The 55,045-nt window shown below is 69.0% G+C and carries 54 protein-coding genes (2 of these 54 cut by a window edge); 34 read left to right on the top strand and 20 right to left on the bottom strand.

Translation table 11 applies throughout. The annotated features are described in order from the left end of the window. The 8 genes from AC3RCE_RS00800 to AC3RCE_RS00765 all read right to left on the bottom strand — a co-directional run. A protein-coding gene (locus AC3RCE_RS00800; RefSeq protein ID WP_492254304.1) for an amino acid ABC transporter ATP-binding protein crosses the window boundary here: on the bottom strand, positions 1–59 show its beginning. The gene continues 736 nt to the left of window position 1, outside the view; the window shows 59 of its 795 coding nt (coding positions 1–59); its start codon is at positions 57–59; its stop codon lies beyond the left edge, outside the window. Next, complete coding sequence (locus tag AC3RCE_RS00795) at positions 43–696, bottom strand: amino acid ABC transporter permease (protein ID WP_057227970.1); 654 nt, start codon at positions 694–696, stop codon at positions 43–45. The genes AC3RCE_RS00800 and AC3RCE_RS00795 overlap by 17 nt, the downstream gene beginning before the upstream one ends. Before the next feature lie 3 nt (positions 697–699). Then, positions 700–1,374 (bottom strand): amino acid ABC transporter permease, encoded by a 675-nt coding sequence (locus AC3RCE_RS00790; protein ID WP_218296480.1) that lies wholly within the window; start codon positions 1,372–1,374, stop codon positions 700–702. Between the two features lie 63 nt (positions 1,375–1,437). After that, entirely contained in the window at positions 1,438–2,259 is an 822-nt protein-coding gene (locus tag AC3RCE_RS00785) for a transporter substrate-binding domain-containing protein (protein WP_218296479.1), read from the bottom strand. Continuing rightward, positions 2,256–3,065 (bottom strand): GntR family transcriptional regulator, encoded by an 810-nt coding sequence (locus AC3RCE_RS00780; RefSeq protein WP_218296478.1) that lies wholly within the window; start codon positions 3,063–3,065, stop codon positions 2,256–2,258. The genes AC3RCE_RS00785 and AC3RCE_RS00780 overlap by 4 nt, the downstream gene beginning before the upstream one ends. A 113-nt stretch (positions 3,066–3,178) precedes the next feature. Next, positions 3,179–4,687 (bottom strand): carboxylesterase/lipase family protein, encoded by a 1,509-nt coding sequence (locus AC3RCE_RS00775; RefSeq protein ID WP_492254303.1) that lies wholly within the window; start codon positions 4,685–4,687, stop codon positions 3,179–3,181. After that, a complete protein-coding gene (locus AC3RCE_RS00770; protein WP_492254302.1) occupies positions 4,684–5,676 on the bottom strand; it encodes a Bug family tripartite tricarboxylate transporter substrate binding protein in 993 nt (330 codons plus the stop codon). The genes AC3RCE_RS00775 and AC3RCE_RS00770 overlap by 4 nt, the downstream gene beginning before the upstream one ends. Positions 5,677–5,794: 118 nt before the next feature. Continuing rightward, positions 5,795–6,478, bottom strand: coding sequence for a TetR/AcrR family transcriptional regulator (locus tag AC3RCE_RS00765; protein WP_492254301.1), 684 nt, complete (start codon positions 6,476–6,478; stop codon positions 5,795–5,797). Positions 6,479–6,681: 203 nt separating this feature from the next. On the opposite strand from AC3RCE_RS00765, the gene AC3RCE_RS00760 reads away from it, so the two are divergent. The 6 genes from AC3RCE_RS00760 (at position 6,682) to AC3RCE_RS00735 (ending at position 11,733) form a co-directional block, all read left to right on the top strand. Further along, positions 6,682–8,106 (top strand): FAD-binding oxidoreductase, encoded by a 1,425-nt coding sequence (locus AC3RCE_RS00760; protein ID WP_218339242.1) that lies wholly within the window; start codon positions 6,682–6,684, stop codon positions 8,104–8,106. A gap of 166 nt (positions 8,107–8,272) precedes the next feature. Further along, a complete protein-coding gene (locus tag AC3RCE_RS00755; RefSeq protein WP_255590937.1) occupies positions 8,273–9,157 on the top strand; it encodes a class I SAM-dependent methyltransferase in 885 nt (294 codons plus the stop codon). Between the two features lie 232 nt (positions 9,158–9,389). Next, the gene (locus tag AC3RCE_RS00750) at positions 9,390–9,947 is read left to right on the top strand and encodes a GNAT family N-acetyltransferase (RefSeq protein WP_218339243.1); all 558 of its coding nucleotides are present in this window, start codon (positions 9,390–9,392) and stop codon (positions 9,945–9,947) included. Between the two features lie 18 nt (positions 9,948–9,965). Then, positions 9,966–10,715, top strand: a complete 750-nt coding sequence (locus tag AC3RCE_RS00745) for a hypothetical protein (RefSeq protein ID WP_218339244.1) — start codon at positions 9,966–9,968, stop codon at positions 10,713–10,715. A 13-nt stretch (positions 10,716–10,728) separates the two neighbouring features. Next, positions 10,729–10,920, top strand: a complete 192-nt coding sequence (locus AC3RCE_RS00740) for a metallophosphoesterase family protein (protein WP_370627744.1) — start codon at positions 10,729–10,731, stop codon at positions 10,918–10,920. 231 nt (positions 10,921–11,151) lie between these two features. Beyond that, positions 11,152–11,733, top strand: coding sequence for a metallophosphoesterase family protein (locus AC3RCE_RS00735; protein WP_255590939.1), 582 nt, complete (start codon positions 11,152–11,154; stop codon positions 11,731–11,733). Between the two features lie 12 nt (positions 11,734–11,745). Here the strand turns inward: AC3RCE_RS00735 and AC3RCE_RS00730 are convergent, their stop codons facing one another. Further along, complete coding sequence (locus AC3RCE_RS00730; protein WP_218339245.1) at positions 11,746–12,090, bottom strand: antibiotic biosynthesis monooxygenase family protein; 345 nt, start codon at positions 12,088–12,090, stop codon at positions 11,746–11,748. Beyond that, complete coding sequence (locus AC3RCE_RS00725) at positions 12,087–12,431, bottom strand: NIPSNAP family protein (RefSeq protein WP_218339246.1); 345 nt, start codon at positions 12,429–12,431, stop codon at positions 12,087–12,089. The genes AC3RCE_RS00730 and AC3RCE_RS00725 overlap by 4 nt, the downstream gene beginning before the upstream one ends. Positions 12,432–12,508: 77 nt before the next feature. Here AC3RCE_RS00725 and AC3RCE_RS00720 point away from each other — a divergent pair, with 77 nt between their 5' ends. Both AC3RCE_RS00720 and AC3RCE_RS00715 read left to right on the top strand, forming a co-directional pair. Then, positions 12,509–13,234 (top strand): ArsR/SmtB family transcription factor, encoded by a 726-nt coding sequence (locus tag AC3RCE_RS00720; protein ID WP_218296469.1) that lies wholly within the window; start codon positions 12,509–12,511, stop codon positions 13,232–13,234. Further along, a complete protein-coding gene (locus AC3RCE_RS00715) occupies positions 13,234–13,557 on the top strand; it encodes a YnfA family protein (RefSeq protein WP_218296719.1) in 324 nt (107 codons plus the stop codon). Before AC3RCE_RS00720 ends, AC3RCE_RS00715 begins: the two co-directional genes overlap by 1 nt. A 3-nt stretch (positions 13,558–13,560) precedes the next feature. Here the strand turns inward: AC3RCE_RS00715 and AC3RCE_RS00710 are convergent, their stop codons facing one another. Beyond that, the gene (locus tag AC3RCE_RS00710; protein ID WP_218296468.1) at positions 13,561–14,406 is read right to left on the bottom strand and encodes a FadR/GntR family transcriptional regulator; all 846 of its coding nucleotides are present in this window, start codon (positions 14,404–14,406) and stop codon (positions 13,561–13,563) included. 262 nt (positions 14,407–14,668) lie between these two features. On the opposite strand from AC3RCE_RS00710, the gene AC3RCE_RS00705 reads away from it, so the two are divergent. The 7 genes from AC3RCE_RS00705 to AC3RCE_RS00675 all read left to right on the top strand — a co-directional run bounded on the left by AC3RCE_RS00705 (position 14,669) and on the right by AC3RCE_RS00675 (position 22,163). Further along, positions 14,669–15,874, top strand: a complete 1,206-nt coding sequence (locus AC3RCE_RS00705; protein ID WP_492254300.1) for an ABC transporter substrate-binding protein — start codon at positions 14,669–14,671, stop codon at positions 15,872–15,874. Positions 15,875–16,061: 187 nt separating this feature from the next. After that, the gene (locus AC3RCE_RS00700) at positions 16,062–16,922 is read left to right on the top strand and encodes a branched-chain amino acid ABC transporter permease (RefSeq protein ID WP_218296466.1); all 861 of its coding nucleotides are present in this window, start codon (positions 16,062–16,064) and stop codon (positions 16,920–16,922) included. Positions 16,923–16,930: 8 nt separating this feature from the next. After that, positions 16,931–17,929 carry a branched-chain amino acid ABC transporter permease gene (locus AC3RCE_RS00695; RefSeq protein ID WP_492254299.1) on the top strand — a complete coding sequence of 333 codons (999 nt, stop codon included), beginning with the start codon at positions 16,931–16,933 and terminating at the stop codon, positions 17,927–17,929. After that, a complete protein-coding gene (locus AC3RCE_RS00690) occupies positions 17,926–18,711 on the top strand; it encodes an ABC transporter ATP-binding protein (protein WP_492254298.1) in 786 nt (261 codons plus the stop codon). Before AC3RCE_RS00695 ends, AC3RCE_RS00690 begins: the two co-directional genes overlap by 4 nt. Continuing rightward, positions 18,708–19,412 (top strand): ABC transporter ATP-binding protein, encoded by a 705-nt coding sequence (locus AC3RCE_RS00685; protein WP_218296463.1) that lies wholly within the window; start codon positions 18,708–18,710, stop codon positions 19,410–19,412. Before AC3RCE_RS00690 ends, AC3RCE_RS00685 begins: the two co-directional genes overlap by 4 nt. Positions 19,413–19,437: 25 nt before the next feature. Next, positions 19,438–20,697 (top strand): Zn-dependent hydrolase, encoded by a 1,260-nt coding sequence (locus AC3RCE_RS00680; RefSeq protein WP_218339248.1) that lies wholly within the window; start codon positions 19,438–19,440, stop codon positions 20,695–20,697. Next, positions 20,694–22,163 carry a M81 family metallopeptidase gene (locus AC3RCE_RS00675; RefSeq protein WP_218296461.1) on the top strand — a complete coding sequence of 490 codons (1,470 nt, stop codon included), beginning with the start codon at positions 20,694–20,696 and terminating at the stop codon, positions 22,161–22,163. The genes AC3RCE_RS00680 and AC3RCE_RS00675 overlap by 4 nt, the downstream gene beginning before the upstream one ends. 181 nt (positions 22,164–22,344) lie before the next feature. On the opposite strand, the gene AC3RCE_RS00670 is transcribed toward AC3RCE_RS00675, so the two are convergent. Both AC3RCE_RS00670 and AC3RCE_RS00665 read right to left on the bottom strand, forming a co-directional pair. Next, the gene (locus AC3RCE_RS00670; protein ID WP_492255446.1) at positions 22,345–23,898 is read right to left on the bottom strand and encodes an ABC transporter substrate-binding protein; all 1,554 of its coding nucleotides are present in this window, start codon (positions 23,896–23,898) and stop codon (positions 22,345–22,347) included. 216 nt (positions 23,899–24,114) lie between these two features. Beyond that, entirely contained in the window at positions 24,115–25,026 is a 912-nt protein-coding gene (locus AC3RCE_RS00665; RefSeq protein WP_492254297.1) for a helix-turn-helix transcriptional regulator, read from the bottom strand. A 75-nt stretch (positions 25,027–25,101) separates the two neighbouring features. Here AC3RCE_RS00665 and AC3RCE_RS00660 point away from each other — a divergent pair, with 75 nt between their 5' ends. After that, the gene (locus AC3RCE_RS00660; RefSeq protein ID WP_369640994.1) at positions 25,102–26,559 is read left to right on the top strand and encodes an amidase family protein; all 1,458 of its coding nucleotides are present in this window, start codon (positions 25,102–25,104) and stop codon (positions 26,557–26,559) included. Between the two features lie 11 nt (positions 26,560–26,570). Here the strand turns inward: AC3RCE_RS00660 and AC3RCE_RS00655 are convergent, their stop codons facing one another. Further along, positions 26,571–27,089, bottom strand: a complete 519-nt coding sequence (locus tag AC3RCE_RS00655; protein ID WP_218296458.1) for a BON domain-containing protein — start codon at positions 27,087–27,089, stop codon at positions 26,571–26,573. A 37-nt stretch (positions 27,090–27,126) separates the two neighbouring features. After that, complete coding sequence (locus AC3RCE_RS00650; protein ID WP_218296457.1) at positions 27,127–27,609, bottom strand: GNAT family N-acetyltransferase; 483 nt, start codon at positions 27,607–27,609, stop codon at positions 27,127–27,129. A gap of 205 nt (positions 27,610–27,814) precedes the next feature. Here AC3RCE_RS00650 and AC3RCE_RS00645 point away from each other — a divergent pair, with 205 nt between their 5' ends. The 5 genes from AC3RCE_RS00645 to AC3RCE_RS00625 all read left to right on the top strand — a co-directional run bounded on the left by AC3RCE_RS00645 (position 27,815) and on the right by AC3RCE_RS00625 (position 36,524). After that, positions 27,815–28,915: a ligase-associated DNA damage response exonuclease gene (locus AC3RCE_RS00645; protein WP_492254296.1), complete on the top strand. Its 1,101-nt coding sequence runs from the start codon at positions 27,815–27,817 to the stop codon at positions 28,913–28,915. Further along, the gene (locus AC3RCE_RS00640; protein ID WP_492254295.1) at positions 28,912–30,621 is read left to right on the top strand and encodes an ATP-dependent DNA ligase; all 1,710 of its coding nucleotides are present in this window, start codon (positions 28,912–28,914) and stop codon (positions 30,619–30,621) included. The genes AC3RCE_RS00645 and AC3RCE_RS00640 overlap by 4 nt, the downstream gene beginning before the upstream one ends. Continuing rightward, positions 30,618–33,332: a ligase-associated DNA damage response DEXH box helicase gene (locus tag AC3RCE_RS00635; protein WP_492254294.1), complete on the top strand. Its 2,715-nt coding sequence runs from the start codon at positions 30,618–30,620 to the stop codon at positions 33,330–33,332. Before AC3RCE_RS00640 ends, AC3RCE_RS00635 begins: the two co-directional genes overlap by 4 nt. A gap of 18 nt (positions 33,333–33,350) precedes the next feature. Further along, positions 33,351–34,085 carry a ligase-associated DNA damage response endonuclease PdeM gene (gene pdeM, locus AC3RCE_RS00630; RefSeq protein WP_492254293.1) on the top strand — a complete coding sequence of 245 codons (735 nt, stop codon included), beginning with the start codon at positions 33,351–33,353 and terminating at the stop codon, positions 34,083–34,085. Between the two features lie 201 nt (positions 34,086–34,286). Continuing rightward, positions 34,287–36,524 (top strand): NADP-dependent isocitrate dehydrogenase, encoded by a 2,238-nt coding sequence (locus AC3RCE_RS00625; RefSeq protein ID WP_492254292.1) that lies wholly within the window; start codon positions 34,287–34,289, stop codon positions 36,522–36,524. A gap of 158 nt (positions 36,525–36,682) precedes the next feature. Here AC3RCE_RS00625 and AC3RCE_RS00620 read toward each other — a convergent pair whose 3' ends face one another. After that, positions 36,683–38,068, bottom strand: a complete 1,386-nt coding sequence (locus AC3RCE_RS00620; RefSeq protein ID WP_492254291.1) for a hypothetical protein — start codon at positions 38,066–38,068, stop codon at positions 36,683–36,685. Positions 38,069–38,213: 145 nt separating this feature from the next. On the opposite strand from AC3RCE_RS00620, the gene AC3RCE_RS00615 reads away from it, so the two are divergent. Both AC3RCE_RS00615 and AC3RCE_RS00610 read left to right on the top strand, forming a co-directional pair. Further along, complete coding sequence (locus tag AC3RCE_RS00615) at positions 38,214–39,134, top strand: LysR family transcriptional regulator (RefSeq protein ID WP_218339257.1); 921 nt, start codon at positions 38,214–38,216, stop codon at positions 39,132–39,134. 266 nt (positions 39,135–39,400) lie between these two features. Next, entirely contained in the window at positions 39,401–40,432 is a 1,032-nt protein-coding gene (locus tag AC3RCE_RS00610; RefSeq protein ID WP_218296449.1) for an SEL1-like repeat protein, read from the top strand. 177 nt (positions 40,433–40,609) lie between these two features. On the opposite strand, the gene ggt is transcribed toward AC3RCE_RS00610, so the two are convergent. Next, positions 40,610–42,487 carry a gamma-glutamyltransferase gene (gene ggt, locus AC3RCE_RS00605; protein ID WP_218296448.1) on the bottom strand — a complete coding sequence of 626 codons (1,878 nt, stop codon included), beginning with the start codon at positions 42,485–42,487 and terminating at the stop codon, positions 40,610–40,612. Positions 42,488–42,670: 183 nt separating this feature from the next. Here ggt and AC3RCE_RS00600 point away from each other — a divergent pair, with 183 nt between their 5' ends. The 10 genes from AC3RCE_RS00600 (at position 42,671) to AC3RCE_RS00555 (ending at position 51,590) form a co-directional block, all read left to right on the top strand. After that, positions 42,671–43,132: an Lrp/AsnC family transcriptional regulator gene (locus AC3RCE_RS00600; protein ID WP_218296717.1), complete on the top strand. Its 462-nt coding sequence runs from the start codon at positions 42,671–42,673 to the stop codon at positions 43,130–43,132. Positions 43,133–43,293: 161 nt separating this feature from the next. Next, positions 43,294–43,944 (top strand): TetR/AcrR family transcriptional regulator, encoded by a 651-nt coding sequence (locus AC3RCE_RS00595; protein WP_218296447.1) that lies wholly within the window; start codon positions 43,294–43,296, stop codon positions 43,942–43,944. Between the two features lie 13 nt (positions 43,945–43,957). After that, positions 43,958–44,290, top strand: a complete 333-nt coding sequence (locus tag AC3RCE_RS00590; protein ID WP_218296446.1) for a hypothetical protein — start codon at positions 43,958–43,960, stop codon at positions 44,288–44,290. A gap of 235 nt (positions 44,291–44,525) precedes the next feature. Next, entirely contained in the window at positions 44,526–45,518 is a 993-nt protein-coding gene (locus AC3RCE_RS00585; protein ID WP_492254290.1) for a tripartite tricarboxylate transporter substrate binding protein, read from the top strand. Positions 45,519–45,628: 110 nt separating this feature from the next. Then, on the top strand, positions 45,629–46,792 hold the full coding sequence (locus AC3RCE_RS00580; RefSeq protein ID WP_056410549.1) for a Gfo/Idh/MocA family protein: 1,164 nt from the start codon (positions 45,629–45,631) through the stop codon (positions 46,790–46,792). A gap of 84 nt (positions 46,793–46,876) precedes the next feature. Further along, positions 46,877–48,094 (top strand): dihydrodipicolinate synthase family protein, encoded by a 1,218-nt coding sequence (locus AC3RCE_RS00575; RefSeq protein ID WP_492254289.1) that lies wholly within the window; start codon positions 46,877–46,879, stop codon positions 48,092–48,094. 5 nt (positions 48,095–48,099) lie between these two features. Beyond that, a complete protein-coding gene (locus AC3RCE_RS00570; protein ID WP_492254288.1) occupies positions 48,100–48,978 on the top strand; it encodes a sugar phosphate isomerase/epimerase family protein in 879 nt (292 codons plus the stop codon). A gap of 260 nt (positions 48,979–49,238) precedes the next feature. Further along, positions 49,239–49,535 carry an iron uptake protein gene (locus AC3RCE_RS00565; protein ID WP_218296442.1) on the top strand — a complete coding sequence of 99 codons (297 nt, stop codon included), beginning with the start codon at positions 49,239–49,241 and terminating at the stop codon, positions 49,533–49,535. 35 nt (positions 49,536–49,570) lie between these two features. Continuing rightward, a complete protein-coding gene (locus AC3RCE_RS00560; protein WP_492254287.1) occupies positions 49,571–51,259 on the top strand; it encodes a PepSY-associated TM helix domain-containing protein in 1,689 nt (562 codons plus the stop codon). Next, positions 51,252–51,590, top strand: coding sequence for a DUF3325 domain-containing protein (locus AC3RCE_RS00555; RefSeq protein ID WP_218296440.1), 339 nt, complete (start codon positions 51,252–51,254; stop codon positions 51,588–51,590). The genes AC3RCE_RS00560 and AC3RCE_RS00555 overlap by 8 nt, the downstream gene beginning before the upstream one ends. A 238-nt stretch (positions 51,591–51,828) precedes the next feature. Here the strand turns inward: AC3RCE_RS00555 and AC3RCE_RS00550 are convergent, their stop codons facing one another. From AC3RCE_RS00550 to AC3RCE_RS00540, 3 genes are all read right to left on the bottom strand, one after another. Further along, on the bottom strand, positions 51,829–52,341 hold the full coding sequence (locus tag AC3RCE_RS00550) for a DUF1993 domain-containing protein (RefSeq protein WP_218296439.1): 513 nt from the start codon (positions 52,339–52,341) through the stop codon (positions 51,829–51,831). A gap of 147 nt (positions 52,342–52,488) precedes the next feature. Beyond that, complete coding sequence (locus tag AC3RCE_RS00545) at positions 52,489–52,872, bottom strand: VOC family protein (RefSeq protein WP_255591003.1); 384 nt, start codon at positions 52,870–52,872, stop codon at positions 52,489–52,491. Between the two features lie 116 nt (positions 52,873–52,988). Beyond that, positions 52,989–54,251 (bottom strand): MFS transporter, encoded by a 1,263-nt coding sequence (locus AC3RCE_RS00540; RefSeq protein WP_218296437.1) that lies wholly within the window; start codon positions 54,249–54,251, stop codon positions 52,989–52,991. A gap of 128 nt (positions 54,252–54,379) precedes the next feature. Here AC3RCE_RS00540 and AC3RCE_RS00535 point away from each other — a divergent pair, with 128 nt between their 5' ends. Beyond that, on the top strand, positions 54,380–55,045 hold the 5' portion of the coding sequence (locus AC3RCE_RS00535; protein WP_492254286.1) for an AraC family transcriptional regulator. It continues 156 nt past the right edge of the window; the window shows 666 of its 822 coding nt (coding positions 1–666); it begins with the start codon at positions 54,380–54,382; its stop codon lies beyond the right edge, outside the window.

Genomic DNA, 55,045 nt, shown 5'->3' with positions numbered 1-55,045 from the left:
ACGCCCACCACGATGCCGTCGTGGGCGGGAGCCGGGGTTGTATCAACTGCGGTTGCCATGGAGTTTCCTTTCAAGGGACTGCGCCACCAGGCTCACCGGGAAGCACAAAACAAAGTACAGCAGGGCCACGCAGGCGTAGACCAGGAAGGGCTGGTAGGTGGCGTTGGAGATCATGCTGCCGGCCTTGGTCAGCTCGACAAAGCCGATCACCGATGCCAGCGCCGTGCCCTTGATCACCTGCACCAGAAAACCCACGGTGGGCGGCACCGCAATGCGCAGTGCCTGCGGCAGCACCACATGGCGCAGCTGCTCGCCAAAGTTCAGTGCCAGGCTCTGCGCCGCCTCCCACTGGCCCTTGGGGATGGAGGCCACGCAGCCGCGCCAGATCTCCGTGAGATAGGCGCTGGTGTAGAGCGTGAGTGCCACGGCGGCGGCCGTCCACGGCGAGGTCTTGATGCCAAAGAGCGCAATGCCGAAGTACGCCAGGAACAGCTGCATGAGCAGCGGCGTGCCCTGGAACACCTGCACGTAGGCACCGATCAGGCGCTCGGTACCCCGCACCTTGGACAGGCGCAACACCAGCAGCAACAGGCCCACCAGCCCGCCGCCGATGAAGGCAATGAGCGAGAGACTGACGGTCCAGCGCGCGGCCATCAGCAGGTTGCGCAGGATGTCCCACAGAGAAAATTCCACCATGGCTTATCTCCCCACCAAGAATCGGGCACCCACCCAGATGAGCAGGCGGCGGGTCAGCATCGACAGCGCCAGGTACACGGCCGTCGCCAGGATGAACGCCTCGAACGCGCGGAAGGTGTTGCTGGAGATCAGGTTGGCCGCGTAGCTCAGTTCCGGCGTGGAGATCTGCCCGCACACGGCCGAGCCCAGCATCACGATGATGATCTGGCTCACCATGGCCGGCCACACCTTGAGCAGCGCCGGCGGCAGCACCACACGGCGGAAGGTCTGGCCGGGCGTCAGGGCCAGGCTCTGCGCGGCTTCGATCTGCCCGCGCGGCGTGGCCTCGATGCCGGCGCGGATGATCTCGGCCGAATACGCGCCCAGGTTGATCACCATGGCCAGCACGGAGGCCACCTCGGGCGAGAGCTTGAGCCCGAGCGCCGGCAGGCCGAAGAACAGGAAGAACAGCTGCACGATGAAGGGCGTGTTGCGCACCAGCTCCACATAGGCGGCCACGGCCCAGCGCAGCGGCAGCGCACGCGGCCCCAGGTTGCGGGCGCGCGCCCAGGCACAGGCCGTGCCCAGCAACAGGCCCAGCACGGTACCCACCACCGTGAGCCCGATGGTCCAGACTACACCGCGCACCAGCAGCGGCCAGGAGGACAGCACGGCAGAGAAATCCAGCGCGATCAGCATGCGGTTGCCCTGCGGCGCTTGTCACGCCCCAGGCCTGTTCAGCAAATGGTCAGTGGTGTGCGTTCACAGGGGCAGTTCGCCGGCGGGACGGCCCAGCCACTTGCTGGAGAGCTTGTCGATGTCGCCCGACTTCTTCGCCTCGGCGATGATCTCGTTCACGCGCAGGCGCAGCTTGTCCTCGCCCTTGGCCACGCCGATGAAGTTGGGGCTGTCCTTGAGCAGCAGCTTGTACTCGGTCTGCAGGCTGGGGTTCTTCATCATGATGGTGCCGGCCGTGGACGCGCTGGTGGCGATGGCCTGCGTCTGGCCCGACACGAAGGCCGAGATGCTGGCCGCGTGGTCTTCAAAACGCTTCACGTCCACGCCGGCGGGCGCGACCTTGGCCAGTTCCTGGTCCTCCATGGCGCCACGCGTCACGGCCACCGACTTGCCGGCCAGGTCCGCAAAACTCTTGATCGACAGGCTCTTGCCCGCGAACACGGCCTGGAAGAACGGGGCGTAGGCGGCGGTGAAGTCGATCACCTTCTCGCGCTCGGGGTTCTTGCCCAGCGTGGAGATGACGAGGTCGGCCTTCTGCGTCTGCAGGTAGGGGATGCGGTTGGCGCTGGTCACGGGGATCAGTTCGACCTTCACGCCCAGCTTGGTGGCGATGTAGTTGGCCATTTCCACATCCAGGCCCTGAGGCTTGAGGTCCGTGCCCACAAAGCCGTAGGGCGGATAGTCGGTGGGGATGGCGATCTTGATTTCCTTGGCCTTGAGGATGTTGTCCAGCGCGTTCTGCGCGTGGGCGGCAGGGGCCATCAGCGCGGCCGACAGGCCGGTGGCGGCGAGCACGCCCAGTGTCAGGCGGCGGGTCGAGGAAACAAAGGCACGGTGGGCGGTCATAGCAGGGCTCCTAGGTAGGTGGATGCGTCGGCGGGTGCTGCGTCCTTGTCGGACGCTTTCTGGGTGGAACTCTTGGACACAGCGCGGGGCTTGCGTTGCCGGGGCTGCGCGGTGGTGTCCGCTGCGGCGGCAGTGGTCTTGCGCACCGGGGCCAGCGCATCGCGCAGCCCGGCCAGCGGGTCGGTGCTGGCCTGCAGGCGCAGCGCGGATTGCACCGAGCCGATGTGCTCGGACATGAGCGCCTCGGCCTGGGCGATGTCGCCCGCCTCCAGCGCCTCGACGATGCGCACGTGGTCGGCGCACGACTGCGCGGCATCGTGCGACGACTGGTAGAGCATGGCGATCAGCGTGGTGCGCGCCGTGAAGTCGCGCAGCGTGTCGGCCAGCAGTGAATTGCCCAGGCATTCGGCCAGGCACACATGGAAGTCGCCCAGCAGGAAGCTGCGCGCGCCCACGTCGCTGCCCGCCAGCGCCGCCTTCTCGCGCTGCAGGTGGCTCCTGAGCTGGCGCACGGCCGCCTTGTCCACCGCCTTGAGCTGGTGCAGCAGGCCCAGTTCGATCACGCGGCGCGCCTCGAAGGCCTCGCGCGCCTCGTCTTCCGAGGGTTCGATCACATACCAGCCACGCCGCGCGCTCACGGTGACGATGCCGCGCGTGGACAGCCGCGTGAGCGCCTCGCGCACGATGGTGCGGCTGCAGTCGAACAGCATGGCCAGCTGCTGCTCGCCCAGGCGCGAGCCGGGGGCGAGCTTTTGCGCCATCACGGCTTCGATGATGCGGTTGCTGATCTCGGTGGCGGTGGTCATTGCCGCCTGCTGATTGCAGGTTCCGTGCCAACTGGTATACAAGATGGATGCACCAGTGTGGCGCGCCAGCCTATGGCGCCCTACGGGGGCTCAGCGGACTTCGCCCTCCTTGCTCAAAGAATGCCTCGCCACAGATTGAATCTGGTGGGTTCGCTATGGATTTCGCAGCGCGATGCGCTGTTGAAATGCTGCAGCCAGGGCATGGTGCCCTCATGGCGCGCCCAGCCGGGGTCGCCCCGGCGCGCAAAACTCGCCCAGCTTTGGTGCATGGCCTGCGCCAGAGCGGCAGGCGGCGCGGCCCCCGTGAACTCTTGCCCCTGGGCAGTGTGAAGGTTGCCAAAGACAAACGGCAGCTCCACCGCGTGCGCCGCGCCCAGCCGCCCCCGCCACTGGGGGGATGCCCAGGCAAACTCATAGCGGTGGGCGCTTTGGGCCCATTCGCTGGCCAGCGCCGCGATGCGCTGTGCGGGCACGCGGTAGTAGAAATCGGACTGCAAGGCTGACAGCAGCTCGCCCGGTGTCTGCTGGGCAGCCGGCAACAGCGCCCGGCAGGCGCGAACCGCCTCCGTGGGCAAACCCACATCCTGCGCAAACGCCAGCACCTGCGCCTCGCTCACGCGGTCGATGGCGCCGCCCGGCACGTGGTACAGGCGCATCTCGTCCACATTGCTGCCCACCAGCACCTGCAGGTCCGGTGGCCGGGCCCTCCATTGCTGGCGCATCGCCTGCAGCGGCGGCGCAGCCAGCACCCGCCCATCCACCACGGGCCGCAGCGGAAAGAAGTTGCGGCCCCCGATGCCATGCCGAACCCGAAGCGATGGATCTGCTGCCAGCCTGTGGACGGCATGAAGCACCGAACCGATGGGTGCCGAGGCCAGCGTGGTGCGGCTCGGCGCCACGCCCACCAACGCAGCCACTGCGCGGCGCACGGCGGCGGCTTCGTCCAACGTTTGGCAGGCCACGCTCGGGCTTTGCAGGATGACCCTCTGGAACAAGCCGCGCGACGCTGGCATGCCCAGCAGGCACGCCAGCGCACCCGCGCCCGCCGACTGGCCAAACACCGTGACCTGCGTCGGGTCGCCACCCCAGGCCTGGACATGGCCCTGCACCCACTGCAGCGCAGCGATCTGGTCCAGCAAACCCCGGTTGGCGGGTGCACCGTCGTCCTCACCCTCGAAGTGCATGAACCCGTCCATGCCCAGCCGGTACTGCAGCGACACAAAAACCAGCCCCTGCCGGGCGAACGAAGCGCCGTCGTACAGCGGCTCGCTCGCCGAGCCGCGAAAGAAGCCGCCACCATGCACCCACACCAACACCGGCAGGCCCGCACCCGGCGCTGCGGGCGGTGCCCATACATTCACGGCCAGACAGTCCTGGCCACCCAGCATGGGCGCATCGGCTTTTGCCGTGCGGGCCAGCTGCGGCGCCATGGGCGCGAAGGTGGTGGCGTCGCGCAGGCCGGACCACGGCAACGCAGGCGCCGGTGCCACAAAGCGCAGCGCACCACGTGGTGCCTGGGCGTACGGCACGCCACGGAACACACGCACGCCGTGGTCCCACAGACCCCGCAGCTGGCCGCCGTGGGGCAGCGTGACCTGGGGTGCCGCTGTGCCCACTGTCATTCCGTGGCCAGGCCCAGCTTGTCGATCAAGGGCCGCCACACGGCCGCATCGCGCGAGGCCCAGGCGCGCACGTCGCCCGGCACCGAGGAAGTGAGCGTGACGTTCATGGCCTCCAGCCGCGATTTGTACTGCGCATCGCCCCGGCACTTTTCGGTGACGGCATTGAGCTTGCTCAGCAGTTCGGGCGGCGTGCCCGCCTTGGCCACCACCGCAATCCACGCGGGCCGCGCCAGGTCGGCAGCAGGGGGCAACGCTTCGGCAATGGTGGGCACCTCCGGCAGCAGGGGCGAGCGCTGCGCGCCAAACAGCGCCAGCGGCACCAGCTTGCCCGCCTTGACCTGGGCTGCGGCCGTGCCGATGACCAGGGTCATCGCATGGATCTGCTGCCCCATCAGCGCGGTGAGGCCCGCGCCTTCGCCCACAAAGGGCACATGGGTGCCAGCCACGCCCAGGCGCTCGATGAGCGCCGAAGTCAGCAGGTGCGCCGGGCTGCCCTTGCCCGGCGACCCAAAGTTGACGCCACCCGGCGTGGCGCGCGCGAGTTTTTGCAGATCGGTCAGACTGGCGATGCCCTGCCCCGCAGGCACGGCCAGCACCAGCGGCGACGTGCCCAGCACGGCCACGCCATCGAAATCGCGCAGCGGGTCGTACGGCGGCTGCTTGTACACATAGGGCGTGATCGTCATCTGCGACATGCCGATGCTCAGCAGGCTGTAGCCGTCGGCGGGCTGGCCCTTGAGGTAGTTGACCGCCAGGACGCCATTGGCCCCCGGCTTGTTCTGCACCACCACCGCCTGGCCCAGTTCACGCGCGGCGCAGTCGGCCCACACGCGGGTCATCGCGTCCGAGCCGCTGCCGGGCGGCTGCTGCGCAATGAGCTGGATGGGCTTGGCCGGGTACGCGCCTGGCTGTGCCACTGCGGTGCCTGCCAGCAGCACGAGGGCGCCCAGCAGCGGAATGCGGGGCGCGCGGGGGAAGGAAAGGGCCATGGTGTGTTGTCTCCTGGGGGTTTTTTGGGGGGGTGGCAGTGGAATGGCGTTGCACGGGCGCCTGGCGGGGCTCCCGCAAACGTGCGCAGGTGCGCGCCGGTGCGGCGGCACCCAGGGCCTAGCGGCGAGGCGCTCGCGCCTTGGCGGGCGCGGCACTGGCGGCTGCGGCTTCACAGCGGGTGGCGATCAGGTCGGCCAGGCAGGCCAGCTGGGCTTGTTGCGCAGCATCCGGCGTGTCCTGCCGCGCAGGTGTAAAAAGCTGCAGCATCCCCAGCCCGCGCAGCGAGGACAGCACCAGGCCCAGCAGGCCATCGCGGTCGGCCTCGTGGGCCAGTTCGGGAAATGCCTTGAAGAACCCGTCGCGCATGCGCGCCTGCACGCTCTGGCGCAGCTCGGCAATGTGGCCCAGCACTTCCGGCTGGTTGCGGCAGCCCAGGTAGATGTTCCAGGCCACGATGAAGCGCGGCTGCGCATAGACCAGGCCCCAGACGGCCTGCACGAAAAGGGTCGCCCTCTCGCGGGGCGCCAGCGTGCTGTCGGGCCAGAGTGCGCCCGACAGCACGCTGGACTCGATCAGCTCGCTGAGCACGTTCATCATCAGCACCGCCTTGGACGTGAAGTGGTGCTGCACCGCCCCCGACGTCATGCCCGCCGACTTGGCCAGCTCATGGATGGACATCTCCTCCAGGCTGCGGTTCTGGATCACATCGATGGCCGTGGCGATCAGGTGCTGGCGGGTGGCGGCGCTGCGCTCGGCATGCGTGCGGCGCACCCCCGCCTTGGGGGAAACACGGTGGTTCATGGCGCTTTCACAATATACATTTCAAACGTAATGTATTTAAGCGAACACCCGCGAACAAGCCCGTGAATACCCGCACCACGCCGCGCAGTGCCCGCGCGCCTTGTGCACCCGCGGGGTCCGGGCCAGCTTGCACCTGCCTGACCACTGCCATGGCGCCCCGCAAAAGCCGGTGGTATTCTTTTCGATCACCCTGGAGACAACCCATGAACGCCCCCACCGCCGCCGCCCACCTTCTCCCCGAAATCAACCTGCGCGAAGTGCCCCAGGCCCTCATCGAAGCGCTGCAGACCCGCTTTGGTGCGCGGTGCTCGCTGGCCCAGGCCGTGCGCGAGCAGCATGGCCGGGACGAAGGTTCCTTCCAGGCGCCGCCACCTTCCGCTGTCGTGTTCGCCGAGAGCACGCAGGACGTGGCCGACGCCGTGAAGCTGGCCAGCCAGTACGAGGTGCCGGTGATTCCCTACGGCGCCGGCTCCTCGCTCGAAGGCCACCTGCTGGCCGTGCAGGGCGGCATCAGCATTGACGTGAGCCGCATGAACCAGGTGTTGAGCATCAATGCCGAAGACCTCACCGTGACCGTGCAGCCCGGCATCACGCGCAAGCAGCTCAACGATGCGATCAAGGACACGGGCCTGTTCTTCCCCATCGACCCCGGCGCCGATGCCAGCATTGGCGGCATGAGCGCCACGCGCGCCAGCGGCACCAACGCCGTGCGCTACGGCACCATGCGCGAGAACGTGCTGGCGCTGCAGGTGGTCACGGCCAGCGGCGAAGTCATCCACACCGGCACGCGCGCCAAGAAAAGCAGCGCGGGCTACGACCTCACGCGCCTGATGGTGGGCAGCGAGGGCACGCTGGGCATCATGACCGAGATCACCGTGCGCCTGTACCCGCTGCCCGAGGCCGTGAGCGCCGCGATCTGCTCGTTCCCGAGCATCGAGGCCGCCGTGCACACCGTGATCCAGACCATCCAGCTCGGCGTGCCGATCGCGCGCGTGGAACTCATCGACCACCACACGGTGCGCATGGTCAACGCGCACAGCAAGCTCACCCTGCGCGAAGAACCCATGCTGCTGATGGAGTTCCACGGTTCGCCATCGAGCGTGAAGGAGCAGGCCGAGACGGTGCAAGACATCGCCAGCGAGTTTGGCGGCAATGCCTTTGAATGGGCCAGCACGCCCGAGGAACGCACGCGCCTGTGGACCGCGCGGCACAACGCCTACTTCGCCGCCGTGCAAAGCCGCCCCGGCTGCCGCGCCATCAGCACCGACACCTGCGTGCCCATCAGCCGCCTGGCCGACTGCCTGCTCGACTCGGTACAGGAAGCCGAGGACAGCGGCATCCCTTACTTCCTGGTGGGCCATGTGGGCGACGGCAACTTCCACTTTGGCTACCTGCTCGACCCCAACATCCCCGAAGAACGCGTGACCGCGGAAGACCTGAACCACAAGCTGGTGGCCCGCGCGCTGAGCATGGGCGGCACCTGCACGGGCGAGCACGGCGTGGGCCTGCACAAGATGGGCTTCCTGCTCGATGAAACCGGGGCTGGCGCGGTGGACATGATGCGCGCCATCAAGCGGGCGCTGGACCCGAAGAACATCCTGAATCCGGGAAAGATCTTCGCGCTGTAGCCACCGCGTGGCGCAGCCCCCGTCCCGGGCGGCCCATGCTGCCCTTCGAAAGCTGTGCGCATCCGCAAGACGGGCCGCGGGCGAGCCCCATGGCCCTCGCTAGCGCCGCGGCGGCGGCGGTCTTGATGCCCCCGGGAAGACGGCGGGTGCCTTCTAGAATGAAGGCATGATCAAATACTCCTTCCCAGCCGCGCCGGTGACCTACCGGCCCGCCGCCAGCACCCCCGCCACCATGGCCGGCGAGTTGATCGACTACCAGGCGTGCCCGTTGTGCGAGAGCAAGGCCTTTCGGCCGCTGCGCAGCGCGGACTGTTCCCACCACCCTCGCTACAGCCAAGAACTCTCCCGCACCATGCATTGGAGCCAATGCACGGCGTGCCAGCATGTTTTTCGCAGCGGCTACTACTCCGAAGCGGCGCTGAATGTCGTTTTCCGTGGCACCAACGAATCCCAGGTGGTGGGCTATGACCTGGAACGGCAGCGCTATGTGTCTGCGCAGATGATCGAGAAGGTGCTGTCCTACCAGACGGGAGGCACGTGGCTGGACGTGGGGTTTGGGAATGCATCGCTTCTGTTCACCGCGCAGGAGTACGGCTTCGATCCCGTGGGCCTGGACCTGCGTCCGCAATCGGTGGAAGAGCTGCGCAGATGGGGGGTGGCGGCCCATTGCCAGGACGTCACAGGGTTCGAGCTGCCGCGGCCGGCCAGTGTGGTCAGCATGGCGGATGTGCTGGAGCACATGCCGTTTCCCAAGGTGGGCCTGCATGCCGCCCACCGGCTGCTGCAACCCGGGGGGGTGCTGCTGATCTCCCTGCCCAACCTGGGCTCCTTGGTCTGGAAGGCGCTGGATGCGAACAACGCGAACCCCTACTGGGGTGAAATCGAGCACTATCACAACTTTGACCGCGACCGGCTGTACGCGCTGCTGGCCGAATGTGGCTTCCGGCCCGTGCGCTATGGCATCAGCCAACGCTACCGCGTGTGCATGGAAGTGATTGCCGTGAAGGTCGGGGCGGACAGCGCACACCACACACCGCCACAACTGCGATGACCCACGGAAATCCCGATGAGGGGCCTTGGCTTGCGGCCCGCTGGAGGGAGGGCGCCGGCTCTGGTCCAGTGGCCGCTTGACACGCCGCGGATGGGATGGCCGGTGGCGGCCCTCCGTGCGGGGCTCGCGCTCCGCCCCCCCATCTTTGCGGCAGTGTCATGGCAAAAGGCCGCACGGCGCCGTGTCAGAAAGCGCACGTTGTCCCGCCGAAATCTCCAAGACGAAAGAGCCCATGCAGAACGCCAGCCCCGCAGAACGCGCACTTCAGGTCGCCCTGGTCGCCGAATACCAGCATGCCTCGCTGGCCAACCTGCTGTGTGAGCTGCACGCCTTCTACAACGAGGGCGCCACGCCCTCTCGGCAGGTGGTGATGGAGCACCTCCGCCAGAACCTCCTGGCGCCCGGCTCCGCCCAGCGTTTGCTGGTGGCTTCGCGCAGCGACGGCGTTGTGGTGGGCCTGGCGGCGTTCTCGCTGGTGTATTCGCTGGTCGAATTTGCAGAGGAGCAGCGCAGGCATTGCCAGCTCAAAGAGCTGTACGTGAGTTCGGCCGAGAGAAGCCAGGGGACTGGCCGGGCGCTCATGTCCGGGCTCGCCCGATATGCCTTGGACCACGGCTGCCGCCGCATCGACTGGCCTGTGAAGGCGTCGAACGTCGGGGGAATCCTGTTCTACGAAAGCCTCGGTGCCCAGCGTGTGGCCGAACGGCTCAGCTACCGGCTGACTGCGCCCGCACTGGGCCGGCTGGCCCAGGACCGTGGATGTGCCGGCGCAGGGCCCGCACTGAACTGAAAACCGGAGACCTGCGCCTTGTTTCGATCTTTCGTCCTTCTGCTCGCCCTGCTGGGCGGCGCGGCCTTCGGCGGGTTGCTTCTGGTGTCGCTGCTGCAACCCACCTGGATTGAACGCGGTGCACGCGAGCTCATCCGCCAGCACATCGAGCACAAGACGGGCGAGAAGCTCCAGGCCCTGGACGAACGCTTCCTGAACGCGCAAGCACGGGTCTTCTTGCGCGGCAAGGAACAGGAGATCGACGCCGCGCGCAAGGCGCTGTCGGCCGGCCTGCCCGCCCGGGTCGCCGCCATTGCGGCCGAGATGGGGATCCCGGCCTGCGAATGCCGCAAACGGCGGCAGCAGCGGCTGGAGTTGCAGATCGGCACCGCGCAGCAGATGCAGGCCCAGCTCGATGCGCTGATCCGCAGCGCCTACATGGATACGGCCGAGAAGCTGCTGCGCGAATTGCGCATCTTCAGCGGTGCCAACGCCCTGGCGTTCGCCCTGCTGGGCCTGGCCGCATGGCGGCGGCCCCACGGCGCAGTTGGGGCATCGCTGGTGCCGGCCACCGCCACGCTCCTCGTGGCAACGCTGGCGAGCAGCGCTGTCTACCTCTGGGGCCAGAACTGGCTGCAGACCATCGTGTTCGGCAGCTATGTGGGCTGGGCCCAGCTGGCTTACATCGCGCTGGTGTATGCGTGGCTGTGCGATCTCTTGTTCAACCGGGCACGCATCAGCCTGCACCTGTGCCAGGGCAGCCTGAGCGGCGCTGTGTCCCCCTGCTGAAAGCCACCACCCCATGCGCATGGCCCTCGTCTCCGACATCCATGGCAACCTCGCCGCACTGGAAGCGGTGGCCGCCGACATCCGCCGCCGGGGCGCTGACCAGGTGGTGAACCTGGGCGACAACCTCCAAGAACCTGTTCAAGGTGTTTTCGGGGTCGCACAAGTACCTTGCCGGGATGGGATGCTAGGCGCAGTGCGCAGTTGATAGCTTGGCTATCAACAAGCGCCGCAACGCCGCAGACCGCCCGGCAAGGCACTTGCCCGAAGGGTTGGAGTGAAATCGGGCGATTGAATGCCCCGGCTGCTTGCATGGGCACGAGCCCATGCAGCGCATCCGAGGCATCCACTCATCCCGATTGCACTTCAATGCGATTCCCGAAAACACCTTGAACAGGTTCTCGGCCCGCTGCTGCCGCGCGAGACGGCGCAGTGGCTGATGGCGTCGGGCTGGCTATCACTGGCGGGCAACCACGAGCGCCAGGTTCTGGAACTGCGCCCCGGGCGCGGCGGCCCTTCGGACCAGTACGCGCACGCACAGCTCACCGAGGCGGAGTTCACCTGGCTGCGCACGCTCAAGGCCTGGCATCGCTTCAGCGACGACATTTACCTGTGCCACGGCTCGCCGCGCAGCGACCACGAATATCTGCTGGAAACATTGGACGGCAGCACACTGCGCCTGGCCACCCCAGCAGAGATATCCGACCGGCTGGGCGGCGAGCATTCACCGGTCATCACATGCGGCCACACCCACGTGCCCCGCGCAGTGCGGCAGGGTGCAAGCCTGCTGGTCAACCCCGGCAGCGTGGGACTGCAGGCCTACAGCGATGACCACCCCGTGCCCCACGCGGTGCAGACCGGGACACCCGACGCACGCTATGCCTTCATCGAACAGCGCGCAGGCGGCTGGCATTGCGAACACATCTGCGTGCCCTACGACCACGCGGCCATGGCGGCGCTGGCCCGGCAACACGGGCGCCCGGACTGGGAGCACGCACTGCTCACTGGCTACGCCGCCTAGTCCGCGCGCCCATCAGCCGTGCACTGACCGCGAATCTGCGGGAGCCTGGTCACGGTCATGCATGCCGTAGTCGCGCACCACGGCGGCAACGCGCAGGCGGTAGTTGTCGAAGATCCGCTCGCGGCCGGCTTTCTGCGTGGCGCGGTGGGCTTCCATCTGGCGCCATTGCGCAACTGCCTCCTCGTCACGCCAGAACGAAAGCGACAGCAGCTTGCCGGGAGCACTGAGGCTCTCGAACCGTTCGATGGAGACAAACCCGTCGATCTGCTCCAGCAAAGGCCGCAACGCAGCGGCAGCGCCCAGATAAGCGTCCTGCTGGCCCGGAGCGGGCTGCACCTCGAAGATGACGGCCATCATGCGCGGGTCTCCAGCGGGCGTGCGGGCAGGCCCAGCGTGCCTTCCACGCCCTGCGTGAACGTGCGCTCCTCGCGCAGGATGAAGCGCTTTTCCTGCGCCATGGCGAAGTTGGCGCGGCCCTCCGGGTCGGTGCGCAAGCGGGCGCGGTAGGCCTCGTAGGCGGCCAGCGACTCGAAACCTATGAGCCCCCAGGCCTCGTAGTTGCTGCCCTCGTGCGGCAGGAAGTAGCCGATCAGGTGGCCGCCGCAGCGCGGGATGATCTGGCCCCAGCGGCGTGCGTATTCGGCGAACAGCTCGCGCTGGAAGGGGTCGATGTCGTAACGGATGAAGCAGGTGATCATGGTGCGTGGCCCTGTGCGTTGTGAGGGCCTCACGATAAGCGCTTGACGGCCCGTGATGGTTCGCTCAACATCGAACCATGAAAGATGGTCCCCACATTGCGCGCATTGCCGCGCTCATCGGCGACGCCGGTCGCGCCGAAGTCCTCACCGCGCTGATGTCCGACCGCGCGCTCACGGCCACCGAGCTGGCCGAAGTTGCCGGCGTCACCAAGCAGACCATCAGTGCCCACCTGGCCAAGCTGCTCGATGCAGGCCTGCTGACCGTCGAGCACCAGGGCCGCCACCGCTACTTCCGGCTGGCCGACCGCGATGTGGCACACCTGCTGGAATCGCTGATGAACGTGGCCTTCCGCGCGGGCGCGGTGCGCCTGCGCTCCAGCCCGCGCGAGCCTGCCTTGCGCCGCGCACGCATGTGCTACGACCACCTGGCCGGCGAAGTGGGCGTGCAGTTTTATGAAGCCCTGGTGCGCCAGGGGCTGCTGCAGACCACGCCCCAGGGTGCGGCGGTAACGCCCGCCGGCGCGCAATGGTTTGCCCAGGTCGGGATCGACACCCCCGCCCTGGCCCAGCAGCGGCGCATGCTGTGCCGCCCTTGCCTGGACTGGAGCGAACGCCGCCACCACCTGGGCGGCGCGCTGGGGGCTGCGCTGCTGCAGCGGCTCTTCGAGGGCGGCTGGGCACACCGCGCACAGGGCTCGCGCGTGGTGCATTTCACGCCCAAGGGTGAGCTGGCGTTGCGCCAGTGGTTGGCCACCACCTCCAACGCACCACCATCCATCCCCCTCCTCGGCCCCGGGACATGATGAAGACCCTGCTGCTTTTCATCGCCACCGCCCTGGCTGAAATCGTGGGCTGCTACCTGCCCTGGCTGTGGCTCAAGCAGGGCAAGCCCATGTGGCTGCTGCTGCCCGCGGCACTGAGCCTTGGTCTGTTCGCATGGTTGCTCACCTTGCACGACACGGCAGGCGCGGGGCGCGTTTACGCGGCCTATGGCGGGGTCTACATCGGCGTGGCCCTGGCGTGGCTGTGGGTGGTGGACGGCATCCGGCCCACGCCGTGGGACGTGGCGGGCGTGCTGGTCGCGCTGGCGGGCATGGCGCTTATCGTGCTGCAACCCGCGCGCTGACACCTATTCCCCGGCCTTCGGCAACTTCACGCCCTTGGTGGCCTTGGGCCGCACATGGGCCGAGCGCGGACTGCGCAGGGTGTCGGCATCGAGGATCAGCCGGCCCTGGATGCGCCCCTTCATGCGCTTGACGCTGCTGGCCGCGTCCTGCATGTGGCGCGCCATCAGCGTGCGCACCGTCTCCACGTCGCGCACGCGTGCGGCCCGCACGATCTCGCGGTGGAAATTGGCATTCACTTCGCCAAAGCGCCGGTGCTCGGCCTTGGGCGTGCGGTTGCCGTAGACGATGAGCTGGCGCAGCATCTCGTTGATCAGCTCGCAATTGAAGCGCAGGAACGGATTCGGGTTGGCCGCGGCCAGGATGTCGTGGAAGTTCACGTCCTCGCGCCGCTGGCTGAGCATGTCCTCGCTGCTCGACGCCGGGTCGCAGCAGGCGATGGAGTGCTCCAGCGCCTCGAAATCGGCCTCGGTCAGGTGCGGCACGGCGCCGGCGGCCAGCTCGGGCTCCAGGAACTGGCGCACGGCGTAGATGTTGTCGATGGTCACTTCCTGGAAGAACAGGTAGTTCTGCATGAACTGCAGGGTGCGGTCCAGCGGCACCTCGGCGATGGTGCCCCCGCCCGAGGGGCCGGTGGAGATGGTCACCAGCCCCTGCACCTCCAGCGACTTGAGCGCCTCGCGGATGGTGCCCTTGCTCACCTCGAACTGCGCCTGCAGCTCGCTCTCGCGCGGCAGGCGGTCGCCCGGGCTCAGGTTCTTCTCGGTGATGAGGCGCTTGATCTCCTGCGCCACCAAGTCGGGGCGCTTGAGGGCTTTGAGCGGCTTCTGTGTGGACGTTTTGGTTGCCATGTTCAGGGAATTGTCGTTGGTCGGCCGGCAGCCACGGCGGTGCCTCCGCGCGGCGAAGTACCGCCCATGGTGCAGTGTATGCACCGCAAGGGGGCAGCGGAAGGGATGCAGGGTTTCCACGCACGGTGTTTATTCTATTTATCACTATAAATAGCAGAAATGAGCGCCAACGACGCTCTGCGGCGGTGGCACGCAGTGTGCTTTGCACAAGCCGTGCCCCGCTATCGGCCAGCCGGCCTCAACCCCTCCACAGGAGCCCCCCATGCACCGTCGCCACCTCTTGCAACTCTCTGCCCTGGGCGCACTGCCCGCATCGCTGGGCCTGGCCCAGAGCGCCTGGGCGCAGTCCAGCGGTGCCATCCAGTTCGGCTGCCCGGTGCCCATGTCGGGCGCGTTCGCGGCCAACGGCAAGTTCGCCGACCTGGGCATGAAGCTGGCCATCGAGCAGTACGGCACGGCCCTCAAGCGCCCCCTGGCCTACACGGTGCTGGACACGGAAGGCAAGCCAGCCACGGCCGTGCGCAAGGTGCAGGAGTCGTCTCAGCAGCAGGGCACGCGCTTTTTCGCGGGCGGCATCCTGTCGTCCGAATCGCTGGCCATGGGCAAAGAGGCCGAGAAGGCCGGCGGCATCTTCATCACCACCGCCGGCGCCGACGAGATCACGGGCAAGGACTGCAACGCCGCCACCTTCCGCTGGTCGGTGCCCACCTTCGGCGCCATCGAGCAGACGGTGCGCCCCCTGGCCGAGGCCCTGCCCAAGGCCAAGCGCTGGTACACCATCACGCCGCAGTACGTGTTCGGCGACGGCCTGCTGTCGGCCGCCAAGAACATCTTCAAGGAAAAGGGCCTGGAGCACGTGGGCAACAGCTACCACTCGCTGACCGAAAAGGAGTTCAGCGGCTACCTGACCAACGCCATGGCCGCCAAGCCCGACGTGCTGCTGCTGCTCAACTTCGGCTCGCAGTCGTCCGACGCGCTGCGCCAGGCCGTGAGCTTCGGCATGCACAAGAACATGACCATCCTGGTGGCCTGGGCCTCGGGGCTGGAGCAGTTCGAGTCGCTGGGTGCCGACCTGTGCGAAGGCATCTACTTCGGCGCGCAGTACTGGCACACGGCCAACGCGCCGCTCAACCTCGACCTGGTCAAGCGCAGCAACGACAAGTTCAAGTCCAACCCCAACTACAGCCTGGCGGGCTCGTACATCTGTACCAAGCTCATGATCGACGGCATCATCAAGGCCGGCACGGTGGAGCCCAAGGCCGTGATCGCCGCCATGGAAGGCATGAAGTACCAGGGCCTCACGGGCGACGAAGAGATCCGCAAGGGCGACCACCAGGTGCTCAAGAACTACTACCTGCTCAAGGGCAAGGCCAAGGCGAAGATGGCCAACAAGGACGACTACGTGGACGTGGTCAGCTCGGGCAAGTCCTTCCTGCCCCTGGACCAGACCGGCTGCAAGCTCACCTGACACGTATTGGCCTTCAACCGGCTGGCGTCGCTGGGAAGCCTTGCCGTGCTAACGCACTGTCTGCGGCTTCCCGCCTGGCCATCCGGCTGAATGCAAACCCGCGGTGACGCTCGCAAGCTCTGCCGCATCGCCCTCCTCCACGGCCCGCAGCCGCGCGCCTTGGGATTTTTCCTTCCATCTCTCGCCCATGAACATCTACCTGCTACAGGCCATCAACGGGATCGGCATCGGCATGCTGTACTTCCTGCTGGCGGTCGGCCTGTCCATCGTGTTCGGCCTGCTGCGCTTCGTGAACTTCGCGCACGGGGCGTTCTACCTGCTGGGCGCCTACTTCTGCTTCCAGATGACGCGCTGGGGCCTGAGCTTCTGGCTGGCGCTGGCCGTGGTGCCACTGGTCGTGGGCGCCCTGGGCTGGCTCACCGAAAAGCTGGTGCTGCGCCACGTGTATTCCAAGCCGCACGAGTTCCACATCCTCGTCACCGTGGGCCTGGCCCTGGCGATCCAGGAGCTGGTGATCCTGCAATGGGGGCCGCTCGGCGACAGCGTGCCGGTGCCCGACCTGCTGCAGGGCGTGGTCATGTGGGGCGGCATCGTCTACCCCAAGTACCGGCTGTTCGTGATCGGTTTCACCGCCGTGCTGGCCGTGGGCCTGTGGTACGTGCTCGAAGGCACGCGCCTGGGCAGCGCGGTGCGCGCGGGCAGCGAGTCGACGGAGATGGTCTCGCTGCTCGGCATCAACGTGTTCCGCATCTTCAGCCTGGTGTTCGCGCTGGGCGCGGCCACCGCGGCGATTGCCGGCGTGCTGGCCGCCCCCATGCGCGGGGCCGAGCCCTTCATGGGCATCGAGGCGCTGGGCGTGGCCTTCATCGTGGTGGTGGTCGGTGGCATGGGCAGCTTTGCCGGAGCGCTGATCGGCGGCCTGTTGATCGGCATCGTGCAGAGCGTGATGAGCACCGTGTGGCCCGAAGGGGCGCGGCTCATGATCTACATCGCCATGGCCGCCGTGCTGCTGCTGCGCCCGCATGGCCTGCTGGGCCGCAAAGGATGAACACCGCCATGACGATTTTTCGCAAGAATTCCCACCTGCTGCTGGCCCTGGCCGTGGTGCTGGTGATGCCGTTGACCATGCAATCGGGCTCGCTGGCCAGCGAGGTGCTGATCTATGGCCTGGCCGCCATGGGCTGCAACCTGCTGCTGGGCCACACCGGGCTGCTGTCCTTCGGGCAGGGCATCTTCTTCGGGCTGGGCAGCTACACCATCGCCCTCACGCTCACGCGCTGGCCCCTGCCCATGCCGCTGGCCCTGGCGCTCGCCGTGGTGATGGGCGCGCTGGGCGCGGCCATCGTGGGCTGGGTGGCCATCCGCCAGCGCGGCACCTACTTCGTGATGCTGACCCTGGCCTTCGCGCAGATGTTTTACTTTCTCGCCTACTCCATGCCTGGCATCACGGGCGGCGACAACGGGCTGATGGACATCCCGCGCCCCTCGCTGGCCGTGGGCGGCCTCACGCTGTGGCCGCTGGCCTCGCCCTGGCAGTACTACGGCTTCGTGGCCACGGTGTTCCTGGTGGCCTTCTGGCTGCTGCAGAAGGTGTCGGCCTCGATCTTCGGGCGCACGCTGCTGGCGGTGCGCGACAACGAGGAGCGCGCGGGCGCCATCGGCTACAACCTCAAGCTGCTCAAGCTGCAGGCCTTCGTGATCTCGGGCGCGGTGACCGGCCTGGCCGGCGCGCTGCACGCCATGATGACGGGCATCGCCCCGCTGGCGAGCGCCGAGTACCACACCAGCGAAATGATCCTCGTCATGACGGTGATCGGCGGCACGGGTAACCTGCTGGCCTCGCTGCTCGGCTCGGCCTTCTACCTGCTGGTGGGCGACTGGCTGTCCACGCTGTGGCCGCGCTGGCTGCTGATCCTGGGCGTGGTGCTGATGGTGGTCAGCCTGGGGCTGCAGCGCGGCCTGTGGGGCCTGGGCGAATCGGCCTGGAACCTGCTGCGCGGCAAGGGCCGCGGCGGCAAGGCCGACGCATCTGCCACGCAAGGAGGCCACGCATGAGCACCGCCACCCCCTCCCCCATCCTGCTCGAAGCCGTGGGCGTGGAAAAACGCTACGACAAGTTCGCCGCCCTGGCGGGCGTGGACCTCAAGGTGCGCGCCAACACGGTCCATTCGGTCATCGGCCCCAACGGTGCGGGCAAGACCACGCTGTTCCACATGCTCACGGGCACCAAGGCCGTGAGCGGCGGGCGCATCGTGTTCGACGGGCACGACGTGACGCACGAGCCCGACCACCGCCGCGTGCAGCGCGGCATGGCCCGCTCGTTCCAGGTGACGAGCCTGTTCCTCACCCTGCCCGTGCGCGAGAACCTGCGCCTGGCCGCCCAGGGCACGGCGCCGCGCCATGCGCTCAACTGCTGGCATGCGCCGCAGGGCGCGCGCTCGCAGGCCGAAGTGGTGGCCCGCGTGCTGGCGCGCCTGGGGCTGGAGCGCCATGCCGACACGCCCGTGGGCAACCTCTCGCACGGCCAGCAGCGCCGGCTGGAGGTGGGCATGGCGCTGGCCGCGCGGCCCAAGGCGATCTTCCTGGACGAGCCCACCTCGGGCATGGGCATCGACGACCTGGATGACATGAAGCGGCTGATCCAGGGACTCAAGGACGAGCACACCGTGGTACTCATCGAGCACAACATGAACATCGTGATGGACATCTCCGACACCGTGACGGTGATGCAACAGGGCCGCGTGCTGGCCGAAGGGCACCCGCACGCCATCCGCAGCGACGACCGGGTGCGCAGCGCCTACCTGGGCAACATGATCACGGGGGGCAAGGCGGCATGACGATCCTCGACATCCAGGGGCTGCACGCCCATTACGGCAAGAGCCATGTGCTGCAGGGCGTGGACCTGCGCGTGGGCGACGGCGAGCTGGTCACCCTGCTCGGGCGCAACGGCGCGGGCAAGACCACCACGCTCAAGAGCATCTGCGGCGTGGTTCCGCCCACCCAGGGCCGTGTGCGCTTCGCGGGCGACGAGGTGCAGGGCCTGGCCACGCATGCCATCGCCCAGCGCGGCGTGTGCCTGGTGCCAGAGCACCGGGGTATCTTCAAACTGCTCACGGTGGAGGAGAACCTGCTGCTGGGCCAGCGCAAGCGCTCGCCCTGGCAGTTGCCGGACATCTACCGCATCTTTCCGCGCCTCAAGGAGCGGCGCGGCAATGGCGGCGGCCAGCTCTCGGGCGGCGAGCAGCAGATGCTGGCCATCGGCCGCGCGCTGATGAATGCGCCGCGCCTGTTGATGCTGGACGAGCCCGTGGAAGGGCTTGCCCCGGTGATCGTGGAAGAGATCGTGGCGCAGCTCAAGACCATCAAGGCCGCGGGCGTGGCCATCCTGCTGGTGGAGCAGAACCTGGAGGTCTGCACCCAGCTGGCCGACCGGCATTACGTGATCGAGCAGGGCGCCATCGTGCACGAGGCGGACAACACCGCCTTTCTCGCCGACGACGCCATCAAGGACCGCTATCTGGGCGTGGGCCTGGCATAGATTTTTCAGGAATTCGACTGTGGACATGACGACGACCCCCTCCCCTGCCCTGCAACCGCGCGTGAACGGCGCGCGCCTGTGGCAATCGCTGATGGACCTGGCGCAGATAGGCGCCACGCCCAAGGGCGGCGTGTGCCGCCTGGCCCTCACCGCGCTGGACGGCGAAGGCCGCGACCTGTTCGTGCGCTGGGCGCGCGAGGCCGGCTGCAGCGTGCGCACCGACGCCATCGGCAACATCTTCGCGCGCCGCGCGGGGCGCAACGACGCCCTGCCCCCGGTGATGACCGGCAGCCACATCGATACCCAGCCCACGGGCGGCAAGTTCGACGGCAACTACGGTGTGCTTGCCGGCATCGAGGTGGTGCGCACGCTGAACGACCTGGGCATCGTGACCGAAGCCCCGATCGAGGTGGCGGTGTGGACCAATGAAGAGGGCTCGCGCTTCGTGCCGGTGATGATGGGCTCGGGCGTGTTCGCCGGCGCCTTCACGCTGGAGCATGCGCTGGCCCAGCGCGACGCGCAGGGCACCAGCGTGGCCGAGGCGCTGGCCGTCATCGGCTATGACGGCGAGCACGGGCCCACGCCGCCCGTGGGCGCGTATTTCGAGGCGCACATCGAGCAGGGCCCGGTGCTGGAGGCCAACGGCTGCGTGATCGGCGTGGTGCAGGGTGCCCTGGGTCAGCGCTGGTACGACGTGAGCGTGCAGGGCATGGAGGCCCATGCCGGCCCCACGCCCATGGCGCTGCGCCGCGATGCCCTGCTGGCCGCCAGCACGCTGGTGGCCGAGGTGAACCGCATCGCCCTGGCCCATGCACCGCATGCGCGCGGCACGGTGGGCGTGCTGGAGGTGTTCCCGAGTTCGCGCAACGTGATCCCCGGCAGCGTGCGCATGACCGTGGACCTGCGCGCCGCCGACGATGCCATGCTGCTGCAGATGGATGCGGAGTTGCGCACCGCCTGCGAGCGCATCGGCACGGCCCACCGCACACCCATCGCGGTGGAGCAGGTGGTGTACTTCCCGCCGCAGCCGTTTGCGCCCGCGCTGGTCGAAGGCGTGCGCGCCGATGCCCAGGCACTGGGCTACAGCGCCATGGACGTGGTCAGCGGTGCCGGGCACGACGCCGTGTACCTGGCGCGCCTGGCGCCCACGGCCATGGTCTTCGTGCCCTGCGCCGACGGCATCAGCCACAACGAGATCGAGGACGCGGAGCCCGAGCACCTGGAGGCCGGGTGCAACGTCTTGCTGCAGGCCATGCTGCGCAGCGCCCGGGTGGTCGCCGCATGAAGATCCTCATCGCCCGCCTGAACCACGAGACCAACACCTTCTCGCCCGTGCCCACGCCCCTGGAGGCGTTTGCGCCCACCTACGGCGAGGATGCCCTGCGCGACAACCTGGGCATGCGCACGGCCATGGCGGCCTTCATCGACCTGGCCCGGGGCCTGGGCGCCACGCTGGTCACGCCGGTGTCGGCCATGTCTAACCCCAGCGGCAAGGTGCACGCCGCGGCCTACGAAGAACTGACCCGCCGCATCGTGGAGGCAGCGCCGGGCTGCGACGCCATCCTGCTGGACCTGCATGGCGCCATGGTGGCCGAGAACAGCCCCGACGGCGAAGGCGACCTGCTCGCGCGCGTGCGCGCAGCGGCGCCCGGCGTGCCCATCGGCGTGGCGCTGGACCTGCACGGCAACATCACGCCCAAGATGGTCGCCAACGCGGATGTGATGGTCGGCTTCAAGACCTACCCGCACATCGACATGTACGAGACCGGCGAGCACGCGGGCCGCCTGCTGCTGGCCATGCTGCAGGGCCAGGCGCGCTACAGCGTGCGCTGGCACCAGTTGCCCATGATGGGCCACACCCTGCGCAGCACCACGCTGCAGGGCGCCATGCTGCGCGCGGTGGACGCCGCCCGCGCTGCCGAGGCCGACGGCGTGCCGGCCGTGTCGGTGTTCGCGGGGTTCTCGCTGGCCGACATCGAGGCGCCGTTCATGAGCGTGGTGGTCACCGGCCTTGCCGATGCACCCGAAGCAGCCCAGGCCGTGGCCGACCGCATCGCGGCCGCCATCTGGCAGGAGCGCACCGAGTTCGTCTACGACAGCGAGCCCCTGGCGCAGTCGCTGCAGCGCGCACAGACCCTGGCGCAAGGCGCCGAGCGCCCGGTGCTGCTGCTGGACCACAGCGACAACTGCATGTCCGGCGGCACCTGCGACTCCATGGATGTCTTGCAGGCCGCGCTCGCCGAGGGCCTGTCGGACATCGCCGTGGGCCCGCTGTGCGACCCCGAGGCCGTGGCCGAACTCGTGGCGGCCGGCGTGGGCGCGCAGTGCACCGTGCGCCTGGGCAACAAGGTGCCGCTCACCCAGCTCAACGTCTCCAAGGAGCCCGTGGCGCTCAGCGGCACGGTGCGCGCCATCAGCGACGGCGAGTACACCGTGACCGGACCCATCTACACCGGGCAGCGCTGCGCGATGGGGCGCACCGTGCTGTTCGACACCGGCAGCGCCCTCATCGTGGTGACCGAGAAGACGCACGAACCCTGGGACCTGGGGGTGTTCTCGTGCGTGGGGGTGGACCCCACGGCGCACCGCTTCGTGCTGCTCAAGTCGCGCATGTACTGCCGCCCGGTGTTCGTGCCGCTGTCGCATGCGCTGGTCGAATGCGACAGCCCTACCGGCGTGACCAGTTCCAACTATGCGCTGTTTCCGTTCAAGCACGTGCGCCGGCCGGTGTTTCCGCTCGACGCTGTCTGACCTTCCATCGCGCAGGAGGCCCTCAGAACCCGCATCACCAGCAAGCGCAAGCCGACGCAACTGGCGCGCCCGACGCCAGTGCCCCCGCGCAAGGGCCGCCCCGCCGCGCTGGGGGCGTCCGCCTTCCCAAATCGGGCAGCGATTTGAGAGAAAGAGGGATGACGCGAAGCGACTCAGGGGGTTAGTTCACCTTGATCAGACGCCAGTCGATGCGGTTGTCGGGGCGTTGCACCAGCTCGACATTTTTCTTCATCGCCCAGGCCAGCATCTGGTTGTGCAGGGGGATGTTGGCCACGGTGTCGTTCTGCAGCTGCAGGCCTTCGGTCAGCAGGCGGTTGCGTACGGGCTGGTCGGTCTCGGTCTTCACGCGGTCCACGATGTAGTCCATGCGTTCGTTGCTGTAGCGGCCCAGGTTGTAGTTGCCATCGCCGCCCGTGGTCTTGGTGCGGGTGAGCGATTGCAGGGTGTACAGCGCGTCGAAGGTCGGCACGCCCCAGCTGAGCAGGGTGATGCTGGCCTCGTGCCGCTGGGCCATGGGGTAGTAGGTGATGGAGGGCATCGTGCGCAGCTTGGCCTTCACGCCCACGCGCGCCCACATCGAGGTGATGGCCTGGCACAGGTTCTCGTCCTGGATGATGGAGTTGTTGCTGCAGGCGAAATCGACCTCGAAGCCGTCCTTGTAGCCCGCATCGGCCAGCAGCGCCCTGGCCGCGTTGGTGTCGTAGGGCAGGCGCTTGTCCACCGCCTCCGTCCAGCCGTTGACCAGGGGCGAGACGATGGCGCCCGTGGGCTTGGACATGCCGCGCATGGTCACGCGCTGCAGCGTGGCCACGTCGATGGCCTGGTACAGCGCCTTGCGCACGCGCAGGTCCTTGAGCGGGTTCTTGCCCTTGACGCTGCTGCCCGGCAGCTCGTCGCGGAACTGGTCCAGGGCCAGGTAGATGGTGCGGTTCTCGACCATCTCCATCACCTTGATGTTCGGGTTGGCCTTGAGGCGCTCCAGGTCCTGCAGGCTGGTGTCGCGCACCATGTCGACCTCGCCCGAGAGCAGGGCCGCGACGCGCGTGGCCTCGGACTTGATGGGTGTGTAGACGATCTCGGTGACGTTGCCCTCGGTCTTGCCCGCGTTCCACCACTGCGGGTTGACGACAAACACCAGCTTCTGGTCGGGCACCCATTCCTTGAGCACGAAGGGCCCGGTGCCCATGGCATTGCGGTGAGAGAAAGTCTCGTCCTTGGCCTTGATGTCCTTGGGCTCCACCGCGTTGTTCTTCTCGGCCCAGGCCTTGCTCATCACGCGCAGCTCGGTCAGCTGGTTGAGCAGCACCGGGTTGGGGTTCTTCAGGAAGATGTCGATGGTCTCGCCGTCGACCTTGGCGATGCGCTCCATGCCCTGGGTGTAGATGGCGTAGGTGGAGGTCTTGCTCATCGCGCGCTGCAGCGAATACACCACGTCGTCGGCCGTCATGGGCGATCCGTCGCTGAACTTCACGCCCTGGCGCAGCTTCACGCGCAACTGCGTGGGGCTGACCTGCTGCCACGAGGTGGCCAGGAGCGGCTCGACCTTGAGCGTGCGGCTGTTGAACATCACCAGCGACTCGTACACCGCCGCATGGATGCCATTGCCCAGGGCACTGTTCTGCGAGTGGATGTCCATGGACTGGATGTCGGTGGACCCGGCCCAGCGGAACGTCTTGGCGTGCGCGCCCGGCATCGCGGCCACCCACGCCGCCATGGCCAGCGCGGGCACGAGCCAGCGGCGGCCTGGCCTTGCGGTGCCGGCCCCGCGGGGCGCGGCAGGCTGCGGGTGCGCAGGGTGCCGCGCCACTGCGGCAACGCGGGACACAACAGTGCGCGGAGACAGGTGAGGAAGGAAGCTCTGGAACCTACGGGGCATATGTTTTCCTTTGCAGGGATGGAAGCCGCAATATGCCGCAGCGGACCGCCAAACCTATTGCGCGTTTTCCACGACATCCACCCCTCTGCGCACGGTCCCCGGGGCGCAGAGGGAGCCCCGGGCGTCCAGGCGACCGGCCAGCTGCCGGTACTGGCTGGGGCTGACGCCACAGGCACGCTGCCAGCCATGCACGAAGTGCGCGGAGTCGGAGAACCCCGCGGCATGCGCGATGCCCGTCAGGCTGGCCGTGCCGCCAAGCAGGGCCTGCTGCGCGTGCTCGATGCGGGCGGCCTGGCGCAGCGTGGCAAAGCCCAGGCCGTGCCGGGCCAGATCGCGTTGCAGCTGGCGCGCGCTGCGACCCAGGCGGCGGGCGGCGTCGGGCAGGGCCAGGGCAGGCTCCTCGCGCCACCAGGCCAGCAGGTCCAGCACCTCGTTCGCGCACCCCAGCCGCCGCGCCAGGGACTGCAGCGTGCGCGGCGCATCCGCCGGGCTGCCGCTGGTGCCGCCGCGCGCCAGCACGCTCACGCACGAGGCGGCAATGCCCGCGCGGATGTCCGCACTTCGCTGCGCCGCGGCACGCAGGGCGCGGTCCGGCAGCATGGGGGATTCCCGCCGCAGCGCGCCCTGGCCATCGAGCTGCGTGTTGACGCCCAGGGGCGCCATCCGGTTGTAGGCGTTCCAGCGGTCCACGAACGCAGAGGGCCCACGGCCCACGGCGGCCGAGGGCGCCAGGAGCGCATGCACCGGGTTCAGGTCCAGCGCACACAGCAGCGCAAGGCGCGCCTCCCGCCGGGCCTCTTGCCCGCGCGCCTGCGGGCCGCCGCGCAGCACCTGCGCCACATATGCCTGGTGGGTGACGAAGCCCTGCACCTGCGTGCGCACGGCCCGCGCGAGCAGTGCGTGGGGGCGTTCGTCGATATCGCCCAGGCAGGCGGGCAGCAGGTGGTAGCAAAAAAGCGCGGCCATGGCGCTTTTATACAAGCTGGCGCGGCCCGGCCCAGGGACGATGGCCCTCTCCTTCATTCCCTGTGCAAACACACCATGCAACGACGAGATCTTCTGGGCCTGATGGGCCTGACCGCACTGGGCGCCCCCCTGCGCCCCGCTTTCGCCCGCGGCGCCACCCACGGCCTGCTGGCGCTCGATGCCACGGCCCAGGCAGCGCTGGTGCGGGCGGGCCATCTGCAACCCGCGCAGCTGGTGCAGGCCAGCCTGGCGCGCGTGGCGGACGTCAACCCCAGGCTGCAGGCGCTGGTGGAACTCTGCCCCGACCGGGCCCGCGGCCAGTGGCAGGGGCCGCCCTCCCCCGGGCCCTTCTGGGGCGTGCCGTTTGCCTACAAGGACGCGGTCGACCTGCAAGGCACGCACCGGCGCAGCGGCTCGCGCCTGCAGGCGGACGCGGCACTTTCCAGCGCCTCGTCGCCGCTGGTGGCGCGCTGCGAAGCCAGCGGGCTGATCGCCATCGGCAAGACGGCAACGCCCGAGTTCCAGCTCAGCGCCACCACCGAACCCCTGCTTGGCGGCCCGGTCCGCAATCCCTGGAACCCGCTGCACTCCCCGGGTGGTTCCTCGGGCGGCGCCGCGGCGGCCGTGGCCGCGGGCATGCTGCCCATGGCGCACGCGACGGATGGCGGTGGCTCGATCCGCATCCCCGCCTCGTGCTGCGGGCTGTTCGGGCTCAAGCCCAGCCGCTCGCGCATGCAGGGCTCCGGCCCGCGCGATGCCGGTGTCGACCACGCGGTGAGCCGCACGGTGCGCGACAGCGCCACGCTGTTCTGGTGGAACCAGCGCGGCGATGGCGCCGCGCCGCTGCCGCCCATGCCCGCGGTGCACGGGCCCTCGGCCCGGCGCCTGCGCATTGGCTTCGCGCCGCAGAACCTCTTTGGCGAGATGCCGGACCCCGCGGTGCTGCAGGAAGTCACCCGGGTCGCGCGGCTGTGCGAACGGCTTGGGCACCAGGTGCTGCCCTTTGCGCACGGCATCGACGGCGAGCGGTTCTTCGATGCCTTCATGGTGGCCTGGAGCGGCGGCGCCGAGCGGGCGCTGCAGCAGGCCGAGGGCACGGGCCGCCCGCCCGACACGCTGCTGGAGCCCTGGACCCTGCACCTGGCACGGCACGCGCGCGCGCTCCCCGCCGGCGCGGCGGCACGCGCCGGCGCGCACTTTGCCGCCGTGGGCGCGCAGGTGAATGCCTGGTTCGACGCCGTGGATGTCGTGCTCAGCCCGGTGGCCGCCAGCGAGCCGCCACCGCTGGGGTGGCTTGCCCCCACCGTGCCCGGCGCCACGCTGTGGGCCCGGCTGATGCGCTATGCGTCGTACACGCCGCTGCACAACGTGGCGGGCACGCCGGCGATGTCGGTCCCGCTGGGGCTGAGCGCGCGCGGCCTGCCCATCGGCAGCCATTTCGCGGCGCGGGTCGGCGACGAGCAGACGCTGTTCGCACTGGCCTATGAACTGGAACAGGCCGACCCCTGGTCGCACCGGGTCCCACCGCTGTGAATGAAGCCCCGTCAGGGGCGCGCGGGCGCGAGCGGGTAGCGCGCGCCCGCGCGCGCCGTGCCCACCTGCAGCAGGTTGATGACACCCATCACGTCATCCACCAGCCCCACGGCTTTCTCCAGCGCCTGCGACTGCGCCTCGGACTGCACGCAGCCCATCAGCGTGACCAGCCGCCGCTCGCCCAGCACCCAGACGCTGGTGTCGTCGAAGCGCCCCTCCTCGCGGATATAGCGCTGCACGCGCGGGATGAGCTCCGCGTCGTACAGGTAGGAATTGGGCAGCCGGCAGCGCCCCACGCGGTGGCAGCTGCCGCCATGCTGCGAGCGCGTGTGCGCCAGCTCGCGCACCTCGGCGTCGGTGTAGAGCGGGCCCTCGGGCACGGGGCATTGCGGGATGGCGCTGGTGACCTGGACGAAGGGGTCGTTGAAGGCATTGGTGCGGGGGGCTGGGCTGCCATCCTGCGCAACGGCCAGGGCAGCCACCCCCAACCACAGCAGGAAGAACTGGAAGAACACACAAACACGGCGCATGCATTGCTCCTTGGTGGACGGCAGGCACCCACGCTGCCTACAACGCGATCTGGTATCGCGCAAATTCCCTGCGGCCTTTCAGCACACAGTCGTACAGGGTAAAACCAAAGCCCTCATAGAGTGCGCGCAGCGGCTGCCGATCGGCCACGCAGTCCAGCCGCAGGTAACGCACACCCAGGCTGCGGGCGTGCTCGCGCCCGAACGCCAGCAGCGCGGCAGACACCCCCTGCCCCGCCCATGCCCGCCGCACGGCCAGCTTGTGCAGGAAGGCGGAGGTGCCTGGTTCCGCATCCGGCCAGAAAGTGGGGTCTTCGCGCTGCCAGCGCACCACGCCCGCCACGTCATCGCCCACCCTGGCCACCAGGAAGTGGCCGGTATCCACATCCTGCTGCACACGTTCCTCGCTGAAATCGGACACGGCCCACAGCGGCATCTGGCGGTCTACCAGCCACTGCGCGGCCTCGCGCAGCACCGCCGCGATGGCGGCGGCGTCTGACGGGCGGGCGATTTCTGTGTGCATACGAAAGCGGTATTGGCCTGCAGACAGGGGAGGTCCACGCAGGATGATGGGATGGCGCAACGAACTATCCGCCTGCACAGCAGGCAGGTTGCAGTTTACTCATTTTTTGATAGCTATTGGCGCTTGATGGATAAGCGCTGGAAGTCATTTTTATCTAAATTTTAGGGACAAAACCTCTTTCTGCAATCCCCAGCCCGCCCCCCGGATGGGGCGTGCCCCCTACGATGCCCTGACCGTGCCCCCCAGCGACCTCATCGTCCACCGCCCCGAAGGCCTGTACTGCCCGGCCGGGGATTTCTACATCGACCCCTGGCGGCCGGTCAGCCGGGCCGTGATCACGCATGCGCATTCGGACCATGCGCGCATGGGCTCGGCCCACTACCTGGCGCACCAGGACAGCGAAGGCACGCTGCGCAACCGACTCGGAGCCGATATCGATCTGCAGACGCTGGCCTATGGCGACACCATCGACCACCACGGCGTGCGCCTGTCACTGCACCCGGCGGGGCATGTGCTGGGATCGGCCCAGGTGCGGGTGGAACATGGCGGCCAGGTGTGGGTGGCCTCGGGCGACTACAAGCTCGAAGACGATGGCACCTGCCCGCCGTTCGAGCCGGTGCGCTGCCATACTTTCATCACCGAATCGACCTTCGGCCTGCCCATCTACCGCTGGCCGGCGCAGCCGGCGCTGTTCGCGGACATCAATGCCTGGTGGGCCGCGAATGCGGCGGCGGGCAAGGCCAGCGTGCTGTATGCGTATGCCTTCGGCAAGGCGCAGCGGCTGCTGCACGGGGTGGATGCGGGCATCGGCCCCATCATCGTGCACGGCGCGGTGGAGCCGCTCAACGCCGTGTACCGCGCGGCGGGCGTGGCGCTGCCGCCCACCCTGCGCGTGACGGACCCGGGCGCCACCAAGGCCGAGCTGCGCCGCGCGCTGGTGCTGGCACCGCCCTCGGCGGCGGGCACGCCCTGGCTCAAGCGCTTTGGCGAGCATTCCGATGCCTTTGCCAGCGGCTGGATGCTGGTGCGCGGCGCGCGCCGGCGCCGTGGCGTGGACCGGGGCTTCGTGATGAGCGACCACGCGGACTGGCCCAGCCTGCAGAAGGCCATAGCCGCCACGGGGGCCGAGCGCATCATCGTGACCCATGGCAGCACCGAGGTCATGGCGCGCTGGCTGTGCGAGCAGGGGCTGGATGCGCAGGTGTTCGCCACCGAGTACGGCGCCGACGACAACGAGGACGACGCAGGGGCTGCAGCGCCGCCACCGCAGGCCGATGCACCGGCGCCGGAGGCCGCGGCACCATGAAGGCCTTTGCCACACTGTTCCATGCTCTGGACTCCACCACCGGGCAGTCGGCCAAGCTGGCCGCGCTGGTGGCCTACCTGCGCGCGGCACCAGCGGCCGATGCGGCCTGGGCCACCTACTTCCTCGCGGGCGGCAAGCCGCGCCAGATGGTGCCCACCAAGCGCCTGAAGGCCCTGGCGCAGGAGGCCGCCGGCCTGCCCGAATGGCTGTTCGAGGAAAGCTACCAGGCCGTGGGCGACCTGGCCGAAACCCTGGCCCTGCTGCTGCCACCGCCCGTGCAGCCGGTGGACCTGCCGCTGGCCGAGTGGATGGCCCGGCTGCTGCCCCTGCGCGCCCTGCCGCCCGAGGAGGCCGATGCCCGGCTGCGCGCGCAGTGGGACATGCTGGCGCCGGAGCAGCGCTTCGTGTACTTCAAGCTCATCACCGGCAACTTCCGCGTGGGGGTGTCGCGCCTGCAGGTCACGCAGGCACTCGCCACGGTGAGCGCGCTGGACCCCAAGCGCATCGCGCACCGGCTCATGGGCTACACACAGATCGGCCGGCAGCCGCAGGCGGGCGACTACAGCGCGCTGGTGGCCCCCGTGGACGAGGGTAAAGACGGCGCCGCCAGCACGGGCAGCGACACGGCCATGGCAGGCCAGCCCTACCCCTTCTTCCTGGCCCACCCGTTCAGCCAGCCCCTGGCCGAGATGCCCGCGCTGCTGGGCGCGCCCGAAGACTGGCTGGTGGAATGGAAGTGGGACGGAATCCGCGCGCAGATCGTGCGCCGGCGCGGCGCGGTGTGGGTCTGGTCGCGCGGCGAGGAGCTGGTGACCGACCGCTTTCCCGAACTGGCCGATGCCGCGATGGCGGCACTGCCCGACGGCACGGTGGTCGATGGCGAAATCCTCGTATGGCTGCCCGGCGAGCCCCAGCCGCGCCCCTTTGCCGACCTGCAAAAGCGCCTCGGCCGCAAGACACTGACGCCCAAGCTGCTGCGCGAACTGCCCGTGGTGCTGGTGACCTATGACCTGCTCGAACATGCGGGCCAGGACCTGCGCCAGCAGCCCCAGCAGGCCCGCCGCGCACTGCTGGAGACAGTGCTGCAGCCACCCGACGCCATCGCAGAGCCCGCAGCCCCACCCGCACTGCGCCTGAGCGCCCTGCTGCACGGCGCCGACTGGCCGGACCTCGCGCGCCAGCGCGAGGCCGCCCGAGCCATGGGCACCGAGGGCTTCATGCTCAAGCACCGCCAGGCGCACTACGGCGTGGGCCGCACCAAGGACGTGGGCGTGTGGTGGAAGTGGAAGATCGACCCCATGAGCGTGGACGCCGTGCTGATCTACGCCCAGCGCGGCCACGGCCGGCGTGCCAGCCTGTACACCGACTACACCTTTGCCGTGTGGACCGGGCCGCAGGACGACCCCGACCGGCAGCTCGTGCCCTTCGCCAAGGCCTATTCGGGCCTGACGGATGCGGAGATCGCGCAGGTGGACGCCATCGTCCGCAAGACCACGCGCGAGAGCTTCGGGCCCGTGCGCAGCGTGGATGCGACCATGGTCTTCGAGCTCGGCTTCGAGGGCATCGGCAGGAGCCCGCGGCACAAGAGCGGCATCGCCGTGCGCTTTCCACGGATGCTGCGCTGGCGCCAGGACAAGACGGTGGCCGAGGCCGATACCCTGCAGACCCTGATGGCCCTGCTGCCAGGGCAGGACGCTGCCGCATGAGCACGGCGCGCCGTCCGCGCAAGCCGCTGCCCACCGTGGCCGCGAGCGCGGCCGCAGGCTGGATGGCCACGCGCGGCTGGCAGCCCTTCGGCTTCCAGCAGGAGGTGTGGCGCGCCATGGGCGAGGGCCGCTCGGGCCTGCTGCACGCCACCACCGGCGCGGGCAAGACCTATGCCGTGTGGCTGGGTGCGCTGCAGCACCTGGCGCTGGCAGGCGCGCCCGTGGCACCCACGGCGGACGCCAGTGCGCGCACGGCCCTGCGCACACGCCGCGCGGCGGCGCCGCCGCTCACGGTGCTGTGGATCACCCCCATGCGCGCCCTGGCCGCCGACACGCTGCGTGCGCTGGTAGAGCCCCTGCCCGACCTGGCGCCGGACTGGTCCAGCGGCCTGCGCACCGGCGACACCGCCAGTGGCGAGCGCGCCGCGCAGGACCGCCGCCTGCCCACGCTGCTGGTGACCACGCCCGAGAGCGTCTCGCTGCTGCTGGCGCGGGCCGATGCGTACGAGCGCCTGCGCCACGTGCGGCTGGTGGTGGTGGACGAGTGGCACGAGCTGGTGGGCAACAAGCGCGGCGTGCAGGAGCAGCTGGCGCTGGCGCGCCTGTCGGGCTGGAACCCTGCGCTGCAGGTGTGGGGCATGTCGGCCACGCTGGGCAACCTGCAGGAGGCGCTGGATACGCTGCTGCCCCGCCCGGTCCACGATGCCCCCGCAGTGCCGCCCGCCGTGCTGGTACAGGGCCGCATCGACAAGGCGCTGCAGGTCGACGTGATGCTGCCGGCCAAGGTGGACCGCTTCGCCTGGGCCGGGCATATGGGCCTGGCGTTGCTGCCGCAGGTGGTGCAGTCCATCGAGGCCTGTACGTCCACCCTGGTCTTCACCAACACCCGTTCGCAGGCCGAGCGCTGGTACCAGGCGCTGCTGGAGGCGCGGCCCGACTGGGCGGGCACCATCGCGCTGCACCACGGATCGCTGGGCCAGGAGGTGCGCGCCTGGGTGGAGAACGGGCTCAAGGCCGGCCTGCTCAAGGCCGTGGTCTGCACGTCGAGCCTGGACCTGGGCGTGGACTTTCTGCCCGTGGAGCAGGTGCTGCAGATCGGCTCGGCCAAGGGCGTGGGGCGGCTGGTGCAGCGCGCGGGCCGCTCGGGCCACGCGCCGGGGCGCACGTCGAGCATCACGCTGGTGCCCACGCACAGCCTGGAGCTGGTGGAGGCCGCCGCCGCGCGCCACGCGCTGGCGCTGGGCCGCATCGAAGACCGGCACACGCCGCGCGCGCCACTCGACGTGCTGGTGCAGCACCTGGTCACCATTGCCCTGGGCGGCGGCTTCGTGCCTGCCGAGCTGCTGGCCGAAGTGCGCCGCGCGCCGGCCTACGCGGCACTGGCCGACAACGACTGGCAATGGGCCTTGCAGTTCGTGCGCCAGGGCGGCGCCTCGCTGGCCATCTACCCTGATTTCCAGCGCGCCCTGCCAGACGAAGAAGGGGTGTGGCGCGTGCCCGATGCACGGCTGGCGCGCCGCCACCGCAGCAACATCGGCACCATCGTCAGCGACGCCAGCATGCAGGTGCAGTTCGTGAGCGGCGGGCGCCTGGGCTCGGTGGAAGAGAGCTTCATCGCGCGGCTGCGCAAGGGCGACGTGTTCATGTTCGCGGGCCGCCTGCTGGAACTGGTGCGCACCCAGCAGATGACCGCCTACGTGCGCGTGGCGCCCAAGGGCAGCGCCGCGTTGCCGCGCTGGAACGGCGGGCGCATGCCGCTGTCGAACACGCTGGCCGACGCCATGCTGGAGATGCTGGAGCAGGCCGAGCGCGGTGTGTACGCCTCGCCCGAGATGTTGTGCGCCCAGCCGCTGCTCGCGCTGCAGCACGCCTGGTCGGCCCTGCCCACGCCCGGCCACCTGGTGGCCGAAACCCTGCACACCCGCGAAGGCTGGCACCTGTACCTGTACCCGCTGGCCGGCCGCCTGGTGCACCTGGGCCTGGCGGGGCTGCTGGCCTGGCGCGCGTCGCAGCAGGTGCCCAACACCTTCTCCATCGCGGTCAACGACTATGGGCTGGAGCTGCTGTCCGCCAAGCCCGTGGACTGGGCCGCGCTGCTGCCGCGCCTGATCGGCGAGGGCACGCACACCACCATCGGCAGCGGGCTGGAGGACGAAGTGCTGGCCAGCCTGAACGCGACCGAGATGGCACGCCGGCGCTTTCGCGAGATCGCGCGCATCGCCGGCCTCATCTTCCAGAGCCACCCGGGCGAGCAGCGCAGCAGCCGCCAGCTGCAGGCATCGTCCTCGCTGTACTACGACGTGTTCGCCCAGTACGACCCGGACAACTTGCTGCTGGCCCAGGCCCGCGCCGAGCTGCTGGCCAACGAGCTGGACATGGAGCGCCTGGCCCGCACCCTGCGCGGCATGCAGGCGCAGACCCTGTCCGTCCATGCCCTCACGCGCCCCACCCCATTCGCCCTGCCGCTGATGGTGGAGCGCTTTCGCGAGCGCCTGAGCACCGAAACGCTGGCCGACCGCCTGGCGCGCATGGTGCAGGCGCTGGAGAAGGCCGCCGACGACACCACCGGCACCCACCACGCCGACCATCCCGTGGCCCCGGCCGACATGGCCTGGGACGTGCCCGACGGGGCCACCGCGTCACCCCGGCGCGCGCGCCGAGGCGATGCGGGAGACAGCCCCCGCCGGCCCCGAGGGCGCCACGGATTCTGAGCACGACGACCACCGACCTTGCCCGTGAACGCAGACCCTTCTTTCGCCCCTTCACCCACCGCACCTCCCCCAGGCGCCCAGGCCATCACCCTGCCCTGCGGCACTGCCCTGTGGCTGCTGCCCCAGCGCGCCGTGTGGTGGCCCGCTGCGCGCACGGCCTTCGTGGCCGACGTGCACTTCGGCAAGGCCGCCACCTTCCGCCGCGCGGGCCAGCCCGTGCCGCATGGCACCACGGCCGACAACCTGGCCCGGCTCGACGCGGTGCTGGCGGCCACGGGCGCCGGGCACCTGGTCTTCCTGGGCGATTTTCTGCACGCGCGCAGCGGCGCCGGCGCGCCGCTGTGGAACCAGTTGCTGCCCTGGCGCGAGCGCCACGCCCGCATCCGCATGACCCTGGTGCGCGGCAACCACGACCTGCATGCGGGCGACCCACCCGCGCCGCTCGGCGTCGATGTGGCCGATGAGCCCTGGCGGCCCGTGGAGGGGGCCGGGGTGCTGGCTTGCCACCATCCGCAGGCGGGGCCGGGCGATACGGTGCTGGCAGGGCATTGGCACCCGGTGACCACCTTGCAGGGTCCTGCGCGGGACACGGTCCGCCTGCCGTGCTTCGCGTGGCAGCCGGGGCTTCTGGTGCTGCCCGCGTTCGGGGCTTTCACGGGCATGTCCAGCCAGCCGGTGCCCCCGTCCGCGCGGCGGTTCGCGGTGGCTGGAGACCGGGTCCGCGAAGTGCCACGCCGGCCGGCCAGCGCCTGAGCCCGCGTTTCAGGGGCGCCTCGGCCGGGCCCGCCATGAAAAAAAAGGCTTTACCCGCCGGTAAATTTTGCATTGTGGGATTCGATTGCAAAAACAGGGGGCACGGAACGCCGCAAGGAAGGAGAATCAGAGAGCATCCGCGTTTGGCCCCGCTGCGACCCGGCCGGGGACATTTACATACTCTGTTTCGTGAGACAAGCCATGACGACCCAGCAACCGACCATCATCTACACCCTGACCGACGAAGCACCCCGTCTGGCCACGGCTTCCTTCCTGCCCATCATCCGCACCTTTGCGGCGCCTGCGGGCATCAACGTGACCGAGAGCGACATCTCCGTGGCCGCGCGCGTGCTGGGCGAGTTCCCCGAATCGCTGACCGCCGAACAGAAGGTGCCCAACACCCTGGCAGAGCTGGGCAAGAAGACCCTGCAGGCCGATGCCAACATCATCAAGCTGCCCAACATCAGCGCCTCGGTGGGCCAGTTGCAGGCCTGCATCAAGGAGCTGCAGGGCAAGGGCTATGCGATCCCTGACTACCCGGAAGATCCCAAGACCGAAGAAGAAAAGGCGATCCGCGCGCGGTATGCCCGCTGCATCGGCTCGGCCGTGAACCCCGTGCTGCGCGAAGGCAACTCCGACCGCCGCGCCCCCAAGGCCGTGAAGGAATACGCGCGCAAGAACCCGCACAGCATGGCCGACTGGAGCCAGGCCTCGCGTTCGCATGTGTCGCACATGCACGCCGGCGACTTCTACCATGGCGAAAAGTCCATGACGCTGGACCGCGCCCGCGACGTGAAGATGGAGCTGATCACCAAGGGCGGCAAGACCGTGGTGCTCAAACCCAAGGTCTCGCTGCTGGACCGCGAAATCATCGACAGCATGTTCATGAGCAAGAAGGCGCTCGTAGAGTTCTACGAAAAGGAAATCGAAGACGCGCGCAAGACCGGCGTGATGTTCTCGCTGCACGTGAAGGCCACGATGATGAAGGTGTCCCACCCCATCGTGTTCGGCCACTGCGTGAAGATCTTCTACAAGGACGCGTTCGCCAAGCACGGCAAGCTGTTCGAAGAGCTGGGCGTGAACGTGAACAACGGCATGGCCAACCTGTACGAAAAGGTCGCCACGCTGCCCACGGCCCAGCGCGAAGAAGTCCTGAAGGACCTGCACGCCTGCCACGAAGGCCGCCCCGAGCTGGCCATGGTCGATTCGGCCAAGGGCATCACCAATTTCCACTCGCCCAACGACATCATCGTGGACGCGTCCATGCCCGCGATGATCCGCAACGGCGGCAAGATGTGGGGCGCCGACGGCCGCCTGAAGGACGTGAAGGCCGTGATGCCCGAATCGACCTTTGCCCGCATCTACCAGGAGATCATCAACTTCTGCAAGTGGCACGGCGCGTTCGACCCCAAGACCATGGGCACGGTGCCCAACGTGGGCCTGATGGCCCAGCAGGCCGAAGAGTACGGCTCGCACGACAAGACGTTTGAGATCACCGAAGACGGCGTGGCCAACATCACCGACCTGGCCACCGGCGAAGTGCTGCTCTCCCAGAACGTGGAAGCCGGCGACATCTGGCGCATGTGCCAGGTCAAGGACGCCGCGATCCGCGACTGGGTCAAACTGGCCGTCAACCGCGCCCGCAACTCCGGCATGCCCGTGGTGTTCTGGCTCGACTCGTACCGCCCGCACGAGGCGCAGCTGATCACCAAGGTCAAGATGTACCTGCACGAGCACAACACGGCGGGCCTGGACATCCAGATCATGAGCCAGGTGCGTGCGATGCGCTACACGCTGGAGCGCGTGATCCGTGGCCAGGACACCATCAGCGCCACCGGCAACATCCTGCGCGACTACCTGACCGATCTGTTCCCCATCATGGAACTGGGCACCTCGGCCAAGATGCTGTCCATCGTGCCCCTGATGGCCGGTGGCGGCATGTATGAAACCGGCGCGGGCGGCTCGGCCCCCAAGCACGTGCAGCAGCTGGTGGAAGAAAACCACCTGCGCTGGGATTCGCTGGGCGAGTTCCTGGCGCTGGCCGTGTCGCTGGAAGACCTGGGCCTGAAGACCGGCAACGCCAAGGCCAAGGTGCTGGCCAGGACGCTGGATGCCGCTACCGGCAAGCTCCTGGACAACAACAAGAACCCTTCGCCCAAGACCGGCCAGCTCGACAACCGTGGCAGCCAGTTCTACCTGGCCCTGTACTGGGCGCAGGAACTGGCCGCGCAGACCGACGATGCCGACCTGGCCAAGCTGTTCGCGCCGCTGGCCAAGCAACTGGCCGCCGACGAACAGACCATCGTGGCCGAGCTGGCCGCGGTGCAGGGTGCGCCCGCCGACATCGGCGGCTACTACCTGCCCGACACCGCCAAGCTGGACGCCGTGATGCGCCCCAGCAAGACGCTGAACGCGGCGCTGAAGACCGTGGCTGCGTAAACAACCAGCCAAGCCGCCCGCCCCCTAAAAAGGCCCCGCCCGTCGGGGCCTTTTTTCATTGCCCGGCCGCACCAGGATGACAAGACGGCCCGCAGCGGAGCCACCGTTCATGTCGCAGGCGGTGGAGACAAGTAAGCGGCGTGGCTACCGCCCCAGGATCAGGGCCGGTCGCGGTCGGCCACGCGGGTGTTCAGCGCCGCGGGCAGGTAAGCAGGCAGGAACGCACAGCCCTTGCCGAACTGCGCCTCGAAGGCCGGGCACTGCGCAGCGATGCCCTCGGGCGTGGGCTTCACGCCCTCGTCCACCCAGCGCAGCAGGGCGGTCATCAGGGCCGGGTAGGTGGGATCGCTCAGGTAGCTGTGGGTATGGTGCTGGGTGAAGGTCTGCACCAGGCGCGCCGCACTGCCGCCCTGCTCCATGGTGGCCTTGAAAGCCGCATCCAGCTCGACAAAGGCCGTGGGGTCCTCCACGCCTTTCACGGTGAGCACGGGCACGGGAATGCGGCCACCGAGGTCCGTGTCCTGCGCAAACCGCGCCACGGCGGCCGGGTCCGCGCGGTAGCGCAGCACGGCGGCGTTCAGGGCCGCATCGTCGGGAGAGCCCTTGTACTGCACGCCCCGGTTGCCAAACGGGCTCGCGCCACCGGTGCGGTGCTGCACCACGTCGCGGTAGTGGAACGTGGCCCAGTTCATGTGGCCCTGGATGGAGCTGGCGGGGATGCGGATCACATCCACGATGGTCTTGACCTTGCGCTGCTGCTCGGGCGTGCGCTCTGCAGCGGGCCGGTTCAGCGCCAGGCATTCGTTCACGCGCGCCGCCAGATCCGCCTGCGTCAGGGCCGCATCGCGCGGCAGGCCGATGTTGAGCGGGTACGCCGCCTCGGTGGGGCGGGGGTGGTTGTTGCACAGGTACTGGTAGACCACGCGCAGATCGGTGCGGAAGTCGTACGAGCGGGTGCCGCCCGCGAGCACGCCGCTGGTCAGCAGCACGGCATCGTAGGGGCGCTGGCCGCCGGCCGTGGCCTGGAACATCTCGGCCCCCTTGGCCGCCACGCTGGCGCCCCACGACTGGCCGTGCAGGATGGTGCGCTGCGGCCGGGCCACCTGCTGTACGAAGATCTTGCGCAGGCGCTCGGTATCTTCCGCCGCCGCGCGCACCTCCACGCCGCCCTGGCGGAAGGTGCTGCCCGCCCAGGCGTAGCCCGCACGGACCATGATGGACCAGCGCTCCAGGTCCTCCACCGCGCGCTCCATCCTGGGCGCGCCCAGCGCCGGGCCGCCGTGGGCGTGCAGCACCAGGTGGCCGTTCCACTGCTGCGGCATGGCGATGAAGTAGTAAGCCCCTGCGGAATCCTGGCCCGACAGGCAGCGGGCAATGGGCGCCAGGTCCTTGGGGCAGGGCGTGGCGGCGGGCGCGGCCTCCGCCACCGCCTGGGGTTGGGTGGCAACCGGCGCGCAGCCAGGCAAAAAGACGGCGGCTGCCAGGGCGGCCGGTACGGCCACGGTCCGGCGCGGCCAGGCGCGAAGCGGCGGCAAAGCAGTCATGGGAAGGTCTCCGTTGAAATAATGGCGGCGGTGGGTAGCAGCTGCGCATCGTAGAAACGGGGCTCCGATACGTCAAATAGGCAAATCTCCAATCCCCGATACGATTTGCATATGAACCCGCTCCCTGAGCCATTGCACTGCTGACATGGACATCCGCCAGCTCCGCTACTTTCTCGCCGTGGCAGAAGCCGGGCACATGACCCGCGCCGCCGAGCAGCTGGGCATGGCCCAGCCACCGCTGAGCCAGCAGATCAAGGCGCTCGAAAGCACCGTGGGCATGGCCCTGTTCAAACGCCATGCCAAGGGCGTGGCACTGACCGAAGCGGGCCGCGCGCTGCAGGCCGACGCCACGCGCCTGGTGCACGACTTCGATGCGCTGCAAGGCCGCATGCAGTTGCTGGCCGAGGGCAAGACCGGGCGCTTGGCCATCGCCTTCACCAGCTCGGCGGCCGCGCACGAGTTCACGCCATTCGCCCTGCGCGAGTGCCGCGCGCGGCACCCCGGTCTGGTGCTGGAGATCGGCGAGAACAACGCCGCCGAGATCACCGAGGCCGTGGCCGGGGGCCGCCTGCATTGCGGCCTGCTGCGCGTGCCGGTGGCCCGCCCCGAGGGCCTGGCGTTCGACACCCTGCAGCACGAGCCCGCCATGGTGGCCCTGCCCATCGACCACCCGCTGGCGCTGCGCCAGCGGCGCGGCAAGCCGCTGGCCATCCGCATCGCGGACCTGGAGGGCGAGCCCATGATCCTGGTGCGCCGTCCTGGTGCCCCGGGCCTGTACGCCAACCTGCTGGCTCTGTGCGACGAGGAAGGCGTGCGCCCCCGGGTGGTGGCGGAAGTTGCGCGCATGCTGACCAACCTGAACCTCGTGGCGGCGGGCACCGGCATCTCGGTGGTGCCGTCGTCGATGGTGGGCGTGCACCGCCACGCGATCGCGTACCGCCCGCTGGTGGACGGCGGGCGGCTGGACGTGCCGCTCACCCTGGTGTACCGCTCGGCGGACAACATGGGGCCCACGGCCACCTTCACCGCGCTGCTCAACACGCTGGCGCGGCAGGGCACGCCCTGACGCCGGGGGGACCGGTAGGCCATGGCGATCTCGCGCTGCGGCGCCCACGTGTAACTGGCGGCAACAAACCCCACACGGCCGATGCGTGCGGGCACACTGGCGCCGCCGCCGGTGCCGCGCGCCGTCCCCGCCGTGCCCTGCCGCGCACCCCCGTGGCAAGTGGGCGGCGCCGAACGGCGGGCCCCTGCTTGTCCGCATCCGCGTTTTTCTGGCCGCCCCCGGGCCCATCGCCCCATTTACTTTTTATGCCACGTCTGACCCCCTCCTTGTCCTCCCTCGTGTCCGCCGCCTGCCTGGGTGCGCTGCTGTGCGCCGCAGGGCCCGCCGCGGCGGGCCCGAAAGAGGGAGTCCGCGCCTATGAGCGCGGGGAATACGCCACAGCCCTGAAGGAATTGCGTCCCGCCGCGCAGGCCGGCCATGCAGACGCCCAGTACCACCTCGGCCGCATGTACGACGCAGGCCGCGGCGTGGCGCTGAACGAAGCCACGGCGGTGGGCTGGTACCTCAAGGCCGCCCAGCAGGGCCACACGGATGCGATGTACGAGCTGGGCGTGTCCTACGACGAGGGGCTGGGCGTGCCGCAGGACCGGGTGCAGGCCGCCCAGTGGTACCGCAAGGCGGCGGACCTCGGCCACGCCCAGGCGCAATACAACCTGGCGGTGTCCTATGACAAGGCCGAGGGGGTGCCGCAGGACTTCCGCAAGGCGGTGGAGTGGTACCGCAAGGCGGCGGCCCAGGGCCACCTCGATGCGCAGTACAACCTGGGCATTTCGTACGACAAGGGCGAGGGGGTCGACAAAGACCCCCGGCAGGCCGTGCAGTGGTACCGCAAGGCCGCCGAGAAGGACCATCCCGAATCGCAGTTCCAGCTCGGCATGGCGTTCTACCACGGTGACGGGGTGGCCAAGGACCTGGCGCAGGCCGTGCACTGGTACCGGCGCGCGGCGGAGAACGACCTTGCATCCGCGCAGTACCACCTGGGGCTCGCCTACGACGCGGGCGAGGGCATCGCCCAGGACAAGAAGGAGGCCGTGCACTGGTACCGCCAGGCGGCCGGGCAGGACCATGCCAAGGCCCAGTTCAATCTGGCCGTGTCCTATGACGAAGGCGACGGCGTGGCACGGGACAAGAAGCAGGCCGTGCACTGGTACCAGCAGGCGGCCGGGCAGGGACATGCCAAGGCCCAGCGAAACCTGTCGCTGATGTACGCCCGCGGAGAAGGCGTGCCGCGCAACGCGGCCCTGGCGCGCGAATGGGCGCGCAAGGCGGCCGAGCCGCGCGACGGCACACCGGATTGATGCCCTGGCACGCGGTGCCGCCTGGAGCAGCGGCACCGGAGCAGCCCCAGGGTATGGCGGCGGCAGTTGCTATATTTTGAATAGCAAAAACCCGCCATCCATCCTGCGCCAGGGGCATTTTCCCAAGGGACACCGCACTGCGGTGCCGCCGTGGCGGCTCAGGCCGCCACGGTGTCCTCAGTTGTTGCCCTGGGCCGTGCCCTCGCGGCGCGGGTCCGCGCCGCCCGCATACGTGCCCGCGCCGGGGTTGCGCGCCAGCAGGCCGGCATTGCCATTGGACCGCAGGCCGTTGAATACCGCGCCGTGCAGGCCGCTCGTGAAGGTGTCGGTCTGCGCCACGGTGTGGCCGCGCGCCTTGAGGCCGTCGCGGATGGCGGCCGTGTCGATGACCGAACCCTTTTCGATGGATGTGGTCGCGTTGGTCTGCGCGCCGAAGTTGGGCAGGTTGATCGCCTGCTGCACGTTCAGCCCCCAGTCCGTCATGCCCAGGATGCTCTTGGCGGTGTACTGGATGATGGCGCTGCCGCCGGGCGAGCCGATGGCGCCTTCCAGGTCTCCGGTGGCCGCGTTGAAGATGATCGTGGGCGCCATCGAGCTGCGCGGGCGCTTGCCGGGCTGAACGCTGTTGGCGATGGGCAAGCCTGCAGCGTCGGTGGCGGTGAACGAGAAGTCGGTGAGCTGGTTGTTCAGCAAAAAGCCCCGCACCATCTGCAGGCTGCCGAAGCCGTTCTCGATGGTGGTCGTCATGGACACCGCGTTGCCCGCGTTGTCGATGATGGACAGGTGGGTGGTCGATGGCAGGGCCAGCGAGTTGTCCTGCCCCTTGGCGCCGCTCACGCCCGGCGGTGTGCCCGCCACGGGGGTGCCGATGCTCTTGCTCAGGCTGATGAGCTTGGCGCGCTCGCGCAGGTAGTCGGCGTTGACCAGGCCGGCCTGCGGCACGTTCACGAAGTCAGGGTCGGCCACATACAGCGCGCGGTCGGCATAGGCCAGGCGGTAGGCCTCGGACACCACGTGCACCGCATCCAGCGTGTTGGGCTTCATGGCCGCCAGATCGAAGCCCTGCAGCAGGCCCAGCGTCTGCAGCACGGCGATGCCGCCCGAGCTGGGCGCGGGCATGCCGCACACGCGGTACTGGGTGCGGTAGACGCCGCAGACGGGCTCGCGCACCTTGTGGGTGTAGCTGCTCAGATCGTCCAGCGACAGCTTGCCGGGGTTGGTGGGGTGGCCCGCTACCTTGGCCACGATGTCCTTGGCGATGTCGCCCTGGTAGAACGCGTTGGCGCCGCCCGCGGCAATGGCCCTGAGCGTGGCGGCCAGTTCGGGGTTCTTGAGCAGCGTGCCGGCCGCCTTGGCCGTGCCGTCGGCATTGAGGAAGTAGCTGGCGCCGGGCTCGCCCTGCGCCTTGATGCGCGCGGCCGAGCCGGCGATGGACACGCTCATGCGCTGCGAGATCGCAAAGCCGTTTTCACTGAGCTGGATCGCGGGCTCGAACAGGTCCTTCCAGGGCAGCTTGCCGTGCACCTTGTGCGCGGCTTCGAGCATGCGCAGCACGCCGGGCGTGCCCACCGAGAGGCCGCCATCCACCGCCGCCAGAAACGCCAGCGGCTTGCCGTCCGCGCCGATGAAGAGATTGGGCGTGGCCGCCTTGGGCGCGGTTTCGCGGCCGTCATAGGCGAGCAGCTTGTTGGCACCCTTGTCGAAGTGCAGCATGAACGCGCCCCCGCCGATGCCCGACGACTGCGGCTCCACCAGGTTCAGCACCATCTGCACGGCGATCGCCGCGTCCAGCGCCGTGCCGCCCTTGGCCAGGATGTCGACCCCGGCCTTGGTGGCCAGCGGGTTGGCGGTGGACACCATGTCCTTGTTGGCGTAGCTGATGGCCTTGGGCGTGTAGCCCGAGGGCGGCTCCGGCGGCACGTACTGCTCGACGGGCTCGGGGTTGGCCACCGGCGTGCCGGGGCCGTCATTGCCGCCGCAGGCGGCCAGCAGGGCCAGCGCGGCGATGCCCAGGCCCCAGCGGGTGGGTTGGCGTCGAAAGACAGAAGCCGTCATGGTGAAAGGTCCTTGGAAAGGGAGGGTGGTGAAACCGCCGCCCTGTGGGGCACGGCGGACGGCCCGGGGGCGCCGGGAACGCCCATCAAGTATGTGACGACTTGATGAAAATCATTTTGCTTTTATGCCCCATTTCACGCCAAATGCGAGAAACAGATTTCCTTATTTGCCGTGAAACAGAATCTGGATTCCATCGACCGCCAATTGCTTGCCCTGCTGCAGCACGACGCCGAGACGCCGCTGGCCGAGCTGGCCGATGCCGTGCACCTGTCCAACACGCCCTGCTGGCGTCGCATCCAGTGGCTGCGCGAGAAGGGGTTCATCACACGCCACGTGGCGCTGGTGGACCCGCGCAAGGTCAATGTGGGCGTGACCGTGTTCGTGGCCATCAAGACCAACCAGCACCACCAGCAGTGGTTCGAGACCCTGCGCGACGTGGTGATGGGCATTCCCGAGATCGTGGAGTTCTACCGCATGAGCGGCGACGTGGACTACCTGCTGCGCGTGGTGGTGCCCGACATCCGCGCCTACGATGCGGTCTACAGGCGGCTGACGCAGGCCGTGGCGCTGTCGGACGTGAGCTCGAGCTTCGCGATGGAAGAAATCAAGTTCACCACCGCGCTGCCGCTGGACTACGCGCAATGACGCACTGCCGGGCAGGGGCAGCACGGCGTCCGGCCGGCAGGCCGGCTGCGCGGCACAATCCAGTCCGCGCCACCTGATGCCGCCACACCCGCATCGCCGCCCCTGGCCCCCGAATCCAGCATGCACTGGATTTTGTTAACCAAATAGTGAACTATTCGGGCATGACCAAAGACACCGAGACCCCCGCCAAGGAGCGCCAGCGGGATGCCGACCGCTCCCAGGGCGTGATCTTCAGCGCCGCGCGCGACGAGTTCGCCGAACACGGCCTGGGCGGCGCGCGCATGGACCGCATCGCCGAGCGGGCGGGCCTGAACAAGCGGCTGATCTACTACTACTTCGAGGACAAGGAAAAGCTCTTCCAGGCCGTGCTGGAGCAGGCCTACCTGCACATCCGCGAGGAAGAGCGCAAGCTCAACCTGCTGGACCTCCCGCCCGCGACCGCCATCCGGCGGCTGGTGGAGTTCACCTGGACCTACTACCTGGAGAACCCCCAGTTCCTCACGCTGCTCAACAGCGCCAACCTGCACAGAGCGCGCCATCTGCAGGAGTCGCAGCGCGCGCGCGAGATGAACTCGCCGTTGATCGCCACGCTGGGCGAGGTGCTGGAGCGTGGGCGGCGCGAGGGCAGCTTCCGCGGCGGGGTGGATCCGCTGCAGCTGTACGTGTCCATCGCCGGGCTGTCGTACTTCTACCTGTCGAACAACCACACGCTGTCGGCGATCTTCGGGCGCGACCTCATGGCCCCGAAGGCGCGCAGCGAGCGGCTTTCGCACATGTGCGATGTGATCCTCGGGTACGTGCTGAGGAACTGAACGGGCCCACACCATGCAAATCGCCGCCGTCCTGATCCTCCTCGTTGCACCCGCCGCCATGGCGGGCTTTCTGCTCTGGCGCGCCTATCAACTGGGTATCAAGCACCGTGTCGCGCTCACCCGTCAGTGGATTTCGCGCCCGCCCGAGGGGATTGAAGGATGCGCGCGGTTGTTTGCCTGGCGCGACCTGTCTTTTGCCATAGCGCTGTTGGCGTCTCTCGGCCTGCTGCTTTCTTTGCCGCAGTACTTACCGGCGTGGGTCTTGCTGATGGCTTTCGGTAGTTTTGTGCACCAAGGTTTCACCGGCTATGCCGTCGCCAAACTTCGAAAGAGGCCATCCCGTTGAGCGCGCAACTCGCTGGCCACTCAGTTGGTTTGCAACTTGACCGCTGAGCCTGTGGGCGCAAGGTAGCAGCGCGGCACGGCCGCCGACCATTGGCTTCACCGCAATCCACGGGTAAACCCCTACCCCCACCACCCGCGTCCGCGTTGACGCAGGCGCAGCGATGTCTAAAAATAATCTCTATTCACCATTCAGTGAATTAAAGAGCAAGTCCAAGCCTGCCCACGGAGACAAATCCATGCCCATCACCCGCACCACCCGCCGCGCTGCGGCCACCGCCCTGGCGGCGGCCGCGCTCACCACCCTGTCCTTCGGCGCCCTGGCGCAAGGCGGCTACCCGACCAAGCCGATCCGCGTGATCGTGCCGTTTGCGGCGGGCAGCACCACCGACATCATTGCGCGCGCCATCGCCGACAAGATGGGCCAGAGCATGGGCCAGACGCTGGTGGTGGACAACCGCGGCGGCGCCAGCGGCACCATCGGCCAGCAAGCCGTGGCCACGGCGGCGCCGGACGGCTACACGGTGATGATCCATTCGTCGTCGCACACGGTGAGCCCCTCGACCTTCGCCAAGCTGCCGTTCGACACGGTGGGCGACTTCGCGGGCGTGACGCCGATCTCGTCGCTGCCCAATGCGCTGGTGATCTCGCCCGCCAAGGGCATCAAGACGCTGCAGGACCTGGTCGCCACGGCCAAGGCCAAGCCCGGCACGGTGAACTTCGCCTCGGCCGGCCAGGGCAGCGCCACGCACCTGAACGCCGAGAAGTTCAAGCTGGCCGCGAAGATCGACGCGCAGAACATCCCCTTCAAGGGCTCGGCCGAGGCCGTGACCGAGGTGCTGTCGGGCCGCGTGGACTACTACTTCTCGCCCATCGCGCCCGTGATCGGCCAGATCAAGGACGGCCAGCTGCTGGCGCTGGCCGTGGGCTCGCCCAAGCGCGCCGCCGCCCTGCCCGACGTGCCCACCACGGCCGAGGCCGGCGTGCCCGGTTCGGAATTCAACTTCTGGATCGGGATGATGGTGCCGGCCAAGACGCCGCGCGACATCGTCAACCGCCTGCACGACGAGGTGGTCAAGGCGCTGGCCACGCCCGAGGTGAAAGAACGTTTCCTGAAACTCGGTGCCGATGCCTGGACGCTCAAGCCCGAGCAGTTCGACGCCTACATCAAGGACGAGATCAAGAGCAACGCCACGCTGGTGAAGGCCGCAGGCCTGCAGCCCGCGCAGTAAGCCGCCCCCGCCAGGGCTGCATCGCCAGTCGCCGCCTGCGCAGCGGCCAGGCCGCGCCTTGGCCGATTTTTTTATCTACCACCTTTGAACTGAACGAAAGCACCACCGCCATGGCAACCCAACGACTCGGACTCATCATGCACGGCGTCACCGGCCGCATGGGCATGAACCAGCACTTGATCCGCTCCATCTGCGCCATCCGCGCGCAGGGCGGTGTGGTGCTCTCCAATGGCAACCGCGTGATGCCCGACCCCATCCTCATCGGCCGCAATGCCGAGAAGATGGAGGCGCTGGCCAAGGCCCACGGCATCGCCCGCTGGGGCACGGACCTCGACGCCGCGCTCGCCAACCCCGAGGACACCGTGTTCTTCGACGCCGGCACCACGCAGATGCGCCCCACCCTGCTGGCCAAGGCGATCCGCGCGGGCAAGCACGTGTACTGCGAAAAGCCGATTGCCACCAACCTGAACGAAGCGGTGGAGATCGCGCGCCTGGCGTCGGGTTCGGGCCTCAAGCACGGCGCGGTGCAGGACAAGCTCTTCCTCCCCGGCCTGCGCAAGCTCGACATGCTGCGCCGCGCCGGCTTCTTCGGCCGCATGCTCAGCGTGCGCCTGGAGTTCGGCTACTGGGTCTTCGAGGGCGACCTGCAGCCCATCCAGCGCCCGAGCTGGAACTATCGCAGCGAAGACGGCGGCGGCATGATCCTGGACATGATGTGCCACTGGCGCTACGTGCTGGACAACCTGTTCGGCGAGGTGAAGTCGGTGTCTTGCATCGGCGCCACGCACATCCCCACGCGCTGGGACGAGGCCGGCCAACCGTACCAGGCCACGGCCGACGACGCGGCCTACGCCACCTGCGAACTCACGGGCCACAACGGCGAGCCGGTGATCGCGCAGCTCAACATGAGCTGGGCCACGCGCGTGCGGCGCGACGACCTGGTGACCTTCCACGTGGACGGCACCGACGGATCGGCCGTTGCCGGCCTGTCGAGCTGCCGCGCGCAAAGCCGCGTGGCCACGCCGCGCCCGGTGTGGAACCCGGACGAGAAGCAGACCATGAACTTCTTCGACCAGTGGCAGGAGATTCCGGACTCGCAGGTCTACGACAACGGCTTCAAGATCCAGTGGGAGCACTTCATCCGCCACGTGGTGGAAGACGCGCCGTACCGCTGGACCCTGCCTGAAGGCGCCAAGGGCGTGCAGCTGGTCGAAGCCGCGCTGGAAAGCTGGAAGGAACGCCGCTGGGTCGATGTGGCCCCCCTGCAAGCTTAACCACCGATTACTGTTTTGATAGCTGCTAGCGCTTTCTGGATAAGCGCTAAAGGCCAATTTCATTCAAATTTCTGCGAGTACACCATGGCCTTCAGCCTCCCCCTGCCCACGGCCGACGGCCGCATCAGCCCCTACACCCTGCAAGGCCGCCCGCCGGTCGCGCCACAGCGGGGCGCGGCGTTCAACCGTATCGCCTACTCGGCGGCCCACGTGGTGGCCAACCCGCTGGCCGCCATCGACCCGTGGCTGCAGTGCGCGGTGGACTGGGACGCCACCATCGCCTACCGCCAGCGCCTGTGGTCGCTGGGCCTGGGCGTGGCCGAGGCCATGGACACCGCGCAGCGCGGCATGGGGCTGGACTGGCCGACCTCGCTGGAGCTGATCCGCCGCTCGCTGGATGCGGCGCGCGACTTCGGGCCGGGCGCGCTCGTGGCCTCGGGCTGCGGCACGGACCACCTGGTGCTGGACGAGGTGAAGTCGGTGGACGACGTGATCCGCGGCTACGAGGAGCAGATGGAGGCCATCGAGAAGCTGGGCGGCAAACTCATCGTGATGGCCAGCCGGGCGCTGGCCCGGGTGGCGCAGAGCCCCGCCGACTACGAACGCGTGTACGACCGCATCCTCTCACAGGCACAGCAGCCCGTGGTACTGCACTGGCTGGGCGACATGTTCGACCCGGCGCTGGCGGGCTACTGGGGCTCGCGCGATGCGGACGCGGCCATGGACACGGCGCTGGCGGTGATCGCCGCGCACCTGGACAAGGTGGACGGCATCAAGATATCGCTGCTCGACAAAGACAAGGAAGTCGCCATGCGCCGCCGCCTGCCCGCCACGGGTGGCACCGACGGCCAGGGGGTGCGCATGTACACCGGCGACGATTTCAACTACGCCGAGCTCATCGCCGGCGATGGCGATGGCGCCGGCGGCACGCCGCGCCAGGGCCAGAGCGATGCGCTGCTGGGCATCTTCGACGCCATCGCACCGGCCGCGAGCGCGGCACTCGCAGCGCTGGCAGCTGGCGACACGGCACGCTTCCATGCCATCCTGGGGCCCACGGTGCCGCTGTCGCGCCACATCTTCGCGGCGCCCACGCGCTTCTACAAGACGGGCGTGGTCTTCATGGCCTGGCTCAACGGGCACCAGAGCCACTTCACCATGGTGGGCGGGCAGCAGAGCACGCGCTCGCTGGTGCACTTCGCCGAACTGTTCCGACTGGCCGACCAGGCCGACCTGCTGGAGCAGCCTGAGCTGGCCGTGCAACGCATGGGCCACCTGCTGGCACTGCACGGCGTGAGTGCCTGACCGCCATGCGTGATTTCACCCAAGACCACCGCTGGCTCTCCATCAATACGGCCACCGTGCGCAAGCAGCAAGGGGCCGAGGTGCCGCTGGCGCGCATCATCGACCAGTGCGCCGCACGCGGCATCCGCGCCATCAGCCCCTGGCGCGACCAGGTGGCCGCCGCCGGGCTCGATGCCACCGCGCGGCAACTGCGCGCCCACGGCATGGCGCTGTCGGGCTACTGCCGCGGCGGCTTCTTCCCGGCGGCGGACGCCGCGGGCCTGCGCGCCGCGCTCGACGACAACCGCCGCGCCATCGACGAGGCCAAGGCGCTCGACGCCGCCTGCCTGGTGCTGGTGGTGGGCGCCCTGCCCGGTGCGCTCGATGGCACGCCGCACTACACCGACATCGCCCGCGCGCGCGGCGAGGTGGTCGACGGCATCGCCGCCTCGCTAGAGTACGCGCGCCAAGTGGGCATGCCGCTGGCCATCGAGCCGCTGCACCCCATGCAGGCGGCCGACCGCGCCTGCATCAACACGCTGGAGCATGCGCTGGACATCTGCGATGCGCTGGATCCGCAAAGGACGGGGGCACTGGGCGTGGCGCTGGACGTGTACCACGTGTGGTGGGACCCCAAGCTGCAGCAGCAGATTGCGCGCGCCGGCAAGGAACGCCTGCTGGCCTTCCATGTCTGCGACTGGCGCCTGCCCACGCGCGACCTGCTCAGCGACCGGGGGATGATGGGCGACGGCGTGATCGAGCTCAAGAAGATCCGCCAGTGGGTCGAGGCGGCAGGCTTCGGGGGCTATGCCGAGGTGGAGATCTTCTCGGCCCTGGACTGGTGGCAGCGCACGGGCGAGGACACGCTGGACACCTGCATCGCGCGGCACCGCAGCGTGGTCTGAGCCCCGGGGCGGCTCCGCGCCCTGCGGACCCCGGCGCCACCGGTGCGCGTGGCGCCGTGGCCAGCATCGTCCGGGCCCGCGCCACGGCGGGCCGTCACCCGGGGCCCTCGCCTGCCACGGGCCGCGCGACGGCGCAGCCTGCGACGCGCGGGGCGGGCCGGCCGTTGCCCCATCACCCTGGCAGCAATGGGGAAATGGTGCAAAGGGCTGCATAATTACGAATCAATCTCATCACCAATCCCGTTCGCATCCGTTTCGCCATGGCCACCAGCGCAGTTTCCCGCTTGCACATCGTTTCGCGCATCGCCGCGGGCGTCCTGGGCGGCTATGCCTTCACATGGGGCTTCATCGCGCTGGGCATCGGCCTTCTGTTCGCGGCGCAGATGGAGTTCCACGATGCGGAGGCCCTGGGCTACATCGTCGGCTTCATCGTTTTTCTGGTGGCCTTTCTGTGGGCGTTTTCGGCGGCAAGCGTGAAGCGCGTGTGGCTGGTGCTGGCCGGCGGCGGGGCGCTGATGACCGGCGCCGCCTGGCTGGTGCAGCGCGCCATCCTGTAAACCGCGCGCACGAACCCAAGAGGTAGATACCCATCATGTTCCAGAACTTCCGGCTCACCATGGCCTGGCTGCACACCTGGTTCGGCCTGGTGCTGGGCTTCGTGCTGATGGTCGTTTTCTTCTTCGGCTCGCTGTCGGTGTTCGACCGCGAGATCGACCGGTGGGCCATTCCCCAGACCCGCTTCGAGCCGCAGCCCATGCCCTCGTTCGACAAGATCCTGCAGCCGGCCTTCCAGGACATGAGGCCCAGCGCGGAAAACATCGAGGCCGCCAGGGACCGCGTGAACGGGCCTGTGCCACAAAGCTTCCCCGTCATCAAGACCTGGGGCGCGTACACCACCCACCGCGACCCGGTGCTGGGCCTGTTCGCGGGCTATGAGCTGCCCAATGCCAAGGACCCCGACGACAACACCATCTGGGGCAACCGCACGATCGATCCGCGCTCGGGCGCCTCGCTGCCCGACGACCACCTCAAGATCGGCAGCCAGTTCTTCTACCCGCTGCACTACAGCCTGAACTTCAAATGGAAGGACCTGGGCACCTGGATCGTGGGCTTCGCCGCGCTGATGATGCTGGTGGCGCTGGTCAGCGGCGTGGTGATGCACCGCAAGATCTTCCGCGAGCTGTTCACCTTCCGCCCTCGAAAGCACACGCAGCGCAGCGCGCTCGACCTGCACAACCTCACGGGCGTGGTGGCGCTGCCGTTCCACTTCATCTTCGCGTTCTCGGGGCTGGTGATCTTTGGCGGCATCTACTTCCCCATCACCCACACGCAGCTGCACCCGCTGCACGAGCTGCACGAAAAACACGAGGCCGCAGAAACCGGCCTGCCGCACGAGCGCGCGGGCACCGCCGGCACCCTGGCCTCGGTGGACGCGATGGTGGCGCAGGCCCAGCGCCGCTGGGCCGCGCAGGGCATGGCGGGCGACGTGGGCTTTCTGACCGTGCAGCACGTGGGCGATGCCAATGCATACGTGAGCGTGTACCGCGCGGGCACCGACCGCATCGCGCTCGTGGGCAACGGCATCCACTTCAAGGCCAGCACCGGCGAGGTGCTGCGCGAAGACCCGCCGCTGACCCCGGTGGCCAGCGTCAACACCTTCCTCACCGGGCTGCACCTGCAGCATTTCCGGCACTGGCTGCTGCGCTGGCTGTATGTGCTGGGCGGCCTCTCGGGCTGCGTGTGCATCGCCACGGGCTTCATCTTCTTCGTGGAAAAACGCAAGCGCCAGCACGCCAGGCAGGGCGTGACCGGAGCGCGCTGGGTGGACGCGTTCGCGGTCTCCACCGTGACGGGCATGCTGATCGCCGCGCTGTCCATGCTGATCGGAAACCGCCTGCTGCCCACCGACCTGCCCGCGCGCGGGGACTGGGAGCAATATGTCTTCTGGGGCGCCTGGGCACTGGCCTTCGTGCACGGCATCTGGCGCACCGAGCCCGTGGCCAGCGCGCGCATGGCCCCCGCCTGGGCCGAGCAGTGCTGGGCCATCGCCGTGCTGGGCGTGGCGGCCGTGCTGCTCAACTGGGTGACCACGGGCGACCACCTGCTGCGCACCCTTGGCAACGGCTACTGGCCCGTGGCGGGCATGGACCTGGCCATCCTGGCGAGCAGCGCCATCGCCGTGCTGGCCGCGCGCAAGCTCAAGCACCGCGCCCAGGGCCAGCTGGGCGCCCCTGCCGTGGACGGCGGCGCGGCCTCCTCGCTGGAGACCGCCCGTGCCTGACGCCTTGCTGCTGGTGGCGGCCCTGGCCGCCAACGTGGTCGGCCTCGGCTGGCTGGCCCTGTCGATGGATGCGCACTGGGAGCAGGTGCGCGGCACCGAGCCCCTGCGGCGCAGCACCGTGCGCACACTGCGCTGGATGGGCGCCGCCGGCCTGCTCGTGGCCCTGGCCCTGTGCCTGGCCGTGGACCACGCATCGATGGCGTCGCTGGTGTGGTTCATGGCGCTCGCGGGTGCCGCGCTCACCATCGCGTTCACACTGTCGTGGCGGCCCCGCGTGCTGGGCGTGCTGATCGCCTGGGTGCGGCGCAGCGGCGCTGGCGTGGCCCGATAAAACCGCCGCACGCAGTTCATGCGGGCCCAGGCTGGGTGGTGCGATGTTTGCGCCCCGGCTTCGACAGGCTCAGCCCGAACGGCTTGTGAAATACCGGGAGGCGACGCTCCCCGAACCCGATTCCGCCACACCCTCAACCACTGGCGCGCCCCCACGCCAGTGCACCCGTGGAACCGGCTTCGCCGGGCCACCGGGTGCTTCCCCCTCGGGGGAAGCCGCGCAGCGGCTCAGGGGGGCATCAAATCTTGCCCATGTAGTCCCGCTTGCCCAGCTCCACGCCGTTGTGGCGGGCCAGCGCGTAGGCCGTGGTCACGTGGAAGAAGAACTGCGGCAGGCCGTAGTGCAGCAGGTACTGCTCGCCCGGAAACTGCCGCTCGCGCGCGGTGCCGGGCTGGATGGTGATGGTGCGCGTGGCGGCATCGGCAAACGCCTCCACGGGCAGGCCTTCCACGAACGCCAGCACGGTGTCGATGCGCTCGTTCAGGTCGGCAAAGCCGGGGCGGTCCGCATCCGGATACGAAGGCACCTCCGCCCCCGCCAGCCGCGCCGCCACACCCTTGGCGAAGTCGCAGGCGATCAGCACCTGGCGCGCCATGGGGAACATGTCGGGGAACAGCCGGGCCTGCAGCAGCGCGTCGGGGTCGAGCTTGCGCGCCGTGGCGTGCGCCTCGGTCTTGGCCAGGATGTCTTTGAGCGAGCCCAGCATCTGGCGGAGAACGGGAACGCTGGCGTTGTAGAGGGGAGATGTCATGGCGGGATTCTTGTCTTGGGATGAAGCACAGGGAAGGAAGGGTCGGCGCCCGGCGGCCTTTTTTTGCCTGCCGGGACCGGAGCGCATTGCAGCACATCGGCGCACTCCGTGCTGGCGCCCCGCCTTTTGGGCTCGTGCCCGGCAGTGTCAGGCCAGGTGCTGGCGCAGCTGGATCACATTGCCCTCGGGGTCGTGGCCATCGCAGGCCCGAAAGCCCCGGGCCTCCCATTCCCTGGCCGCGGGCGCGAGCTGCCCGCCCAGCGCCACGGCCCGCAGCCGGGCCTGGGCCAGGTCCGGCACCGCGAAAAAGAGCTTGATGGGGGTCTCCTCGCGCACCACGGGCGGCTGCGTGATGGCGATAGCCCGGGCGATCCGCTGCGGGATGGCGTGGACCACGATCTGCACCGCGCCAGACTCCAGCACGATATGGTCGCTTTCGGCGTGGACCACGTTCAGGCCGCAGAGCCCTTCATAGAACGCGGCGAGCCGCTGCATGTCCTTGGCGAAGACGACGGCGCCGGACGAAGGCATGGTGGACACGGTGAATCTCCCGCAATGGACGGATGGATCGATGAGGGGCAGCCGCCGCCATTCTCACCGAGATTCACGCGGCCACGGGGTCCGGCAGCAGGCCGCCCGGCCCGCGTTCAGGCCGCCACCGGCGCCACCGTCCTGCGCACCCGGCGCACGTTGAAGGCGCTGGCGATCAGCACGCCCTGCACCACGGCCAGCCCCAGCAGCACGGCGGTGAAGCGGCCCTGGTCGAGCAGCACGCCGAACAGCAGCGGCGACAGCGCCTGGCCGATATCGAGGCCCGAATACACGATGCCGTAGACGCGGCCCGTGGAGCCCTCGGGCGTGGAGCGCTTGACCAGCAGGTCGCGCGAGGGGCCGGCGATGCCGGCGCAAAAACCCATCACCCCGAACAGCACGGGCACCAGGGCGCCGGGCGGGTGCGCCAGGGCCAGCGCCACGGCCACGCAGGCCGCCAGGCCGAAACCGATGCCCACGATGCGCTCGCAGCGGCTGGGGTCGGCCGCCAGGAAGCCGCCCAGCACCATGCCGCCCGCGCTGGCCACCATGTAGACCGTGAGGCACATCGCGGCCAGCGCCACGGGCACGGCATGCAGCTGGCGCGCGGCCTCGGGGGCAAAGGCCTGCACCACGTTCAGCGCCACGGCGTAGAAGAAGAAGAACGCAAAGCACATCCACACGGCGGGGATGCGCAGGAACGCGAAGTTGCCGCCCTGCCCGGCCGCGCCGGTGGCGGCGGACCTGGCCGCAGCGGTGGGCGCCGGCATGGGCGGCAGCGCCAGGTGGCGGCGGCTGACCAGCAGCACCAGCAGCACCGAGAACGCCAGCACACCCGCGCACACCAGCGCCACGCGCCACGATGTCGCGATGGCGATGGGCACCAGCATGGCGGGGGCGAGCGCCCAGCCCAGGCTGCCGGTGATGCCGTGCACGCTGTAGGCGTGGCCCAGGCGCGGCGCGCTCACGCGGCGGTTGAGCAGCGTGTAGTCCACCGGGTGGAACACGCCGTTGCCGATGCCCGCGAGCACCGAGAACGCCGCGAGCATGGCGTAGCTGGTGCTGGCCGCGAAGCCGAAGGCCGCCAGGCCCAGCAGCGCCAGGCCGCCGAACAGGATGGGCCGGGGCCCGAAGCGGTCCACCACGAAGCCCGAGCCCGCCTGCACCGCGCACGAGACCACGAAGAAGATGGTCATCAGGAAACCCAGCTCGGTGTAGCCGACCTGGAACGCGTCCTTGAGCCACGGGAACAGCGGCGCCAGCAGGAGCTGGCTGTAGTGGCTGATGAGGTGGGCGATGCCGACCAGCCCGATGACGCTGGCATCGGCGCGCAGCGGGGTGGAGGCAGGCGGAAGGCCGTGGACATTTGCGGTGGTCATGGCGGCATCGTAGTATTGGCCCCGGGTTTCTGGAATGCGACGGAACGACAGCTTTCGGCGAATTTGCGCCAAACCGTTGATCCGGGGCACGCCGGCCACGCCCCCTTTTCTGCTTTTTTCGACCCGCCATGGCCCGTACCAGCCAAGCCGCTCCCCTGGGCGACACCGACCCGTTCACCCCCACGCCCGCCAGCCCCGTGCGGGTGCGGGCGCGCGACATGCCGGCCGATACGCATTTCGAGCCGCACCGCCACGCCTGGGGCCAGCTGGCCTACTGCGCCAGCGGGGTGGTCCAGGTGAGCGTGCACGCACCGGGCACCGCCACCGCGTACATCGTGCCACCCTCGCGCGCGGTGTGGATCGCCCCCGGCGCGCTGCACGCCGTGGCGGTGCTGGAAGCGGCCGCCTTCCGCACGCTCTACATCGACCCCGGCGTGGTGCCGGCTGGCGGCGCGAACTGCCGCGTGATGGCCGTGACGCCCCTGCTGCGCGAGCTGGTGTCGGCGCTGGACCCGGTGGGCGGCCCGCACCCCGGCCCCGCGCGCGAGGCCGCGCTGACCGCGCTGGTGCTCGATGAGATCGGCCAGGCCGAAAGCCTGGCCCTGAGCGTGCCGCTGCCCGGCCCCCACAGCGACAAGCGCCTGCGCGCGCTGTGCCAGGCCGTGCTGCACGAGCCCGGGCGCTACGCCACGCTGCAGCACTGGGCGGCCGACAGCGGCGCCAGCGAGCGCACGCTGGCCCGCCTGTTCCGCGCGCAGTTCGGCATGGGCTTCGCACAGTGGCGCCGCCAGGCC

This window comes from Acidovorax sp. GW823-FHT05D11 (genome assembly GCF_058795695.1).
This window is presented reverse-complemented; position numbering and strand designations above follow the sequence as displayed.

Bases quoted from the DNA above. Each gene is read 5' to 3' on its own strand.
- AC3RCE_RS00740 (WP_370627744.1), top strand. From the start codon at position 10,729: ATGCGCATGGCCCTCGTCTCCGACATCCATGGCAACCTCGCCGCACTG.
- AC3RCE_RS00685 (WP_218296463.1), top strand. From the start codon at position 18,708: ATGACGATCCTCGACATCCAGGGGCTGCACGCCCATTACGGCAAGAGC.
- AC3RCE_RS00650 (WP_218296457.1), bottom strand. From the start codon at position 27,609: ATGCACACAGAAATCGCCCGCCCGTCAGACGCCGCCGCCATCGCGGCG.
- AC3RCE_RS00540 (WP_218296437.1), bottom strand. From the start codon at position 54,251: ATGACCACCGCAAATGTCCACGGCCTTCCGCCTGCCTCCACCCCGCTG.
- AC3RCE_RS00615 (WP_218339257.1), top strand. From the start codon at position 38,214: ATGGACATCCGCCAGCTCCGCTACTTTCTCGCCGTGGCAGAAGCCGGG.
- AC3RCE_RS00700 (WP_218296466.1), top strand. From the start codon at position 16,062: ATGAACATCTACCTGCTACAGGCCATCAACGGGATCGGCATCGGCATG.
- AC3RCE_RS00710 (WP_218296468.1), bottom strand. From the start codon at position 14,406: ATGGCAACCAAAACGTCCACACAGAAGCCGCTCAAAGCCCTCAAGCGC.
- AC3RCE_RS00660 (WP_369640994.1), top strand. From the start codon at position 25,102: ATGCAACGACGAGATCTTCTGGGCCTGATGGGCCTGACCGCACTGGGC.
- AC3RCE_RS00715 (WP_218296719.1), top strand. From the start codon at position 13,234: ATGAAGACCCTGCTGCTTTTCATCGCCACCGCCCTGGCTGAAATCGTG.
- AC3RCE_RS00755 (WP_255590937.1), top strand. From the start codon at position 8,273: ATGATCAAATACTCCTTCCCAGCCGCGCCGGTGACCTACCGGCCCGCC.
- AC3RCE_RS00560 (WP_492254287.1), top strand. From the start codon at position 49,571: ATGTTCCAGAACTTCCGGCTCACCATGGCCTGGCTGCACACCTGGTTC.
- AC3RCE_RS00760 (WP_218339242.1), top strand. From the start codon at position 6,682: ATGAACGCCCCCACCGCCGCCGCCCACCTTCTCCCCGAAATCAACCTG.
- AC3RCE_RS00565 (WP_218296442.1), top strand. From the start codon at position 49,239: ATGGCCACCAGCGCAGTTTCCCGCTTGCACATCGTTTCGCGCATCGCC.
- AC3RCE_RS00785 (WP_218296479.1), bottom strand. From the start codon at position 2,259: ATGACCGCCCACCGTGCCTTTGTTTCCTCGACCCGCCGCCTGACACTG.
- AC3RCE_RS00770 (WP_492254302.1), bottom strand. From the start codon at position 5,676: ATGGCCCTTTCCTTCCCCCGCGCGCCCCGCATTCCGCTGCTGGGCGCC.
- AC3RCE_RS00635 (WP_492254294.1), top strand. From the start codon at position 30,618: ATGAGCACGGCGCGCCGTCCGCGCAAGCCGCTGCCCACCGTGGCCGCG.
- AC3RCE_RS00775 (WP_492254303.1), bottom strand. From the start codon at position 4,687: ATGACAGTGGGCACAGCGGCACCCCAGGTCACGCTGCCCCACGGCGGC.
- AC3RCE_RS00750 (WP_218339243.1), top strand. From the start codon at position 9,390: ATGCAGAACGCCAGCCCCGCAGAACGCGCACTTCAGGTCGCCCTGGTC.
- AC3RCE_RS00705 (WP_492254300.1), top strand. From the start codon at position 14,669: ATGCACCGTCGCCACCTCTTGCAACTCTCTGCCCTGGGCGCACTGCCC.
- AC3RCE_RS00795 (WP_057227970.1), bottom strand. From the start codon at position 696: ATGGTGGAATTTTCTCTGTGGGACATCCTGCGCAACCTGCTGATGGCC.
- AC3RCE_RS00780 (WP_218296478.1), bottom strand. From the start codon at position 3,065: ATGACCACCGCCACCGAGATCAGCAACCGCATCATCGAAGCCGTGATG.
- AC3RCE_RS00645 (WP_492254296.1), top strand. From the start codon at position 27,815: ATGGGGCGTGCCCCCTACGATGCCCTGACCGTGCCCCCCAGCGACCTC.
- AC3RCE_RS00620 (WP_492254291.1), bottom strand. From the start codon at position 38,068: ATGACTGCTTTGCCGCCGCTTCGCGCCTGGCCGCGCCGGACCGTGGCC.
- AC3RCE_RS00575 (WP_492254289.1), top strand. From the start codon at position 46,877: ATGGCCTTCAGCCTCCCCCTGCCCACGGCCGACGGCCGCATCAGCCCC.
- AC3RCE_RS00690 (WP_492254298.1), top strand. From the start codon at position 17,926: ATGAGCACCGCCACCCCCTCCCCCATCCTGCTCGAAGCCGTGGGCGTG.
- AC3RCE_RS00640 (WP_492254295.1), top strand. From the start codon at position 28,912: ATGAAGGCCTTTGCCACACTGTTCCATGCTCTGGACTCCACCACCGGG.
- AC3RCE_RS00625 (WP_492254292.1), top strand. From the start codon at position 34,287: ATGACGACCCAGCAACCGACCATCATCTACACCCTGACCGACGAAGCA.
- AC3RCE_RS00670 (WP_492255446.1), bottom strand. From the start codon at position 23,898: ATGGCGGCGTGGGTGGCCGCGATGCCGGGCGCGCACGCCAAGACGTTC.
- AC3RCE_RS00550 (WP_218296439.1), bottom strand. From the start codon at position 52,341: ATGACATCTCCCCTCTACAACGCCAGCGTTCCCGTTCTCCGCCAGATG.
- AC3RCE_RS00580 (WP_056410549.1), top strand. From the start codon at position 45,629: ATGGCAACCCAACGACTCGGACTCATCATGCACGGCGTCACCGGCCGC.
- AC3RCE_RS00665 (WP_492254297.1), bottom strand. From the start codon at position 25,026: ATGGCCGCGCTTTTTTGCTACCACCTGCTGCCCGCCTGCCTGGGCGAT.
- AC3RCE_RS00695 (WP_492254299.1), top strand. From the start codon at position 16,931: ATGACGATTTTTCGCAAGAATTCCCACCTGCTGCTGGCCCTGGCCGTG.
- AC3RCE_RS00545 (WP_255591003.1), bottom strand. From the start codon at position 52,872: ATGCCTTCGTCCGGCGCCGTCGTCTTCGCCAAGGACATGCAGCGGCTC.
- ggt (WP_218296448.1), bottom strand. From the start codon at position 42,487: ATGACGGCTTCTGTCTTTCGACGCCAACCCACCCGCTGGGGCCTGGGC.
- AC3RCE_RS00675 (WP_218296461.1), top strand. From the start codon at position 20,694: ATGAAGATCCTCATCGCCCGCCTGAACCACGAGACCAACACCTTCTCG.
- AC3RCE_RS00570 (WP_492254288.1), top strand. From the start codon at position 48,100: ATGCGTGATTTCACCCAAGACCACCGCTGGCTCTCCATCAATACGGCC.
- AC3RCE_RS00720 (WP_218296469.1), top strand. From the start codon at position 12,509: ATGAAAGATGGTCCCCACATTGCGCGCATTGCCGCGCTCATCGGCGAC.
- AC3RCE_RS00585 (WP_492254290.1), top strand. From the start codon at position 44,526: ATGCCCATCACCCGCACCACCCGCCGCGCTGCGGCCACCGCCCTGGCG.
- AC3RCE_RS00790 (WP_218296480.1), bottom strand. From the start codon at position 1,374: ATGCTGATCGCGCTGGATTTCTCTGCCGTGCTGTCCTCCTGGCCGCTG.
- AC3RCE_RS00595 (WP_218296447.1), top strand. From the start codon at position 43,294: ATGACCAAAGACACCGAGACCCCCGCCAAGGAGCGCCAGCGGGATGCC.
- AC3RCE_RS00590 (WP_218296446.1), top strand. From the start codon at position 43,958: ATGCAAATCGCCGCCGTCCTGATCCTCCTCGTTGCACCCGCCGCCATG.
- AC3RCE_RS00725 (WP_218339246.1), bottom strand. From the start codon at position 12,431: ATGATCACCTGCTTCATCCGTTACGACATCGACCCCTTCCAGCGCGAG.
- AC3RCE_RS00735 (WP_255590939.1), top strand. From the start codon at position 11,152: ATGGCGTCGGGCTGGCTATCACTGGCGGGCAACCACGAGCGCCAGGTT.
- AC3RCE_RS00765 (WP_492254301.1), bottom strand. From the start codon at position 6,478: ATGAACCACCGTGTTTCCCCCAAGGCGGGGGTGCGCCGCACGCATGCC.
- AC3RCE_RS00655 (WP_218296458.1), bottom strand. From the start codon at position 27,089: ATGCGCCGTGTTTGTGTGTTCTTCCAGTTCTTCCTGCTGTGGTTGGGG.
- AC3RCE_RS00680 (WP_218339248.1), top strand. From the start codon at position 19,438: ATGACGACGACCCCCTCCCCTGCCCTGCAACCGCGCGTGAACGGCGCG.
- AC3RCE_RS00730 (WP_218339245.1), bottom strand. From the start codon at position 12,090: ATGATGGCCGTCATCTTCGAGGTGCAGCCCGCTCCGGGCCAGCAGGAC.